We start from the raw sequence: 55,244 nt of genomic DNA on the forward strand, positions 1-55,244 counted from the left end.
TCAAGGACCGCATGGGCGAGACCCTGCGGGTGATGCAGATGTTTGACGACTGGTATGTCGATTTTGCCCGCCTGCCCCGATCCGTGCATCTGGCAGTGCTGAAGCTGGGCGCCAAGCTGGTGCGCTTCCTGCCTGGTGGCAAACCCAAGGACTAAACCCTTTTACAGCAACACACACCTAACATCAGGAAAAAACTTACACAGGGATTTCTCAAATGACAGAAATGAATGTAATCCCAAGCCTGCCCTTTTGGAAGGCCATCTCAACACGGCATCTGGTTGATCCGACAGCATTTGCCCTTGCCATGGCTGGCGGCCCAATTCTTGTTGGCGTTCTCGGCGCGCCGCTGCTGCTTGTCCCGTCTTTTGCCGTAGTGTTTGGTGGCCCGCTCTATCTGGCCCTGGGTATCCCGGTGATGCTGTTTTACATGTCTCGGAACACGGTGACGCCAGCAGCCTGGGCCGGGCTGGCCTTTGTGGCCAATTTGGTCCTATTTCTGCCGATCGTTATGGTCGCTGTTTTGACTGGCGGCAGCCACGATGGCCCCAGTCTGTTTCTCTTTTTTGGCAGTATCTTTGCGCCCCTTTGGGGCCTGGCCAGTGGCTTTATATATGGCCACTTCGAACGCGATTTTTACAAACAAACCATCTGAATTTGGAAGGATCACATCATGCTTTTTCACATCAGCCTTTATATCGGCCTCAGCCTGCTCATGGTCACCGCCATGGTGCTCATGATCCTGAAGATTGGCAAACTGCTGGGGGATTGCCCCGCCTCCGGTCGCGCCGCCAGGGCTGCGTCGGTCACGATTGCCACCGGCTATGGGATGATCGGACTTGGCGGCGTCGCTCTGATTGGCGCGGCAAGCGCCCTACTGGACATGGGGGCCATCGGCCTGCTGCCCAGCCTGGGGCTGGCGGCGCTCTGCCTGGGGCTGGGCTTTGGCCATGCCATCGCCACCCTGCGGGCCGTTATTCGTGACAGCCTGTCGCCGCACCGCCCACCCAACGTGCCCACAGGCGATGCGGTTTCCGGCGCCGCATGAACACCACGGGCAAGAAAAAGGGGCGTCTCAGCGGCGCCCCCTTTTTATCTCTTTGCCTTTAGTAGCTGTAGTCGGCGTAGATCCGGGTCAGATCGCCGCCCCAGTCACCGTGATAGCGCTCCAGCAACTCATCCGCCGGCACTTTGCCACTGTCCAGGCTGTCTTTCAGCGCGTTGAGGAAATGGGTCTCATCGGGCACCAAGCCACCAGCCCCCGGACGGGCGCGGTTTTTCAGGCCAGAATCGGAAATCTCTACCACTTCGCGGGCCAGGTCATGCATCTTGATGCCGTTCACCTCGGCTTGCAGTGCATCGCGAGAAGCCGCAACCCGCAGCCCTTCGCGGGTCTCGGCGTCCCAGTCCTTGACCAGATCCCAGGCCGCATCCAGCGCGTTCTGGTCATAGGTCAAGCCCACCCAGAAGGCCGGCAGCGCACAAAGACGCCGCCAGGGGCCGCCGTCGGCGCCGCGCATTTCCATGTATTTCTTGATCCGCGCCTCGGGAAAGGCGGTGGTCAAATGATCCGCCCAATCCGACAGGGTGGGGATTTCACCAGGCAGGGCAGGCAGTTTCCCCTGCAGGAAATCGCGGAAAGACATGCCAAGCGCATTGATGTATTCGCCGTCGCGGTAGACAAAATACATCGGCACATCCAGCGCATATTGCACATAGGATTCAAAGCCAAAACCTTCGTCAAAGACAAAGGGCAACATGCCGGTGCGGCTGTCGTCCAGATGCCGCCAGATCTTGCTGCGCCAGGATTTGTGGCCATTGGGCTTACCCTCAAAGAAGGGCGAATTGGCAAACAGTGCGGTGGCCACCGGCTGCAGCGCCAGGGCAACGCGCAGTTTCTGCACCATGTCTGCCTCGGAGCCAAAGTCGATATTGACCTGCACCGTGGTGGTACGGCGCATCATGTCGCGCCCCATGGTGCCGACCTTGGCCATGTAATCATTCATCAGCCGATAGCGCCCCTTGGGCATCAGCGGCATTTCATCGTGGGTCCAGATCGGGGCGGCACCCAGACCGATAAAGCCAACGCCGATCTTGTCGGAAATGTCTTTGACCTCGCGCAGGTGGGTGTTCACCTCGTCGCAGGTCTCGTGGATGGTTTCCAGTGGGGCACCAGACAGTTCCAGCGCGCCGCCGGGTTCCAGGCTGACATTGGCCCCGTCTTTTTCCAACCCGATCAGATTGCCGCCTTCGGTGACCTCGGACCAGCCATAGCTGTCGCGCAGCCCCTGCAGCACCGCCACGATAGAGCGCTCGCCCTCAAAGGGCAGCGGTTTGAGCGTATCCTTGCAATAGCCGAACTTTTCATGCTCGGTCCCGATGCGCCAGGCATCGCGGGGTTTGCAGCCGCTGGCCAGGTATTCGGCCAATTGTTCGTGGCGCTCGATGGGTCCGCCGCCGGACTGGGGAATGGACATGCCGGGCACTCCGTCCTGTAGGGTTATCTTGGGAAATCAGTGGTGAGCGGAATCAATGCCGGTGTCAATGCAGCCTTTGGTGCGCAGGACGCGATGGGCTGCGCTCCCAGATCACGACCTGGTGAGAACCGCTGCGGCGCAGCTCGCTGAGCATCCGTTCGGTGCGCAGGCCCGGAAGCGCGGCAAAAACGTCAAACAGGGCCTCGTTTCCTTCGGCATTGACCGGAATTTCCAAAGGCCCCTGCCCGTCTTGTTCCAGCACCCAATGCGGCGGTTTGGCCGTATGATCCAGCCGCAACCGCTGCAGTTCAGAGGTGGCAACAGCGCCCCCGGTGAGCGGGCCAAAATAGGCGATCTGACCCTCGTCCACCCGCACCACACCGGGGCCACCAGCCCCAAGACGAAAGCGCAGCCGCTGCGCGCCAATCACGGCAATCACCAGGCCCACCGTCACCAAGGCCCAGCCCGTGGCCGCCGTCACCCCATAGGAGGTAAAGGCCCATTTCAGCCCCACCAGCAGCATCAGCGCCGCCACGATCAATTCACGCCAGCGCCACAACGCTTCGCGGGCCTCGGGCCGAATGAAACTCATCTGCTTTCTCCCATCAGGGGCATCTTTTGCAAGCTCATGTTGGTACGGCGCTGATCTGGCGAAGCGCCAGGCCGCCTGTCTTCAGTTCATCGCCAATCTCCAAGCGTTTGCTGCCACAGGGTCATGGCCGCCACGGCGGCGGTATCCGCACGCAGGATGCGCGGGCCCAGGCTGACAACATGCGCCTGTTCCATCGCGTGCAGGCGGCTGCGTTCCTTGTCAGAAAATCCGCCCTCGGGGCCAATCACAATCGCCCAGGGCGCGTCTTTGTGATCCTGCGCGGCCAGCTGCAGCGCATTGCCCACCTCGGCTTCGTCGCAGAACATCAGCTGGCGATCAGCGGGCCAGTCATCCAACAGGCGCGACAGTTTCTGCAACTCGCCGACCTCTGGCACATAGGTGCCGCCGCATTGCTCGGCAGCCTCAACCGCGTGGGCCTGTAGCCGGTCCTGACGGATCCGTTCCGAATTGGTGAAATCAGTTCCCACCGGCAGGATGCGCGCGGCCCCCATCTCGGCAGCCTTTTCCACGATGAAATCGGTGCGTGCCTTTTTGATCGGGGCAAAGATCAGCCACAGATCCGGCGGCATCTGCAATGGTTTGCTTTGTTCAAGACAGATCAGCACGCCGGTACGTTTCCCCGCCTCTGCCACCTCGGCCTGCCATTCGCCATCACGGCCGTTGAACAGCGCCACAGCCCCGCCCGGACGCAGGCGCATCACCCCAAAGAGGTAATGCGCCTGTTCCTTCTCCAGAGGAATGGATTGCCCTGCCCCCAAGGGGTGCTCTACATACAGTCTGATTTTTGCACTCATGAGGCCTACATATGCAAGGTGACGCGCCAAAACCAGATGGGCAGGTCGCAGATGCGGTCAAAGACAACTGGGTTGATCAATTTGCACCAACCTGGAGCCGCCCCTACCTGCGGCTAAGCCGGGCGGACAGACCCATTGGTACCTGGCTTCTGCTGATCCCCTGCTGGTGGGGGCTGACGCTGGCGATCCTCTGGGATGGCGCGCCGCGCTGGGAAGACGCCTGGATCGCCCTGGCCTGCGCCCTTGGGGCCTGGCTGATGCGCGGCGCGGGCTGCACCTGGAATGACATCACTGATCGCAATATCGACGGCGCGGTAGAACGCACCCGCTCACGCCCGATCCCATCGGGGCAGGTGACGGTGCGCGGCGCGGTCTTCTGGATGGTGACGCAGGCGTTGCTGTCCTTTTGCATTTTGCTGACCTTCAATCAGATGGCGATCTCGATGGGGATTCTGGCACTGCTGCCGGTGGCGATCTATCCCTTTGCCAAACGCTTTACCTGGTGGCCGCAGGTATTCCTGGGGCTGGCCTTCAACTGGGGCGCGCTTTTGGCCTGGACGGCCCATACCGGCGCGCTGCACTGGCCTGCGGTGTTTCTGTATCTCGCCGGGATCAGCTGGACCCTGTTTTACGACACGATCTATGCCCATCAGGACACCGAGGATGACGCGCTGATCGGGGTGAAATCCACCGCCCGGCTGTTTGGCGACGACACCCCAGCCTGGCTGCGCCGCTTTATTGTCGGCACCGTCAGCCTGATGGCGCTGGCGATCATTCTTGCCCTCGATCTGGAGCAGCACTACTGGACCCTGGGGTTGGCCCTGGTTGGGCCATGGGCCATGGGCTGGCATATGACCTGGCAATTACGGGTTTTTGACGCCTCGAACAACCAGCGCCTGTTGCAGATGTTTCGGCTCAACCGCGATACCGGCTTGATTCCGCTTATATTCTTTATCCTTGCCATGTTCACCTGATTGAACCGCCGGGCTTGGGGATATAAACAAGGAGCAGTTTTTCCGGGGAATAGCCAATTTATGCGCCTGTCATCGCTTTTGATCCCGACCCTGACCTTTGCCGCAGCAGCTGGTATCAGCCTTGTTGCCGCCAGTTTTGCCGTAACTGCGGTAGAACAAAACAGCGAAACCAGCCTGCGCCGCGCCCTGGATGACGGTGATATGGGCTGGGCCGAGGTCACCTCTGACGGCTTGCGGGTTCTCCTGCAGGGCACCGCCCCGGACGAGGCCACACGCTTTGCGGCGCTGTCGCTGGCGGGGGGCATTGTCGATGCCTCACGGGTGATCGACGAGATGTCCGTCACCCCCTCAAAGGGGATCGCGCCACCACGCTTTTCAGCGGAAATTCTGCGCAATCACAGTGGCATATCCATAATCGGCCTGATCCCGACCTCTTCCTCTCGCACCGATCTGGTGAAACAGCTGGACGGGCTGAGCGAAGCAGGCCAGGTTGCCGATCTGCTGGAAACCGCCGAATACCCGGTCCCCAAGGGCTGGGAGGCTGCGCTGCGCTATGCCATCGCCGCGCTGGAGATGCTACCGCGGGCAAAGATTTCGGTTGATGCCGAACGCATCAAGATCACCACCATGGCGGAATCTGCCGCCGCCAAAGGCATGCTGCAGGACCAGTTGACCCGGCTGGCCCCACCAGAGCTGCATCTGGTACTGGACATCACCGCCGCCCGGCCGGTCATCACGCCCTTTACCCTGCGCTTCTTGATCGACGAGGGCGGCGCCCACTTTGACGCCTGCTCTGCCGAAAGCGCCGAGAGCCGCGCCTATATCCTGAGTGCGGCCCGCGCCGCCGGGTTAGAGGGGCGGGCGGACTGTGTCATCGGCATGGGGGTGCCCTCACCCAACTGGTCGCGCGCCAGCGCGCTTAGTATCGCCAGCCTGGCGGCCCTGGGCCAGGGCACCGTCACAATCGCCAATGCCGATATTACCCTGGTCGCCGCCGAAGCCACCCCACCTGCCCTGTTCGACAAAGTGGTCGGAGAGCTGGAAAACGCCCTTCCCGAAGTCTTTGCCCTACACGCGGTGCTGCCAACGCCCAGCAGCGATGCCAGCGCCGGACCGCCCGAATTCACCGCCACCCTCAGCCCCGAGGGGCAGGTGCAGCTGCGCGGGCGTATCAATGATGAGATGTCGCGCGACATCGCCAGCAGCTATGCGCAGGCGCGCTTTGGCTCTGATGCGGTACATACCGCCACCCGCGTGGTCGCGGATCTGCCCAGCGACTGGCCAGTGCGGGTTCTCGCCGGGCTAGAGGCCCTGTCACATCTGGAGCGCGGCGCGGTCACTGTCACCCCTGACAACCTGCAACTGCGCGGTATGAGCCACCAGGAAGATACCCTTGCCGTGGTCTCGGGGTTTCTAGCGGAAAAGCTGGGAGAGGCCGAAAGCTACGAGCTGGCCCTCACCTATGAAGAGCCACCAATCCCCGAGGACCAGCCGCTGCCAGCCGAACTCTGCGCCGCACAGTTGGCGGGGGCGCAGGCCAGTTCTGGCAAGATCGGCTTTGAACCCGGCTCTGCCACCGTGGCGGCCGGCAGCAGCCTCGTGCTGGATCATATCTCTACCATTCTGGAACGCTGCGGTCCGGTACGGCTGGAAATTCAAGGCCATACTGACAGTCAGGGCCGTGAGGAGATGAACCAGACGCTAAGCCAGGCGCGGGCGCAGTCAATCCTCAACGAATTGCGTGCCCGGCGCATTCGCACCTCTGCCTTTGTTGCCAGCGGCTATGGCGAAAGCCAGCCCATTGCCACGAACGACACCGAAGAGGGCCGCGAGGCCAACCGCCGCATCGAATTCCGCCTGATCCTGCCGGAAACCAACGCCGAGGGGGAAACCACCCTCGAAGGGGCCGCTACCACAGCCGCCACAGATGACCAGGCGGACACCGGCGACACCCAAGACACCGCCGCCGATCAGGATAGCAGCCCCCCCAGCAACACCGAACAGGAGACCTCAGGACAATGAACAGAGCAGAGTTCATCCTCACCACCGCAATCATCCTGTTTGCCGCCTTTGCCCTGGGCTGGTTTGCAAACTGGCTGGTCCACCGCTTTACCCGCGTGCGTCAAAGCGACGTCGCCGATCTGGACCGGATGAGCCAAGAGCTGCACGAGGCCGAGGAAACCCGCGATCAGGCGATCACCTATCTGCAACAGCGCGAGGCAGAGCTGACCAACCAGCTAACCCAAACCGAAGCGGAACTGCGCGCTGCCATGGACGGTCTGCGCGATGCCCGCCGTGAGGCCGAGGAAATGCGCGGCCAGTTGCACCGGGATTGACCTGGGCAGCGGGCAGCGCCAAACCGCCAGCCCCTTTTCTGGCCAACCGGATACACAGCCCCGCAAACAGGCAGACACCAGCTGCCACCCTACGCGACTGCTCTGCGCCCCGCGCAGAGCCGGGCCCAACTGAGCAGCCATATTCTATGAATATGGCGCAACAGGCGGGAGCCCCCGCTGCCTTGGCTGCTCCGCGTATGGCATGCCATGCGCGGCACAACATATACCGTCTTGAAAGCCTTTCGGCACCGCACCCCCGGTGGTTTACCAGTATGACCGGCCAATATGACCGACCAGCCTGCGTGACCGACCAGCGTGACCCGTTCGCCGCCGCCGGTGGACAGGCCACCAGAAGATGTCACACCAATCCGAGCAGCGGTTTTGCGCATCTCAAATATGCAAAATCAAATGGGCAGAGCCAGCCTTGGGGCTGCAAATGAACGCGTCACGCTCCAGGCGTCTGGTTTGTCGGTCGCCTGATCCCCGCCCGCGGCTTACCAGCGCGTCAGGGCATCTTCATCATCAGCCTTGGCCGCGACCCATTCAGATGCCCCATCCAGCAGGATTTCCTTCTTCCAGAACGGCGCACGCGATTTCAGGTAGTCCATCATATATTCCGCCGCCTCGAAGGCATCCCTACGGTGACGGGCTGCGGTGGCCACCATCATGATCTGCGCGCCAGGCTTCAGGCGTCCATAGCGGTGGATGACCAGCACATCTGCCAGGGACCAGCGGGCCTCGGCCTCGGCAGCGATCTTTTCCAATGCCGTTTGCGTCATCCCCGGATAGTGCTCGATCTCCATCGCGACCAGACCTCCACCCTCGATATCGCGGACCACCCCGGTAAAGGTCACAATGGCCCCGGCACCAGAACAGCCTGCGGCAAAGTCATTGCTCTGCGCGCCCGGATCAAACCCGGCCTCCTGCACCCGCACCTGCATCCGATCAGCCCCCCGTCATCGGCGGAAAGAAGGCCACTTCGCGCACGCCGACAAGCGGCGCGTCAAAATCGGACAGCTCTTGATCCAGCGCCACCCGCAGCGCCGACAGATCGGCAAAGGCAGCGGCGTAGCGCTCTTCGCGCCCGCTCAGCTCTGTCACCAGATCGGCAACTGTTGCGGCGCTGGTTTCTACCTCTTCACGAGCCAGGCCGATGCGCTCGCGCACCCAGGCAAAATAAACGATATCCATCAGCGGCTCTCCTTCAGATGTGGCAGCGCCTTGCGCATGTAATCCGCACCGGTGATCAGGGTCAAAGCCGCCGCAATCCACAAGAGCCACAGCCCGATCCGCCCGGTCCAGAACATGCCTTCCAGCTTCCAGCGCAACCCGTGCACATCCTCGACCTGACCATTCAGGATCTGTTCGATCAAGGCCTGATCCATCCCAAGGGAGGACATCGCCAGATAATGTTCAAAAACCCCCTGCGAAAACAGCGTGGCAATCGCCACCATCTGCGCCGTTGTTTTCCACTTGGCCAGCTGGGTGACCTTCAGCGTCCCCGCCGTATCGCCCAGGAATTCACGCAGGCCGGACACAAAGACCTCGCGGAACAGAATCACGGTCGTCGGCAGCACCAGCCAGGGGGTCCAGTGTTCGTCAGCATAGCCCACCAGGATCATCAATGCGATCACCACCATGGCCTTGTCGGCGATGGGGTCCAGCATTGCCCCCATCTTGGTTTCCTGTTTCCAGGCACGGGCCAGGTAGCCATCAAACCAATCGGTGACGGCCGCCCCCACAAACAGGATCAGGGCAAACCAATCCGCCAGCGGACGGGAAAAGTAGAGAAACATAACGGCGAGACCAGGAGCCGCCAGCAGGCGCACCAGGGTCAGGATATTGGGCAGGGTCCATTTCATGCGGCGGACCCTACAATGCGCCCTGCAAACATAAAAGACGCATAAGACACTTTCGGTTTCAGAATGCTGTGACTCCCGCGCACATGTGCAACGCATCGGGGCCGACCAGGGGGGCCACCCATTCCTGGCTTGGGGCGCGCTTGCTATTTTCCACTGTGGAAATGATCATAGATCCGCTCTGCCAGGGCGAGGGAAATACCATCGACCGCTTTCAGGTCCGGTAAATCGGCACGGCTGACAGCCTTGGCACTGCCAAAATGCGCCAGCAGGGCGCGCTTGCGGCTAGCGCCAACGCCGGGGACTTCATCCAGGGGCGTGGCACCGACGGCCTTGGCGCGTTTGGCCCGATGGGTGCCGATGGCAAAGCGGTGCGCCTCATCGCGCATCCGCTGGACAAAATACAGAACCGGGTCATTGCGCTGCAGCGCAAAGGCGGCCTCGCCCAGGCGGTGGAATTCCTCTTTGCCGTGATCGCGATCAACCCCCTTGGCGACCCCCACCATGGGAATATCCTGCACCCCGTGTTCGGCCATGATCTCTGCCACCGCAGAAACCTGCCCGGCGCCGCCATCGATCAGCAATAGATCCGGCCACATGCCCTTTTCACGATCGGGATCTTCCTTCTTCAGGCGCGAAAACCGTCGGTTCAGCACCTCTTTCATCATGCCAAAGTCATCCCCCGGCACCAGATCGTCACCGCGAATGTTGAATTTGCGATAGGCGTTTTTCATAAAGCCCTCGGGCCCGGCAACAATCATGCCGCCCACCGCATTGGTGCCCTGAATATGCGAGTTGTCGTAGACCTCGATCCGCTGCGGCGGCGCCTTCAGGCCAAAGGCATCGGCCAGCCCTTTCAGCAGCCGGGTCTGCGTCGCGCTTTCGGCCATGCGCCGGGCCAGGCTTTCGCGGGCATTACGCACGGCCCCGGCGACCAGCTCGGTCTTTTCACCGCGCAGTGGCACCAACAGTTCAACCCGGCGTCCGGCCTTGCCGCTCAGCGCTTCCTCCATCAGATCGGTATTTTCGATGGCATCCGACAGGATCAGCTGCCGGGGCGGTTCCTTGTTGTCATAGAACTGGCCAAGAAAGGCCTCCATGACCTCGGCCGCCGACATGTCGGCCTCAACGCGGGGATAGAAATCCTGATTGCCCCAGTTCTGATTGGCGCGAATGAAGAACACCTGCACACAGGCCTGGCCGCCTTCCATATGCAGGCCGATGATATCGGCCTCGGCAACGCCGCGCGGGTTGATGCCCTGCACCGATTGCACCTGGGTCAGCGCCTTGATGCGATCGCGCAGCGCGGCCGCACGTTCAAACTCCATCGCCTCAGAGGCCTTCATCATCTCTTCGCCCAGCTCTTCCTGGATCTTGGTCGATCGCCCCGCGAGAAAGCGTTCGGCATCGCGCACCGCCAGGGCATAGTCTTCCTGCGAGATCTCGCCGGTGCAGGGGGCTGAACAGCGTTTGATCTGATATTGCAGGCAGGGGCGGGTGCGGCTTTCAAACATCGCATTGGAACAATCGCGCAGCAAAAACGCCTTTTGCAGCTGGTTGAGCGTCCGGTTCACCGCGCCAGCACTGGCAAAGGGGCCAAAATAACTGCCCTTCTGTTTGCGCGCGCCGCGATGCTTCTTGAGCTGGGCAAAGGCGTGATCCTTGGCCACCAGAATATTGGGGAAGCTTTTGTCGTCGCGCAGCAGCACGTTGTATTTGGGCTTCAGCTGCTTGATCAGGTTCTGCTCCAGCAGCAGCGCCTCGGTTTCTGTCCGGGTGGTAAGAAACATCATGGTCGCGGTCAGCGCGATCATCCGTTCAATCCGCGGCGAATTCCCCGGTCGGGTATAATTCGATACCCGCGCCCTGAGATTGCGCGCCTTGCCGACATAGAGCACCCGGCTTTCGCTATCCAGCATGCGATAAACCCCCGGAGAGGCATCCAGCATTTTGACATAGTCCTGGATGACGCCGTAGCCGGTTCTGGGCTGTTCTACAGTGGGCTCTGATCTGTCGTCTGTCATGCTGTTAGTCATATGATTCCCGGCGCCGCGCTGCAATGACTGCCAGACAATTTCAAGAGTTGAACAAATCCACGACACCTGTGGATAAGGCTGAAGATATCTTTGGGCTATCCGCGCTTTTCCCTTATTTCAGGCCAGGTTTTGACGGATGCTTAATTATTGGGCAAATGTATAAGGCGCTGTAATATAACGATATATTTTATAAGCTCTTTCAAGTTTTTGAATTCAAAGACTCTTTTGTAACGAATCTGTGACTGCCATGACCTAGGTGCACAACTTTTCTGGGGTCAATCCAAATAACAGCTAAATCGGGCAAGGCATTATCCAAGCACCATTACGAGGCGATCAACCCAGATGTTCACCGCCATCAACGCAGATCAACTGTCCCGTCACTGCAGGCGCGGCGAGCAAATAGCCAAGCGCAGCGGTGATATCCTCGGGGTGTACCCCCCGTTGCAGCGGGGTGGCAGCCCGCTCCCGGGCAAATTCCGCAGGGCTTTGGTGGATATTGGCAAGGGTTGGTCCCGGCCCGATCGCATTGACACGGATCCCCGGTGCCAGCGCCTGTGACGCGGTTTGCGTCAGCGTCCAGAGCGCCGATTTCGCCAGGGTGTAGCTCATGTAATCCGGGGCCAGATTGCGGACCCGCTGATCGACCATATTGACCACAAGCCCCCAAGCCAGGGTTTCGCCCTGGCTGTCATATCGCGGCGCAACACCTTGCCGCGCCATCGCCTGGATCAGCACAAAGGGCGCGCGCAGATTGCTATCAAAATGCCTGTTCCAGCTGCTGGTAGTGGCGGTTTCCAGCAGATCCGGTTCAAAGATGGAAGCATTGTTCACAAGGCAGGTCACTGCCCCGCCAAGCGCAGATGCGGCACGGGGCAGCAGATCAGCGCTGGCCGCCTGCGACAACAGATCGGCCTCTAGGGTCACCGCCTGACGCCCCATGGCGCGGATCTGCCCGGCCACCTCCTCAGCTTCAGCGGCAGAGCGGTTGTAATGCACCGCCACGTCATAGCCCTCGGTGGCCAGCTTGAGCGCCATGGCGCGACCAAGCCGCTTGCCCGCGCCGGTTACCAATGCGCGCATATCATGCCCTCCCTCAGGGTTTGGCTGGCCCCAGCTGCGATCTGTCCGGCTTGATCGCTGGGGGGCATCTCAAAGCAGGATCAGAACAGCACCACCAGATAGGTGATGTAAAGCCCGGACAGACCAATCCCCCAGGCCCGCGTGATATCCTTTTTCAGGAAGACAAACGGAACGATCAGGAGCGAAGCTGCCAGCATAACCCAAAGGTCAAAACGCAGGAATTCAGGATCAACCGAGATCGGCCCAACCAAGGTGGCGAGACCGATAATGGCCAGCAGGTTGAACATGTTAGAGCCGATGACATTCCCCAGCGCGACATCTGCCTGCCGCCGCAGGGTTGCCATCACCGTGGTCGATAGCTCTGGCAACGAGGTGCCAATCGCCACCAGTGTGAGGCCAATGACCGTTTCACTGATGTGATACATCCGGGCAATGATCGTGGCGTTATCCACCAACAGATCCGCCCCCAGGGGCAAACCAATCAGCCCAAGGACAAGATAGATGCCAATGCGCCAATAGGGCATATCGGGATCCGCTTCTTCCAGGCCCTCCAGCCCTTCCAGCAGGTCTTCGTCGGCCTCACCACAACAGGTCTTGCGATGGGCGCGGGCCTCGCGGAAGGCATCCGCAAGAAAGAAGGTTAGCGCCGCAAGCAGGATCAGCCCGGACCAGATGGTCAGGGTGCCGCACATGGCCAAGCCAATAAACAGCAGTGACGCCACCAGCATAAAGACATAGCTTTTGCGGCTGTCACATTGGCTGGTGTGCAGGGTGGCAATCAGCGCAGGGATACCCAGAACCATCAAGATATTGGCAGTGTTGGACCCCACCACATTGCCCAGGGCAATCCCGTCGGCATCAACCGCCACAGCATTGATCGCGATCAGCAGCTCTGGCGCAGAGGTGCCAAAGGCAACAATGGTCAGGCTGACGATCAGTGCAGGCACGCCCAGACGAAGCGACAGGTTCACCGCTCCGCGCACCAAGGCATCCCCAGCCAAAAGCAGGATCACAAGACCCAAACCACACAGCAGCCACGGAATCATTTACGCGGTCCTTTTAGTTTGCACCCACAGGGGCTTTTTCCAATTTTGAACCGCCCACAAGACGGACAGCGCGCGGATTGCAGGCGTTTTTGTCCAGGAAGGGTGAATTTCCCGAACATCGCCAGCACCGCTATGACCACCAGAAACAGGGTAACGATTTTAAAAATCACGTCAGAGCCCAAAGCGGGCAAACTCTGCCCGCTCCTCTATCCCGGCCAAGGCATCCTGCGCCAGTTGCAGGCCAAACCGGCTGAGGAAAGGTTTTTTGACCCCATACCGCCGCAGCTTTACCTTATCGCCGAACCGCGCCACCAGCTGCGGCTTGAGATGGCCAAGACCATCAATCAGGCCTAACTCGCTGGCGCGTTTGGCCAGCCAGATTTCGCCAGTGAACAGATCCTGACTGCTGTCCAGCTTAGTGCCGCGCCGTTGGGTGACATAGTCAATGAAATTGGTATGGATATCGCCCAGCAAAGTTTTCAGTCGGGCCACATCTTCAGGATTTTCTGCCTGAAACGGATCCAGCATGGATTTGCTTTTGCCAGCCGTATAGACGCGGCGTTCGACCCCGTGCCGGATCAACAGCTCTTGGGCACCAAAGCCGGCCGAAATCACCCCGATAGAGCCCAGAATAGAGCTGGCGTCGGCCCAGATTTCATCCGCCGAGGCCGCCAGCCAATAGCCACCCGAGGCAGCAACATCTTCGACAAAGGCCAGCACAGGAATGTTCTTTTCCTCGGCCAGACGCCGGATGCGCGCGCCAATCAGGGCGCTTTGCACTGGCGATCCCCCAGGGGAATTTATTTCAAGCGCAACGGCGACAGGCTTGCCCTTGGTAAAGGCAGCCTCCAGCACTGGGGCAAGAGAAACATCGTTTAAGGCGCCACGGCCTGACATGCCAATGGCACCGGAGAGACGCACAACGGAAACGAGGGGCGGTTTTTTCACAAAGGGTATGCGCAGCATCATGGCGCCGATGTAGATGCGCACCGGAGCTGAAACAAGGGAACCACCCTCACAAAACCCGTTCCGGCCAAAACTGAGGGGGGGCCTGTGTATATTTGCAACGCTCCACGACAGGGCGCGCGCTATCTGCACAGCCCCCCGCCCGCAGCGCCCGCAGGCAGCGCCGGATCAGGACCGGATGCGCCAACCGGTCTTGAAAATCCACCAGATCACCGCAAGGCACAGCGCCGTAAAGCCGCCAATGGCCAGCAAGCTTACCCCTACCGGCACATCCGAGGTGCCAAAGAAGGACCAGCGAAAGCCCGAAATCAGATAGACTACCGGATTGAACAGGGTGATCTTCTGCCAGATCGGCGGCAGCATTGATATTGAATAGAAAGAGCCGCCCAGAAACACCAATGGCGTCACCACCAGCAGCGGCACCAGTTGCAGCTGTTCAAAGTTCTTTGCCCAGATCCCGATGATAAAGCCCATCAGCGCAAAACTGAGACAGGTCAGCAGCAAGAACAACACCATGGCCAGCGGGTGGGCGATGGTCAGATCAACAAACAGCGTTGCTGTGGCCAGGATGACAAAGCCGATGAACAGCGCCTTGGTGGCCGCCGCGCCGACATAACCTAGCACGATCTCCAGAAAATTCACCGGAGCCGACAGCAGTTCATAAATGGTGCCGATGAATTTGGGGAAATAGATGCCAAAGGACGCGTTTGAAATGCTCTGTGTCATCACGCTGAGCATGATCAGCCCAGGCACGATAAAGGCACCGTAATCAATGCCATCCACCTGGTCGATACGGCTGCCAATGGCGGCACCAAAGACCACAAAATACAGCGAGGTTGACAGGACAGGCGAGAGGAAGCTTTGGAATAGTGTTCGAAAGAACCGTGTCATTTCAAAACGGTAGATAGACCAGATTGCGATCCAGTTCATGATTTATCTCCTGACACGAGACCAACAAAAATATCTTCCAGACTGGATTGCCGGGTCGAGACATCCGACAAGACCAGCCCCGCCGCCGCGACATCGTTCAACAGGGCGGTGATGCCAGTGCGCTCTGCCTTGGTGTCATAGGTGTAGATCAGGGCATCGCCTGCCCCATTCAGCGCCAGCGCATGCGGTGCCAGCGTCTCTGGCACGGCGTCGATAGCAGTGCTGAGATGCACGCAGAGTTGTTTTTGCCCCAGCTGCGCCATCAGGTCATCCTTATCCTTGACCAGCAGGATCTGACCATCGGCGATCACCCCGACGCGGTCGGCGATGGCCTCGGCTTCTTCAATGTAGTGGGTGGTCAGGATGATGGTAACGCCATTCGCTTTCAGCTCTCGGACCACATCCCACATGTCTTTACGCAGCTCAACATCCACGCCCGCAGTGGGTTCGTCCAGAAACAGCACGCGCGGTTCATGGGCCAGGGCCTTGGCGATCAGCACACGGCGCTTCATGCCGCCGGACAATTCCTTGACCTGACTGTTGCGTTTGTCCCAAAGCGACAGTTTCTTCAGGATTTCTTCGATCAGCGCATCGTTTTTTGGCTTGCCAAAAAGCCCGCGCGAGAACCGGACCGAGTTGATGACCTTTTCGAAAGGTTCCAGGTTAATTTCCTGCGGCACCAAGCCGATCAGCGAGCGCGCGGCGCGAAAATCCTCCAAGATGCAATTGCCGCCCACCAGCACCTTGCCAGAGCTGGGAGTGGTAATACCGCAAACGGTTGAAATCAGCGTGGTCTTTCCGGCACCATTGGGGCCAAGAAGGGCCAGGATTTCCCCCTCTTCGATCTCGAGAGAGACCCCTTTCAGCGCCTCAAAGCCACCTTCATAGGATTTGCGCAGATCGGAAATGGACAGGATCGCCGCCATGGAGCCTCCACTAGACTGAGAGTTCATTTCGCACAACCTACCGGGGCAGCAGACCAGCCACCAGAGACAGGATGCGCAGGGACCTGTGCGCCTGCGCAGGGATCCAGTGTCGGGGGGGCTGCGCGGCCTGACCCAACGGCTGGACCCAGACGGATCGGGTGCCGGTTAGTTGCCAGTGATCTTTTTGAACCAGCCCTTCTTGTCTGGCTGTGGCGCATCTTCGCCCGCCACATCGTCACTGGCGGCAGGATCGGTGGCAGCTTCGGGGGGATCCGCAGGGGCCAGATGGGTCTGCAGATTGACAAAGAACTGATCAGCCATCTTTTTGGCAAAGCCGTCGATAATGCGGCTGCCCAGCTGCGCCAGCTTGCCGCCGACCTTGGCCTCAACCTCATAGGACAGCAGCGTTCCGGTCTCGCTGGGGGTCAGGCTGACCACCGCGCCGCCCTTGGCAAAGCCCGCCGCGCCGCCCTTGCCTTCTCCGGTGATGGTCAGCTTTTCATTCTCGATCAGATCCGACAGGGTGACCTGGCCTTTGAACGTCGCCTTCACCGGGCCAACCTTCTGCGTAACCGAGGCCTCAAAGCCGTCCTCTACGCTACCGCTGACCTCTTGGGCGCCGGGCACGCAGGCCTTCAGCACCTCTGGATTCAACAAGGCGGCATAGACCTCTGCCGGGGGGGCGGCGATTTCTTTGCTATCGCTCATCTGCATGGTGGCTCTCCTGTCGGGGGGCGGCGCAACGCGCGACCTCTGGGCCCCTGTTGTAAATCTGTTGGCTCTCACATCTCTAGACCTAACCGACAGGCACCGGCTCTGCCAAGGCGTAAGGGGCAAACCCGATCAGCACCAGCTGCTCTCCCTAGGGCTGTTGCGGCGCGCCCAGGTAGGAAACCACACCGGCAATGCTGGCGGCATCGCGCAGAAGGCGGTTGTGCCCCAGACCCCTTGTCACTTGCAACCTGGCACCGGGCCAGTGCTGCGCAAGGTCTTCAATCTCTGCCAGGGGGACAATCGGGTCGTCGTGGTCCTGCAGGATCAGCGCGGTCTGGGAAAGCTGCGGCAGCAAGTTCACCGCCTTCAACGCTGAAAAGGGCAGGCCATAGCGGGCCTCAATCCGCTGTTGCGTTGCCTTGGCCACCCGCTGCGAAAACCCCAGCTGCGCGGCCAGCCGCTGCAAGAAGCCTTCGACATCGGGCATTGGTGCAAGGAACGCCAGACGCTGCGCCTGCATGCCACGGCTGAGCGCGACAAGCACTGCCGCCGCGCCATTGGAATGGGCCACAACCCCGGCCAGCGGCCCCAGCTGGGCCGCGACCTCTTGCACCGTCAGGCGCATTTCGGGCAGTGAACTGCGGCGCCCCGCCGCCGCACCATGCGCTGGCGCATCAAAGGCCACCACCCGGTAGCCCGCTGCCACCAGTGGCGCGGCAAAGCCCGCCATCTGTCCGGCGCGCCCGCCAAAGCCATGCACCAATAGCACTGTCGGCAGCGGGGCGTCATCCAGAACGCCCTGCCCCGGTGCCTGATCGCGCCACTCATACAGGGGCACCAGCTCGCCGGTGCTCAGCCGTATCGGCCGCGCCCGCGCCGCCAGCAGCCAGTCACGTTCGTGCCGCGGTAGTTTCTGGCGTCTTGGCCGGGTGAACAGATATGCCAAGAGCCGGGTCGCGACAGACGGCGCGCAGAAGCTGAGCGTCCCGGTGATACGCTGCATCCATTTGGGCGCTTGCCGACGGGGCGCAGCGACAGATCGACGGACGACAGTAGGGCGGGCAGACACGGCAGTAACCATGGGGCACTCCTTCAGGAACAAGTCGGTTCTATTTTAGAACTTATTATCAGTTCCATTTGAGAACTCTGTCAACCCATGATAAGACTCCGCCTATGAAATGGCATGATCTCAACGAGGACGCCTGCCCCCTGGCCCGCGCCATGGGCGTGGTTGGCGACCGCTGGACCCTTCTTATCCTACGGGAATGTTTCCTTGGGGTGCGCCGGTTTGACGGGTTTCAAAAACGCCTTGGCGTCACCCGCCACCTGCTGGCAGAGCGCCTAAAACGTTTGGAAACAATGGGGGTACTTGAACGCCGCCCCTATCAGCAGCGACCGCTGCGGCATGAATACCGGCTAACCCCCAGCGGCAAGAGCTTTGCACCGGTGTTGCTGGCGATGCAGGGCTGGGCCGAACACAACCTGCCCAGCCCCACGCCAACGCCCTTTACCTTTGTCACCCGCGATAGCGGCGCAGAGGTCGACCCGGTCGTGATCGACCGCAAGAGCGGGCAAGAACTGACCCATCGCACAGTTTTGATGGTGCCCAAACCCGCCAGCGACCAAAGCGCAGCAGACCTGCCCAGAACAGATCAGGCTGAGGGTGCAGCTGTTGCCGGGCCAAAGGCAAAGTAGGGTCAAAGATCAGACCCCAGCCACCCGGCAAACCGCCCCTGCTAGTAGGGCAGGCCGACATAGTTTTCCGCCATAGAGGCCTGCGCCGCCTTGGAGGAAAACAAATAGTCGAGATCGGCGCATTGCAGCCGCAGATCCACCTCATCCATATCTGGAAAGCGATGCAGCAGGTTGGTCATCCACCAGCTAAAGCGTTCTGCTTTCCAGACCCGCGCCAGGGCTTTTTCGGAATACTGATCCAACCCGGCACTGTCGCCGCGCTGATAGTGATCCTTGAAGCCATGATAGAGATAGTAGATATCGGACGCCGCCGAATTCAGCCCCTTAGCCCCGGTAGGTGGTACGATATGCGCCGCATCCCCGGCCAGAAACAGCTGACCATATCGCATCGGTTCTGCCACAAAACTGCGCAGCGGCGCGATGGATTTCTCGATCGAGGCTCCGGTTTGCAGCCCCTCGGCCACCTCCTGCGGCAGGCGCGCCTTCAGCTCTGTCCAGAAGGCCTCATCCGACCAGTCTTCGGCCTTGTCGGTCAGCGGCACCTGGATGTAATAGCGGCTCAGCACCTGGCTGCGCATCGAACACAGGGCAAAGCCACGTTCATGACGGGCATAGACCAGCTCGGGCGAAGCGGGTTTGGTTTCTGACAGAACCCCCAGCCAGCCAAAGGGATAGACCTTTTCATATTCGCGTAGCACATCCGCCGGGATGGACTTGCGGCTGACCCCGTGAAAGCCATCGGCACCGACGATGAAATCACAATCCACACGATGTTCTGCGCCGTCGAGCTCATAGGTTACATGGGGTTTTTCTGATTTTAAATCATGCGGTTGAACATTCTGCACCTGATGGATGACAGTTCCACCCATGGCATCACGGGCCTCGTACAGATCGCGGGTCACCTCAGTCTGGCCATAGACCATGACGGTTGCCCCATCGGCCGAAGCAGCCAGATCAATCCGGTCCATCCGCCCCTGATGTGCCAGATAGACGCCGTGGTGCTCTTCGCCCTCGACCTCCATCCGCGCTGCACAGCCGGCCTCGCGCATCAGCTCGACAAAGCCGCGCTCCAACACTCCGGCGCGAATGCGCCCCAGCACATAGGCGCGGGTCTGACGCTCCAGCACCACGGTCTCGATGCCCTGCCGATGCAGCAGCTGCGACAGCAAAAGACCGGACGGGCCGCCACCAATGATGGCAACTTGGGTGGTAATATGCGACATGTTCGCGTCTCCCTGCACTTTGGCCCGATTGGCCCCTTCACAAACGCGCGACGACCCGGCGTGGCCGCATGAGCGTTCCTTAACGTGCAGCAAAAAAACCACTTTGCGAATGGACTGAGCGCGCAGCCTCTTGTACATTTCGCACATGTCCAGCGCCTCTCATATCCGCAGCTACAATCTATTTGGCGAAACGGCCGAACTTGCCGATGTTTTGCATGTCGAAACCATTCGCTCGCGCTCGGCGCTGCATGACTGGCAGCTGAAGGCGCATCGCCATACGCGGCTGCATCAGCTGTTGTTCCTGACCAGTGGCAGCGGCAAAGCAGAAATAGACGGGCGGGCCGAACCGATCCCGCAGGGCAGTTTTGTCAATATTCCGCGCGGCGTGGTGCATGGCTATGACTTTGCGCCACAGACACGGGGCTGGGTGGTGACGCTGACCTCGGATCTGCTGGACCATTGCATCCATCCCGGCGAGGGGCTGCGCGCGCCGCTGGAACAGGCTGCCGTACTGCCCCTGCCCAAGGCCCTGCGGGATCTGGCAGAGCATCTGTTTGACGAATATCACCGCCAGGATTTTGCCCGCGCCCAGGTGCTGCGGTCGCTGGCCGGAGCCCTGATCGCCCTGGCGGCACGGGCCATATTTGAGGCGGACAGCGCCAATCAACCGCTGACCGGCAGCCCGTTGTTCAACCGATTCGAGGCGATGATCGAACGTGATTTCCGCAACCGCCGCCCGCTGGCCGACTATGCCCGCGAGCTGGCGATCTCACCCACCCACCTGAACCGCATCACCCACCGCTCTGCCGGGCAATCAGCCTCGCGGTTGATCAACGAGCGCATGCTGCGCGAGGCGCGGCGGATGCTGATCTACACCAACCTGACAGCGGCTGAGATCGCCTATGATCTGGGGTTTTCCGATCCGGCGCATTTCAGCCGGGTGTTTGCCAAGGGCACGGGCCTGCCGCCCAAAGTGTTTCGCCAGAAAGTCAGCGAGTCCCGATAGCCACCGCAGAGCGCACGGCCCGACCCTAGGAAACTGGCACCGCCATCCCATTGAAGATCAGCTGCAGATACTGCGCCGCGATGGCTTCGGGCGGCACCGGGTCTGCAACCCGATTCCAATGGGGGATCCAGTTCAGCGCGCCAAAGACCGCCGCCGCCACCAGCCGGGGGTCGCAGGGCCGCAGACTGCCCTCGGCAACACCTTGGCTGATCAGATCCCGCAGTAGAAAATCAACCTCGGCCTTGCTGGCCCGCAGCGCCGCGCGACGCGCTGGCGACAGGCTTTGCTCGCGCACCATGGCAATCGTGGCGCCAAGATCGGTGGACACCCAGGAACAATAGCCCCGGATCAGTAATGCAATGCGATCCACCACCGGCAGGCTCTCATCCTGGCTCTGCCGCATGGTCTGCCCCAGAAACTCCAACCCCAGCAGGTGGCAGCCAAACAGGATATCTTCCTTACTTTCAACGTAGTAATAGATTGTTCGCTTGGTGATTTTCAGGGCCGCTGCGATGTCTTCAAGCGATGTCTGCTCATACCCGTGATCATTGAACAACCGCGCCCCCGCCTGCAAGACCGCGCGCCGCTTGGCCTCTCGCTTGGCGTCGCGGCTGGCACCCGGGTCAGGTGCCGCGCTGGCATCGGGGGAGGTCCAGCAGGATTGCTCTGCCTTCTTTTTACTGTCGCGCACACCTGCCTCCCTTTGCCCCTGGTGTTTGGCCCGCCGTGTTTATGACGCGCGGTAATTACACCTGCCAGTTACATCAAGATTGACCTTTTTGCCAGCCGATACAATAGTAACCCGCAAGTGTAATTTTATCCCGACGCAGAGCTGCACCAAGGAGAACACCAATGACATCAGATGTACTGGTTGCCGGAGTGGGCATGACCAATTTTGCCAAGCCCGGTCAAAACGCCCCCTATACCGAAATGGGAGCCGCCGCGCTGCGCGATGCTCTGGCGGATGCGGGCCTGCCCTATGACGCGGTGCAGCAGGCCTATGCGGGCTATGTCTATGGCGACAGCACCTGCGGTCAGGCAGTGCTCTATAAGGTGGGCATGACCGGCATTCCGGTGATGAATGTGAACAACAACTGCTCCACCGGATCGACCGCCCTGTTCATGGCGCGCCAGGCGGTGCAGTCCGGCGCGGTGGATGTGGCGCTGGCACTGGGGTTTGAACATATGCAACCCGGCGCGCTGACCTCGCATTGGGACGACCGCCCCAGCCCCTTTGATGCCTTTGACGCCGAGACCGACGATCTGGTCGGCCACCCAGAGATTCCGCTGGCGCTGCGCTATTTTGGCGGCGCCGGTAAATCCCACATGGAGAAACACGGCTCCTCCCTCACCGATCTGGCCCGCATCCGCGCCAAGGCCAGCCGCCATGCGGTGAACAACCCGCTGGCCCTGTTCCGGCAGGAATTGTCGCCTCAGGACGTGCTGGACAGCCCGATGATCTGGGAAGGCGTGATGACCCGGCTGATGGCCTGCCCCCCCACCTGTGGCGCCGCCGCCGCTATCGTGGTCAGCGAAGATTACGCCAGGAAACACGGGCTAAATCAGGCGGTGCGCATCAAAGGTCAGGCGATGACCACCGACTATGCCTCGACCTTTGAGGCCCACGACATGATGCAGCTGGTCGGCTATGACATGACCGCAGCCGCCGCCAAACAGGTGCAGGAACAGACCGGCATCGGTATCGAAGACGTGGATGTGGTCGAGCTGCACGACTGTTTCGCCCATAACGAAATGATCACCTACGAGGGCCTGGGTCTTTGCCCCGAAGGCGGCGCCAGCAAGTTCATCGCGGATGGCGACAACACCTATGGCGGCAAATATGTCACCAACCCATCAGGCGGGCTGTTGTCCAAGGGGCATCCGCTGGGCGCCACCGGCCTGGCGCAATGCTACGAGCTGACGCGGCAATTGCGCGGCACCGCCGGGCCAACGCAGGTCGCGGGCGCGCGCACCGCACTGCAGCATAACCTTGGTCTGGGCGGCGCCTGTGTCATCACCCTGTACCAGGCAGCCTGAGGAGCGCCACATGATTGACCGATCTTTCATTGGCCGCAGTTTTCCGCCGCTGCATGTAGATGTAGAGGCAGGCCAGCTGCGCGCCTTTGCCCGCGCCACCGGCCAGCGTGACCCGATCTACTGGGACGAGGAGGCCGCCAAAGCCGCAGGCTATCGCGCCCTGCCCGCACCGCTGACCTTTCTGTTCACGCTGGATCAGGAGCGCGAGGACCGGTTCTATTTCATCAACGCCATGGGCATTGAACTGGGCCATGTGCTGCATGGCGAACAGGCCTTTACCTATGGTGCGCCGATCTGCGCCGGGGACCGCGTGACCCTCACCTGCACCTGCATGGACATCTACGACAAAAAGGGCGGCGCCATGGAGTTTGTCATCCTGAAAACCCAAGCCACAAATCAGCTGGGCGAAGATCTGGGCGGCATGACCGGCACCATCGTCGTGAGGGATCCAAAATGAGCATCTTTGCACATGACGTGACCTTTGCCGGGGTGGACGTGGGCGACAGCCTGCCCGCCGTGACCTCAAAACCCATCAGCCGTACCACGCTGGCGCTGTTTGCCGGCGCCTCTGGCGATCACAATCCGATCCATATCGACATTGATTTTGCCAAGGCCGCCGGCATGCCGGATGTCTTTGCCCATGGCATGCTGGGCATGGCCTATCTGGGCCACCTGCTGACGGCCTGGGTACCACAGCGCGCGGTACGGGAATTCTCTACCAGGTTTGTCGCCATCACCCAGGTGCATGCGGTGGTGACCTGCACCGGCCGCGTGGTGGAGAAACGCGAGGGCAATCTGGTGGCGCTGGAGATTGAGGCCGCAGATCAGAATGGTGACGTAAAACTGGCAGGCCAGGCACTGGTGGAACTGCCCTAGCGATAACAGCAGCCCGCCCATGGGGGCGGACGGGCGCGACCCGGCCAAAGGCCGGGTGGGCCTTCAACTGAGAATGAAACGGAACTTGAACCATGACAAAACTTGCAGGCAAAACCGCCTATGTCACCGGCGCCGGTCGCGGCATTGGCCGCTCAATTGCGCTGAAACTGGCCGGGGATGGCGCCAATGTGGTGCTGAACGATCTGGACGCGGACCCCGCGCAGCAGGTGGTGGCAGAGATCGAAGCCATGGGCGGCAAGGCCCTGGCCGTTGCCGGATCAGTCACCGCCCCCGGCTTTGCCAATGACTTCATCCAGGCGGGCAGCGACAGGTTTGGTGGCCTCGACATTATCGTCAACAATGCCGGCTACACCTGGGATGGCTTCATCGGCAAGATGAGCGACGAACAGTTTGACGCCATGATCGACGTGCACCTGAAAGCGCCGTTTCAGATCATGCGTGCTGCCGCGCCCTTTATCGCCGAACAGGTGGCCATCGAGACCGCCGAAGGGCGCGAGGTGTTTCGCAAGGTGGTGAATATCTCCTCTATCTCGGGCACCGGCGGCAATGCAGGCCAGGCCAACTACTCTGCCGCCAAATCCGGCGTCATTGGATTGACCAAGACCATGGCGAAAGAATGGGGGCGCTTTAAGGTCAACGTCAACGCGGTGGCCTTTGGCATGATCTCCACCCGGCTGACCGAAGCGACGGATGAAAAGAAATCCATCGAGGTGGAAGGCAACAAGGTCGCGATTGGCATCCCCAAGAAACTGGTGCAGGGCATGGAAATGATGATCCCGCTGGGCCGTGCAGGCACTGCCGAAGAAGCCGCCGGTGGCGTCTATCTCTTCTGCATTCCCGAAAGCAACTATGTCTCGGGGCAGACGCTGATCGTCGGCGGTGGTTTCGGCGGCTCCTGAGGCAACAGGGGCGGGGCCGACCGCGCCCCACCCCACGAGACGTGCACAACAGGGAGGGCAGGATGCTCCAAGGGATACGCATTATCGAAGTGGAAGGCCTCGGCCCCGGCCCCTTTGCCGCCATGTGGCTGGCCGATATGGGCGCCGATGTGATCTGCGTCCATCGCAAGGGCGGTGGCGTCACCCCCGGAATGCCGGAACGCTCAGTGCTGGATCGCGGCAAACGCTCGATCGAGTTGGATCTGAAAGACCCCAATGACATCAAAACCTTTCTGGCGCTGGTCGCCACGGCGGATGGGCTGATCGAAGGCTTTCGCCCCGGCGTGATGGAACGGCTTGGTATTGGCCCAAAGGCCTGCCAGGCGGTAAACCCGGGCCTGGTCTTTGGCCGGATGACCGGCTGGGGTCAGGACAGTGCGCTGGCGCAGACTGCCGGCCATGATCTGAATTATATCTCGCTCTCCGGCGCGCTTTGGTATGCGTCCAATCCGGGCGATGCGCCGCTGACGCCCGCCACGCTGGTTGGTGATATCGGCGGCGGTGCGATGTATCTGGTGGCCGGTATGCTGGCCGGGCTGCTGCGGGCAAAAACCAGCGGTGTCGGCACTGTGGTCGATGCGGCAATTTATGATGGCTCTGCCCATATGATGAACCTGCTGATGAGCATCCGCCAGGCCGGGGGCTTTGGCGAGACACGCGGGCAGAACCTGCTGGATGGCCCACATTGGAGCCGCTCTTACGCCTGTGCCGATGGCGGCTACATGACGGTGCAATGCCTGGAACCCAAATTCTACGCGCAGTTTCTGTCGCTGATGGGGCTGGCAGAGGATGCGGAGTTCAAACATCAGTTCGACACCAGCACTTGGCCCGTGCTGACCGCGCGGCTGGCCGGGATCTTTGCCGCCCAGCCCCGCGCCCATTGGGCGGCGCTGTTTGACGGCACCGATGCCTGCGTTGCCCCGGTACTCAGCCCCGATGAGGCCCTGCAACATCCGATGAATGCCCGTGGCACCTGGGTTGAACAGGACGGCGTGTTGCAGGCCGCCCCCGCCCCGCGTTTTGATCACAGCCCGGCGTGGCAGCCCACTGCCCCCCCCGAGCGCGGCCAAGACAGCACCAACATCCTGGCCGAACTCGGCCTTATCAAGGAAGACCCACGATGACCTCTCATATTTCTCCCTGGATGGATGACGAACTGACCATGCTGCAGGAGTCCTTGCGCGATTTTTATGCCAAGGAAATGGTCCCGCATGAAAAACGCTGGCAGGAACAGGGCCATATCGACCGCGACTTCTGGTACAAGGCGGGCGAATTTGGCATTCTCTGCGCGTCGGTGCCAGTAGAATATGGCGGCATGGGCGGCGATTTTCGCCACGAGGCGGTGATTACCACCGAACAATTCCGCGCCGCCGGCTTTTCCGGTTTTGGCAATTCGGTCCATAGCCAGATCTGTGCGGGCTATATCCTCGATTATGGCTCTGAGGCGCAGAAAAAGCGCTGGCTGCCCAAGATGGCCAGCGGCGAGATGGTCTGCGCCATCGCCATGACAGAGCCCGGCACCGGATCCGATCTGCAGAACATCAAGACCACCGCCAAGCTGGACGGCAATGAATATGTCCTCAATGGTTCGAAGACCTTTATCACCAATGGCCAGCAGGCCGATCTGATCATTGTGGTCGCCAAGACAGACCCGACACTGGGCGCCAAAGGTATTTCACTGATTGTGGTGGAGACCGCCGAGGCTCCCGGTTTTGCCCGCGGGCGCAATCTGGAAAAGCTTGGCCTCAAGAGCCAGGACACATCCGAGCTGTTCTTTGACACTGTGCGAGTGCCTCCGGAAAACCTGCTGGGCGGCCGCGAGGGCCAGGGATTTTATCAGCTTATGAAATCGCTGCCACAGGAGCGCCTGGTGGTGGCCCTGGGCGGCGCTGCCGCGATGGAAAAGGCGCTGGAGGAAACCGTCGCCTACACGGCTGAACGCCGCGCCTTTGGCAAGCCGCTGCTGGAGATGCAGAACACCCGCTTCAAACTGGCCGAGGTCAAGACCGTGGCCCATATTGCGCGGGTCTTTCTGGATGACTGTATCGCCAAACATCTGCGCGGTGAACTGGATGCCACCACGGCATCCATGGCAAAATGGTGGGTGACCCAGATGCAATGCGACACCATGGATGAATGCCTGCAGCTCTTTGGCGGCTATGGCTATATGTCGGACTATCCGATTTCGACCATGTATGCCGACGCGCGGGTGCAAAAAATCTATGGTGGCGCAAATGAGATCATGAAAGAGCTGATCGCCCGCAGCCTGACCGACTGACCCGCCGCGCAGCCCCCGGCCTGCGCCGGGGTCTGCCATGTAGCAGGCGCACCCACCCGCCCCTGCACAAAGAGCATATTGCGCAAAGTGGGGACCGGTAACGCGCGACATGAAAAATCAATAGGGAGAGCCAGTCGCGTGAATGCAGATGAACACGACAAGCTTCAGGATTTTTTCGTTTTTTCCGCCGCAGCCTTCATCCGTTCCAACAGGGCGGATTTATCATCGCGCTTGTCATAGGGGTTTTTCTGGCTGCCTTTGGCATTGTGCTCGGCGTGCCGGGGTTTGTTGCTGCCCATACGCGGGCCGCCTTTTTTGCTGTAATCCATGTCGATGGCCTTTGGTTAGGGACTGCAAGGGTGATGATATAGTTTGCCCCTTTCAGCAAGGGGTGTCGCTTTGGATGCAACAAGAGAGGGGCGCTGCCCCTCTTGGCCCAAAGGCCAATTCACCCCGCGGTATTTCAAGTAAGATGAAGGGGAAGGGCAATGACGGTGGTTAAACCGGCGCGGGGCAATAGGTCAGCAATGTGTTGGGGTAGCTCTCGGTGCCGAGGCAAAAAGAGGTTTCGCCGGTGATGGCAAAGCCCATGCGCTGATAAAACCCTATGGCCTTGGTGTTTTGCGCATTTGTGGCCAGCCACGGCCTTGGCGCGTCAAGATCCTGCCCGCGCTGCACTGCGGCCTGCAACAATGCCTGGCCAATGCCACGCCCCTGGTGACGGGGCTGCACGTAGAGCGTGGCAATTTCAAGCGCCGAGCCAGGGCCTGTCGGTGGCTCGCCCCCCCGTGACAGGCGCAGGAAGCCATCGATGCCCTCTTGGTTCTGCGACAGGATGAATATCTCGCTTGAGGTTTGCAGGTGCTGTGTAAACCGGTCTGGCGTCAGCGTTTCAAAGACATAGTCGGCAAAGCGCTTGCTGATGCCATGGTGCAGATAGGTGCCCAGCCAGACCTCGATCGAGAGGGCGGCCAGGCTGGCGGCATCGCTCTGGCAGGCGGGCCGCAGCGAGATCTTTGCTGCCGCGCTGTCAGCCACCACGCAGGGTGTCGATCATTAACTGCACATTATCCGGATCCGCATCCGGGGTGATCCCATGGCCGAGGTTGAAGATATGCGGGCCATTTTTGAAGGCCTTGACGATAGCGCGGGTTTCGTCGACCAGATCCTGTCCGCCGGTGACCATGTGACGCGAGGCGAGATTGCCCTGCACGCAGCCATCGACCTGCAGATGCTGCGCAGCCCAGACCGGATCAACTGAATTGTCCAGCGCCAGGCAATCAATGCCCGTCTCCTTGGCAAAGCCGAGGTAGTTTTCGCCCGCCTCACGGGGGAAGCCGATGACGGGAATGCCTGGATGGCGTTCTTTCAAGGCAGCGGTGATCTGCAGGCAGGGCTGCAACGCGTATTTGCGGAAATCATCGCCCTTCAGCGAGCCGGCCCAGCTGTCGAAGATCTTGACCACCTCGGCACCGGCCTCGATCTGTTTGGAGAGGTAATCGATTGTTGCCTCGGTGATGCGCGCCAGCAGCGCCTCGAACAGAGGTGTGTTTTCCTGCCGCAGCGCATGGGCCGGAGCTTGGTCCGAGGTGCCGCGCCCGGCAATCATGTAGGTTGCCACGGTCCATGGCGCCCCGGCAAAGCCAATCAGTGTCGTTTCTTTTGGCAGCGCACCCGCCAGGATTTTCACCGTCTCGTAGATCGGGTTCAGCGTCTCGTGGATGTCTGATACCGGGCCGAGTTTGGCAAAATCCGCCTCTGTGGTGATGGTCGACAGGCGCGGGCCTTCGCCGGTAACAAACCACAGATCCGCGCCCAGCGCCTGGGGGATCAGCAGGATATCGGCAAACAGGATGGCCGCGTCAAATCCGTAACGCCGGATCGGTTGCAGGGTGACTTCGGCGGCCAGTTCCGGATTGTAACACAGTGACAGAAAATCCCCGGCCTGGGCCCGTGTCGCGCGGTATTCTGGCAGGTAACGACCAGCCTGACGCATCATCCAGATCGGCGGTACATCCTGTGTTTCGCCTGCCAATGCGCGCAGCAGTTTCTTCTGTTCGGCCATATCACCCTCAAGCTTGTCTTGCGTTTTTCTTGCCCCATCAGGTCGACCCAAAGCAGCGAATTGTCAAGGGCAGCCGCGCCACAGCTGCAACGGCAAATCGCCGCTGGCCTGGTAAATTGAGCCGTATCTGGCGCAAAACCGCTTTCCACTTATGCGGAAAATGCACTAGTGGTTTGTGCATGACACAGAACCTGCCCTCCCCCGCTTCTCCGCTGAAAATCGGCACCCGTGGATCACCGCTGGCGCTGGCCCAGGCCCATGAGACGCGCCGCCGTCTGGCGGCCGCCTTTGATCTGCCGTCAGAGGCCTTCGAAATTGTGGTGATCAAGACCACCGGTGACAATCAGGCGCTGATCGCAGCGGATAAGCCCCTGAAAGAGCTGGGGGGCAAGGGGTTGTTCACCAAGGAGATCGAAGAGGGTCTTTTGTCAGGGGGCATCGACATTGCGGTGCATTCGATGAAGGACATGCCAGTGGCCCAGCCTGCGGGATTGGTGCTGGATTGCTACTTGCCGCGCGAAGACGTGCGGGATGCCTTTGTCTCGCCGCGGGTGTCGCGCCTGCAGGATCTGGCGGCGGGGGCCGTGGTTGGCACCTCTTCGCTGCGCCGCCGCGCCCAGTTGATGAACCGTCGCCCCGATCTGCAAGTGGTGGAGTTTCGCGGCAATGTGCAGACCCGGCTGAAAAAGCTGCACGCTGGCGTTGCAGACTGCACCTTCCTGGCGATGGCGGGACTGAATCGGCTGGCCATGACCGAGGTACCGGCCAGCGCAATCGAGACCACGGATATGCTGCCTGCGATTGCGCAGGGGGCGATTGGCATTGAACGCCGCGGCGATGACACCCGCGTGGCAATGATGCTGGAAGCGATCCATGACAAGACCACCGGCCAGCGGCTGGCGGCAGAGCGGGCCTTTCTGGCGGCGCTGGATGGATCCTGCGAAACCCCCATTGCGGGGCTGGCAGAACTGGATGGCACAACCCTGCGGCTGCGCGGCGAAGTGCTGCGCCCGGATGGATCCGAATCCATTTCTGACGATCAGACCTGCACCATTGCAGATGGCCCCGATCTGGGACGCGAGATGGCGGAAAAATTGCTGGCCTCTGCCGGAGCGGGCTTTTTTGACTGGCGCCAATAGCCCCATCAGCAAATGGCCCGGCCCGGATCGCACGACATACCCAAGGGTATGACGCCACGCCCTGTTTGACCGCCGCGCCAATGCAGGCGACCCTCTGTCACAGGAGGAGCGCAAAATGACACCCGGAAAATCCTATCTCAGTACGGAAGAAATCCGCCCCCTGGCGGCAAGGTCGAATGCCATGGGGGCCTGGCTGGTGCTGCACTGCTGGGGGACAATTGCCTGCGCATTGACCCTGTTTGCGCTCTGGCCCAATCCGCTGACCTTTGTGCTGGCAATCATGATTATCGGCTCACGCCAGTTGGGCCTGGCGATCCTGATGCATGAGGCAGCCCATAACGCGCTTTTCAAAAACCGCAAATGGAATGATCGCATCGGCGAATGGCTCTGTGGGCGGCCCATTCTGGCCGAGCTGGCCGCCTATCGCCACTATCACCTGACGCATCATCGTTTTACCCAGTCCGAAAAAGACCCCGATCTGGTGCTCAGCTCCAAATTCCCCACCACAAAGGCATCGTTGCAGCGAAAATTCACCCGTGATCTGACCGGGCAGACCGGAACCAAGCAGCTGATCGGCCAGATCCTCATGAGTTTTCGCCTGGCCGGGGATGACGACGCAATGGAGGCTGCGGCCTCTGATTTTGCCCAGAGCTTCAAGGCATCACATCTGTGGCACGCCCTGCCAGTGTTTATCGGCGTCGCACTGGGCATGAGCCTGGTTGGCGACTGGTGGTGGGGGCTGGCCTTTTGGGTGCTGCCCTATCTGACCTGGTTTCAGTTTGTGCTGCGGGTGCGCAATATTGCGGAACACGGCGCCACCGAGCAATCCGACAATCCGCTGCAGAATGTGCGCACCACCAAGGCCGGCCCGATCGCGCGGCTATTTGTGGCGCCCTATTGGGTCAACTACCATCTAGAGCACCACATGGTCATGCATGTGCCTTGCTGGCAGTTGAAAAACATGCACAAGGCCCTGCTGAACAAGGGAATAGGCCCGGATATGCGGATTGCGTCCGGCTATGGACAGGCCTTGGCCGAGGCAGGTTGGAAACGCGGCTGAAACCCGCGCCCCGCTGCGCACCATGCCCACCGCCCCGCCTAAAGCTGCCCGGACCAGCGCAGCCAGGTTTCGGGGCTGTCGTGAAACACATTCAGATCCACATTTCCCTTGATCCCCGGCACCACCCCGGTGCCGGTATATTGCCAGAATCGCCAATGGGCACCGGGATAGATCTGACGCGGATGGCCTGCGACAGAACGCAGCCAGAACTCGGTATCGCGGAGGCGGCCAATACCGGTCTCAGCAAAGAAATCCACCGTGGTGTAGACCACCGGACGTTGGCCGTAATGCGCCTCTAGCAGGGCGAGAAATTTGCGCGCCTCGGCCCGCACCAGTTGGCCATCGGGGCGTTTTGTGCAGGTACGCGAACGCGGGTTCCATTCCATATCCAGCACCGGCGGCAGCGCATTGGCATCGCGCGGCACATGTTTGATGAACCAGCGGGCCTGCTCTGCTGCGCTGCGGCAGAAATAGTAATAATGATAGGCCCCGCGCGGCACCCCGGCGCGCGCTGCGCCACGCCAGTTCCCGGCAAAGGCAGGGTCAGCCACATCGCCGCCTTCGGTCGCCTTGACATAGGCAAAGGACACGCCAGAGCCGCGGACCTGCCCCCAGTCGATATCCCCCTGATAGCGCGAGACATCAATACCGTGGATCGGATAGCTGCGCGGCCCCCGCCCCTGCCATTCATGCGGGTCGGTATCGTCAAAACGCGGATAGCGGATCAGCTGCGACAGCTGCGCCTGGGTCGGGCGCTGCGAGGGCGCGGACTGGGCTGTTGCACTGTCAGGCGGCGGCGGTGCCTTTTGACCGCAACTGGCCAGTGCCACCATCAACAGAATGCTCAATACCTTGTTATGCATGCAAAAACCCAATGACTAAAATCAAAAGAACCAGCGCAGGTGGCACTGGTTCTGTTAATCTCTATCGAAGACACTGCCTTGCATAGGGCGAAACCGTCAGCAAAGGCTTTTGGGCGCTTTCCCGCAGGATCCGTGCCCAGGTCAGACCCATTTTGCCATTGGCGGCAGGCTCATCAGGACCGCATTGGCATCATGGCCAGTTTCGAGACCAAATTTGGTGCCGCGGTCATAGACGAGGTTGTATTCGGCATAAAGCCCGCGATGCACCAGCTGCGTGTCCTTGTCGGTCGCTTCAAATGGCTGGCTGCGGCGTTTTTCCACCAGCGGCAGATAGGCCGGTAGAAAGGCGCGACCAATGTCCTGGGTCAGGGCAAAATCCGCCGCCCAATCGCCAGTATTGTGGTCATCCATGAAAATACCGCCAACGCCCCGCGCCCGGTTGCGATGCGGGATGTAGAAATATTCATCCGCCCATTCCTTTAGACGCGGGTAGATATCCGTCCCATGCGGATCGAGGTATTTCTGCTGGGTGGCATGAAAATGCGCCGTATCCTCGGCGTATTCCAGGCATGGATTCAGGTCAGAGCCACCGCCAAACCACCAGGCGTGCGGCGTCCAGAACATCCGAGTGTTCATATGAACCGCAGGCGCATGGGGGTTGCGCATATGCGCCACCAGGGAAATTCCCGAGGCCCAGAAACGCGGATCCTCTTTCATTCCCGGCAGCCCCTTGCGCGCGGCCATGGCGTTTTGCGCCTTCTCGCCCAGGGTGCCATAAACTTCGGAAATATTGACGCCGACCTTTTCAAACACCCGGCCACCGCGCATCACGCTCATCAAACCGCCGCCCGCATCGGAGCCATCGGCGGCGGCGCGGCGTGTTTCGCTAACCTCGAAGCGGCCCGGCTCCAGTTCGGCAAAGGGCCCCTGGGTATGGCTGTCTTCCAGCCCTTCAAAGGCTGCGGTGATCTCGTCACGCAACTGTCGGAACCAGGCGGCGGCCTGGGCCTTTTCCTGGGTCATCTCGGCGTGGGTCAGAGTTTCGGCGGGCATCATGGGATCTTTCTGCGATACGGACAACTGGGCAAGTCTAAGCCCAGATCAGGAATGTGACGTCGTCTGGCAAATTAATGAACTGGTGCTGCGACCGGGTCCAGCAGGGTGCGACCGCCATCCAGCGTCATGATCTGTCCGGTCATAAAGCCCGAAGCCTCTGAGGCGAGAAACTGCGCCGCTTCGGTCAATTCGGTCGGAGAGGCAATGCGACAGAGCGGCGTGTGCTCTTCGATATCTGCCCGATAATCGCGGTTGTCCTTCAGCGTCGACTGCATAGAGGCGCTCATGACTGAGCCAAAGGCGATGGAATTCACCCGGATCCGGTGCGGTGCCAAAGACACCGAGAGCGAGCGGGTCAGTTGATCCAGCGCCGCCGAGGCCACAGAATAGGCCAGCAGTTCGGGGTGGGTACGCCGGGCCGCAATGGACGACAGGTTGATGATCGCGCCCAGGGGACCAAGATCATCCCGCTCTTCGCCCTGTTTGATCATCCGCCGCGCCACCTGCTGCGACAGGCGCAGGGTCGGCAACAGGTTCTCTGTAAGCAAGAGCTCCAGCGAGTCATCCTCGGGGTCCAGCGGATCACTTTGCACCACCTGGCGGGCACCATTGACCAGGATATCGACGTCATCAAAGGCATCGATAGTGGCCGAAAGCAGGTTGGCAATGGTCAGCCGTTCACGCAAATCCCCCGCGAAATAGCGGATATTGCTATCCTCAACCTTGGCGCCGAGTTCGCTCACCAGTGCGGCCTCGTTGGTGTCGGCGAACATCACATTGGCGCCGGCTGCAACAAACTGGCGGCCAATGGCCAGGCCAATACCGGTCGAGGCCCCCGTAACGATGGCTGTCTTGCCGGAAATGGAAAAGGACATGCGCGGCATACTCCCTGGGTTTGATTTTGGTTGCGAGCCTAGCCCCCGATGCCCGGTTTGGAAACGGAGAAGTGTTGGCCGCAACGTGGATCTATCTGAAACTGGCCGCGCGGGCAAAACCGCGCGCGGCGGCGCGGCCTAGGCCTTGATCCGGCGCGGGCGCTGCGCGTGCAGCACCTTGAACCGGGTATTGCCAGCCACTTCGCTGACCGCTGCGAACCGGGCCTCAAGAACGGTTTCATAGGGCAGGTGCCGGTTCGCCACCATCCACAGATGCCCCGAAGCCACCAGCATATCCGCCGCCGCCGCAATAAAGGCCTGACCCAATTCTGGCTCGGCGCTGCGTCCGCTATGGAACGGAGGGTTCATCACCACGGTGTTCACCGCTTCTGCCGCTTTCCACTTGCGGGCATCCGCCCAGTGGAACTGGGCGCGGCTATCGCTGATATTCTGCCGGGCACAGCCCAGGGCCGTATAATCGGCCTCGACAAGTTGCAGCTGCTCGACCCCGGTGCGGGCCAGAATTTGCGCTGACAGATAGCCCCAGCCAGCCCCAAGATCGACAACTGAGCGCCCCAGCTTTTGCGGCAGGCACTCTGCCAGCAGCGCCGAAGCCGGATCAATGCCATCGGCAGAAAATACCCCCGGCGCAGTGGTGAAACCTGCGACCTCTGCCACAGCTTCACAGCTCCAGTCTGCCAAGGCGTTGTTGCCGCCCTGGAACCAGAAGATTTTGCCATGCGCCTTTGATATCGGCGCCGAGGTCTCGGTGAGTTTACGCAGGTTTTTCAGAATCGAATCGATACCATCCGTCTTGGCTCCATCCACCAGAACCGGGCCTGTGGTCACAGCCGCGGCCTGGGCCACCAGAAGACGGGCCTCGGCCTTGGCACGGGGCAGAAAAACCACCGCAGCGGCAAAGCGCTCGGCCTCTGGCAGATCGGCCAGTCCAGGCAGGCAGGTAAAACCGGCGGCCTCATGGCTTTCATATTCAGGGCGTCTTGGATGCAGGATCAGCACCCGCTCCTTTGGCAGGGCTGACAGATCCAGATCAGCATGCGGAGAAAAGACGGCGATGCGGCCCTCATCGGGCACGGCGCAGCCACCCGTCTCAAGGGCAAGGGACAGGCGCAGGGACATAACAGGTGCCTCTTTCAGTTTGATTTTATTCTTCTTTTTCCATCGTGCATTGCAGCGGATGCTGATGACGGCTGGCAAAATCCATCACCTGACCAACCTTGGTCTCGGCGATTTCATGGGTAAAGACCCCCACCACTGCAAGCCCCTTTTTATGCACGGTCAGCATGATCTCGAAGGATTGCGCGTGTGTCATGCCAAAAAACCGTTCGAGCACCAGCACAACAAATTCCATCGGCGTGTAATCGTCATTCAGCAACAGCACCTTATAGCGCGGCGGGCGCTGGGTCTTGGGACGCGTCTTGGTCAGCAGGCCAAGATCGGTCTCATCGTCATCCGAAAATTTGGACATCCTAACAGGCAGCAACGGCATCGGCTTTTGGTTCCAGTCATGAGTGGAATTCTATTCCCTGCTTATATAGCGTAAAGACAGCCTAGGAAAAGGGATTGACGCAGCACTGTGACATGCAATTTGACAACCATTGGTTTTGATGCCGACGATACCCTTTGGCACAACGAGCGGTTTTTCCGCGTCACCCAGGACCGCTTTGCCGCGCTTTTGCTTGATCACACCCCGGCGTCGCTGGATCGCACCGGGCTGGAACGCCGCCTGCTTGCCGCAGAAAAGCGCAACCTCGGGCGCTATGGCTACGGCGTCAAAGGCTTCACCCTGTCGATGATCGAAACCGCCATCGAGGTGACCAACCAGAGGGTTCCTGCTGCGGTGATCCAGGAGCTGATCTTGGCGGGGCAGATGATGCTGACTTATCCGATCGAGCTGCTGCCCCATGCCCGCGCCGCTGTCGAACAGCTGGCCGATCACCACCGGTTGATCCTGATCACCAAGGGCGATCTGCTGGATCAAGAGCGCAAGCTGGCCCAGTCTGGCCTGGGCGATCTGTTTGACGCGGTCGAAATTGTCTCTGAGAAAACGCCGCAAATCTACCATGAGATCTTTACCCGCCACGCCGAGGGGCCAGAGCGCGCCATGATGGTGGGCAATTCTATGCGCTCGGATGTGGTCCCGCCGATCACGGCGGGCGGCTGGGGCATCTATGTCCCGCATGGCCAGATCTGGGAGGTGGAGCACGCCGAGCCCCCCAGCGAAAGCCCCCGCTACCATACGATAGAACACCTGGGCCAGCTGCCAGACCTGGTTGCCAGGATCAATGCCATCTGAGCGCGACACCCGATGCGCTGGCGGGGCACACCCAATTGCACCGCCCCATCATCCGACACAAAACCCCATCAGACAGGACAGGCCCAATGCCCCATGCCGAGCTCAAATATTCTGACGATTTGAAGATCGACAGCGCCGCCATTCTGGCCCGGATCGAGACGATCATCCAGAACCATGATGCCGGTGCCGGGCTATGCAAGGGCCGCGCCTATCCCATCGCGCAATACCATCATAGCCATGTCACCATCAGCGTGACCCTGCTGGTCAAAGCGCACCGCGACACCGACTTTTCAAACGCACTGCTAAGCCAGCTGAACCAGGAAATCGGCGCAATGCTGCCACGGCCTTGCGAATTTTCGCTCGGGCTACAGTATTCCACCCCGTTTTACGTGACCCGCCGCTTGACGGCATAACCCCGCCCCATCCGCACTGCATGCGCTGTGGCTGGAACAGCCTGCTATACATGACCGATACCGCCGCAGCTTGGGCGAATCGATACCGGAGAGGGGCAAAATGCGTGGCCAATCGGCACCAGCTTGTTAAAAATTGCCCCTGCGTCCGCCAATAAACCACCTCAGATAGCCGGAATTTTATTCACACTTTATTAAGACAACGCCGATCTAGAAGCGCCACCTCCCGGCCTTACTACATGTAGCGAAACCGGGCGCTGCCTGGCTGATCACTACGGTTTATTTCAACCGCACAATATGCTAGCGTTTATGGATAGCAGGCAAAATCGTCAGCCGGAAAACCGGCGGCATAGAGGCAAAAAAATGGCAGTTTTTGAGCAGATCAGGTGTGCTCACCTGATTCGCGGACAGCGGGTACACGCCCGGTTTGTGCTGTGGATCGTGAGTGTTTTTCTCACATTTGGGGTGGTTCTGCTGCCCCCGACCCCGACACAGGCAGCACCCTACGCCGCCATGGTTGTGGATGCCCGGACCGGCGAGGTCTTGCATTCGCGCAACGCCGACACCCGCCTGCACCCCGCCTCCCTGACCAAGATGATGACGCTGTACATTGCCTTTGAAGCCGTGCGGAATGGTGAAATCTCTCTGGATCAAAAAGTCCTCATCAGCCGCAATGCCGCCGCTGAACCCCCCTCCAAGCTGGGGCTGAAATCCGGCCAGCGCATCGCCTTTCGGTATCTGATCCGTGCGGCTGCCGTGAAATCCGCCAATGACGCCGCCACCGCAATCGGCGAGGCAATTTCTGGCTCGGAGGCGGCGTTTGCCCGGCGCATGACCCGCACCGCCAAGGCGCTAGGCATGTCGCGCACCACCTTCAAAAACGCCCATGGGCTGACTGAATCTGGCCATATGTCCACCGCCCGCGACATGACCACCATGGGCCGCCACATTCTGTACGACTATCCCGAATATTATAACCTGTTCTCGCGCAAGACAGCGGATGCCGGGGTGCGGACCGTGCCCAATACCAACCGCCGCCTGCTCGCCTCTTACCGGGGGGCGGATGGGATCAAGACCGGCTATACCCGCGCGGCCGGCTCCAACCTTGTGGCTTCGGCCAAACGGGGCAATGAACGCGTCATTGCGACCGTCTTTGGTGGCAAATCCTCTACCTCGCGCAATGCCAAGATCGCCGAACTGCTGGACCTGGGCTTTCGCCGTGCCCCATCGCGGGCCCGTGTACGCGCCCCTGCCCTGCCGGCCTATGTGGGCAATAGGGGCCTGGATGTCTCTACCCAGGTGGCCAGCAATGGCACGGCAGGCAAAACCGTGCGCGTCAATGGCCTGGTTTCCACTAGCCTGCGTCCCCAGGGCCGCCCCGCAAGTGTCGTAGAAGACGAAGCACCAGTCTTGGTCGCCAGTGCGGAAACCGCAAACGAGGTGGAAACCGCAGCAGAGGACACAATCGCGCTGGACCCCGCAGTGCTGCAGGCCAGCATCTCGGCCGCGATGGCCGAAGCCGAGGTTCTGCCCGCCGCAACAGGATCGGCCCCCTCCGCCGATGGCGAAGCGACCACAACACTGGCCATCGCGCAGGTCGGGGAACAGGCTGAGACACCGGCTGCGGCACCCGCCGTGCAGGTGCGCCCCTATACCGGGTTGCGGCCAATGGCCCGCCCAACCCAGCTGGCCCGCGCAGAATCTGCCAGTGCGGCGGCGGCTGAACCCATCGTGATTACCCGCCTGTCCACCTCTGGCGGACGCTATTGGGGGATCAATGTCGGGCGCTACACCAGCCGCTATCAGGCGGAAAAAGTGCTGCTGCGCACCGCCCTGTCGGAAATGGAGACCCTCGATGGTACCCTGCGCAAGGTGGCCCAGTCGCGCCTTGGCTTTGACGCCAATTTCCTGGGGATGAGCAAAGAAGGCGCCGAACTGGCCTGCCGCCGCCTACGCGCCCGCAACATCAGCTGCGACACCCTAGGCCCATCGTCCTAGCCGCCCGGCGCATGGAAATACCACCGCCGCCGGGGCTTTGCCCGTGACGCACAAGAACAAAGGCTCCTTTTCAACAAAGGAGCCTTTTGTGTTTCCTGGCCCAGGCCAGTTCCATTCCGGTTGGTCGTCATCAGGGCTTGGGGTGATCATCCCATTCTTCACTTAGGATGCGGCGTGAATCGCCTTCCGGATCATCATACTGATTGGATCGCACCGTATAGATAAAGGCCACCAAAGCGCCGCCACCCAGCAGCAGGGATATGGGGATAAGATAGGCAAGAACGCTCATGGTCTGGTCCTGTCGGTCAGGCCCTGCCGCCCTATTTCAGGCGCAGGGCATTCAAGGATACGGTAATGGAAGAGGTAGACATCGCCAGCGCCGCGATCAAGGGCGTTGCAAAACCGGCGATGGCAAGCGGCACCGCCACCACGTTGTAAAGGGTTGCAATGCGAAAGTTTTCGCGGATGCGTCTTGTTGCCTTACGGGCCAGAACGCAGGCCTCGGCAATGGGTTCAAGATCTTGCCCCAGCAACACGATATCCGATGCCACCCGCGCCGCATCCAGCGCAGAGGCCGGCGAGATCGACACATGTGCCGCCGTCAGCGCCGCCGTGTCATTCAGCCCATCCCCTACCATCAAAACCCGATGCCCTTGATCAGACAGCGCCTGGATTCGCGTTGCCTTATCCTTGGGCAGAGCCTCTCCCTGCCAGGTCTTGATCCCAAGACGGGTGGCCAGATCCGCCACTGCGGCGTTGGTATCGCCAGACATCAGCAGCACCTCTTTGCCTGCCGCCTGCAACTGTGCCACCGCCTGCGCAGCGCCGGGGCGCAGCGCATCGTGAAACAGAAAAGCACGCGGAGCCGTGCCATCCCCCCTGTCCAGCCAAGCCGCCGTCTGCCCGCCCTGCTCTGCTCCGAGCCAGCCGGCACGGCCAAGGCGTACCTGGCGCCCCTGAAACAGGCCTTCGGTACCATAGCCGGGATGCTCTTGCAGGGCACTGATCGCGGCCGGATCGACGCCGACTGCCTGTGCCGCCCCGGTAAGGGCCTGCGACAGGGGATGGGCCGACCCCTGCGCCAGGGCCAGCGCCAAGGCCAGATCGGCATGCGAAAAATCATCCAGGTTTTCCAACTGCGGTGTGCCTGCTGTCAGGGTGCCCGTCTTGTCAAAAACAACGGTATCGACCTCGGCCAGCCGTTCCAGCGCGGTGGAATCCTTGATCAACATGCCGCGTTTGAACAGCCGTCCCGAGGCAGCCGTGGTCACCGCCGGCACCGCCAGCCCCAGCGCACAGGGACAGGTGATAATCAAGACGGCGGCGGCAATATTCAGCGCCATGCGCAGATCGAATGTGTACAGATACCAACCTACAAAGGCCAAGGCTGACAGAATATGCACCCCCGGCGCATAAAGTTTTGCCGCCCGATCCGCCAAGGATGTATAGCGCGAGCGCCCAGATTCAGCGATGGCGACAAGATCCGCCATCCGGTGCAGCGAGGTGTCCTCGCCCACCGCTTCGGCCCGAACCACCAGCGGCCCGGTCAGATTTACCTCACCGGCAGAAACCTGCGCCCCCGGTTCAACAAAGACCGGCAGCGTCTCGCCCGTCAGCAAAGAGCGGTCCAGCTCGGACTGGCCCTCGGTGATGCAGCCATCCACCGGCATCCGCCCACCAGGGCGCACCAGAATCAGATCATTCAGGGCCAGATCCGCCACTGGCACTTCGACCGGCACACCATCCTGCATACGCAGGGCGCGCGGCACCTCTAACGCCGCCAGTTCCTCTGCTGCGGATCGCGCCACCGCGCGGGTGCGATAGTCGAGATAGCGCCCCGCCAGCAAAAAGAAGGTTAGCGTCAGAGCCGCATCAAAATAGGCATGCTCGCCCGACAGGCTGGTCTCCCACAGCGAGGTGATCAGCGCCAGCGCCAGCGCCAGAACAATCGGCACATCCATATTGAGCCGCCCCACCCGCAGGGCGCTCCAGGCATTGGTAAAGAAGGGTTTGCCAGCAAATATCACCGCCGGAAAGGCAATCGCCGCCGAGATCCAGTGGAACATATCGCGGGTTGCATCCGATGCCCCGGACCAGACCGAGATCGACAGGAGCATCACATTCATCGAGGCAAAGCCGGCAACCGCCAGCCGCATCAAGAGATCCCGCCCGGCCCGGTCGCTTTGGGTGGCGGCAAGGCTGGCCAGATCCAGCTCATGCGCTTCAAATCCCAGGCCTTCCAGCACCGGGATCAGATCGGCAGCGCGCAGATCTGGATCTGCCTCGATCAGGGCACGCTTTAGCGTCAGGTTGACCCGCGCGGAATGAATGCCCGGATGGGCATTCAGCCCCCGTTCCACCGTCGAGATACAGGCCTGACAATGGATTGTCGGCAGCGATAGCGCCAGGCGCGCCTCGCTTGGGGCCTGTTCCGGCACCTCTGACGGGGCTGCGACGCAGCCGGGGCATACGGCCATCGCGGGGCGCATCTGAGCTGTCATATCAAGCCTATCCCTTTACATGCAGGATCACCCGCTGGGTGAATTCGACACCATTCTTGGCCCGTGCCACCATGCGAATGTTCCAGTTGCCCGGCCCCAGATCCGCCGGGGCGACATAGGCGGTGCCGTTGAACTGAAAATCGGGTTTCTGGTCGTCCTTGACATGGGTGGCCCGCCCCAGCGTCGCGCTAAGCTTTGCCACCTCAACCGGCTGCCCTTCGGCATCGGTGATTTCCAGCATGACCTGATCCTCTTGTGCCGAGGCATAGACCGACCAGCCCAGGGATTGCTGCGCCGAGCGCCGCACGTCAAATTCCTGACTGGCGACATAGGAGTTTTTCACCTCCAGCCCCGGAAAGGTATTGATCGCATTATAGGCCAGCGCCAGATTGACACCAATGATGACCGTAAAGGCACCGCAAAAGACCATCAACGCATGTCGACCAGTAAATTCTCGTGTCGTTTTTGCCATCTGGTCAGTTTCCTTTGCCATTGAAGGTGGTGTCCTTATAGGCCCGATCCCCGGTGATCAGATCTTCGACCCAGATCCGCACCGGCGTCGCCTGCGCGCTGGTGGGCGCTGCGCCTTTGGGCGTCACGATATAGACCCGTTGAAGGTAGGCGGTATCCGCCGGAACCTCAACCGAAGCATAGGGCGTGCCTTCCAGCTGGATCCGCATGCTTGGATCCCCTTTCAGCGACAATTCAAAGGGCCGTGGTTCGCCATGTTTGTTGCGCAGGCGCACATCGTAGGTATTGCGCACCGAGCCATCCGAGAGGGTGACAAAGGTGGGGTTACGCACCGGCGCCACGGTCAGGTCGATATCGGAGCGGATGAACAGGGCAAAAACCAGCGCCAGCCCCACAAAACCCCACATAGCGGTATACATGATGGTACGCGGGCGCAGGATATGTTTCCAGATGTTCTTGGGTGGCTGGCCTGCGCGTTCATGCGCCTCATCCGAGAGCGCCATATAGTCGATCAACCCGCGTGGCTTGCCAATCTTTTCCATCACATCATCGCAGGCATCAATACAGAGCGCACAGGTGATACATTCCAGCTGCTGGCCATCGCGGATATCAATCCCCACCGGGCAGACGTTGACGCAGGCCATGCAGTCGATGCAATCGCCCTGGGGCGGCTCTGCGATTTCGGCCTTGCCCTTGTTCTTGTTCAGCTTGCCACGTGGTTCGCCACGCCAGTCACGGTAGCCTACAACCAGGGTGTCTTCGTCCATCATCGCGGCCTGAATACGCGGCCAGGGGCAGGCATAGATGCAGATCTGTTCGCGAGCGATGCCCCCGAAGAAGAAGGTCGTCGCGGTCAGAACCAGCATGGTGGTATAGGCAATGGGATGCGCCTGACCGGTCACCAGATCAACAAACAGCGTGGGCGCATCGGCAAAATAGAACACCCAGGCACCGCCCGTTGCCAGACCAATCAGCAGCCAGGACAGCCATTTGGTCAACCGCAGACGCGCCTTGCGCAGATCCATCTTTTTCTGCCGGTGCAGCCGCAGGCGGGCGTTGCGATCGCCTTCGATCCAACGTTCAACCAGAATAAAAAGGTCGGTCCAGACGGTCTGCGGGCAGGCATAGCCGCACCAGACCCGCCCCAGCGCCGAGGTGAACAGGAACAGCCCCAGCCCCGCCATGATCAGCAGCCCGGCGACAAAGTAGAATTCATGCGGCCAGATTTCGATCCAGAAGAAGTAAAAGCGGCGGTTGGCCAGATCCAGCAGCACCGCCTGATCCGGCAAAGACGTGCCTCGATCCCAGCGTATCCAAGGAGTTATGTAATAAATCCCCAGGGTAATCACCAAGATATACCACTTCAGATTGCGAAAAGCCCCAGAGACGCGCCGTGGAAAAATAGGTTCTCTGGCGGCATAGAGGCTGGGGGCGGGATCGGAATCACTCACGGACTCACTCCACTGAATTTGTGTCTTGTGTTGCGGTTCTTTCAAATCTTGCGAGGCTGCTCTTTGACGTGGATCAAAAAAGCACATCAGACAGGCATCTTTATAGCCAGCCCGTGTTTGCCCTAGGTGATTGTGCCTGAATTTTTATGCCGCCGCAGCCAGGAAATGAACAGGCGCAGCTGGCGCCGCTGCACCCCGGGGCGGGTTACTATATGGTAGCCCCGATCCTGATGTTCAGTGAACAATTCCACCAGCCGCCCCGCCTGCAAATCCTCTGCGACAAAGGCTTTTACCCCCACCGCGACGCCCTGGCCGTCGCGAACGGCCTGCATCAACAGATTGCCCGGCAATTTGATGCTGGCCCCCCGAACCGCCTTTGCCACCCCGCGCGAACGCAGCCAGAGATCCGACTCGGTGGTGCCCAGTTCTTCCAGCCAGGGATAATCAAGCAGATCCTCGGGGCAGTGCACCTGCCGCCCCTGCAACAGGCTGGGATTGGCCACCACCACCATGGGCGTCGGCAGCAGCGGTTCACATTCCAGGCCTGGCCAGTGGCCAGCGCCATAGCGCAGGGCAATATCAATGCCACCAGGCTGCAATTCGACCAGTTCACCACGCGGGTCGAGAACCAGGTCGATTTCGGGGTGTTTCAGGCGAAATTCGGCAAGGCGCGGCATCAGCCAATTGGCGGCAAACATCGGGGTGCAGCTGATATGCAAAGGGCGGGCGGCCCCCTGGGCGCTAATATCCTGCACCGCCGATTGAACCGCACCAAAACCCAGCAACAATGCCTGTGCCAGATGCGCGCCCTCTTGTGTCAGTTCCAGGCTGCGATGGCTGCGATCCAACAGCGGCGCGCCCAGGTGATCCTCCAGGCTGCGCAGCTGTTGGCTGATGGCAGCATGGCTGACATTCAGGGCCATGCCGGCCTTTGCGATATTTCCATGCTCTGCATAGGCGCAAAAGGCCCGAAGGGCCGCGAGTGGCGGTAGCGACAGCCAGTCCATATGTAACCTCAACTTACATAACTACATTCTTCCTGAGTCGCATGCCACGCGCCGTTTGACCAGAGTGAAGACACAGAACACCAGCATAGGAGGTTTCAAGATGCTGACTGATATCTACGCCCGCTCCTTGTTGACTGCGACCCGGCACAGCCAGGTGCCCCTGAGGGATCTTCCCAAGGCCAGCCCGCCCCGGCGCAGAATCGTCCCACTGCTACGTGCCCTCAGGCTCTGGGGGACAGCCCGCATTCCGGCGCAACCGGTCTGCCAGCCTGCCTGCTGCGGTGAGGTCAAAAGCCTATGACCCCTATGGCAAAAGCCTTGGCCATTCGGTTAGCAGCCTCGGGCTAGGGGTCGGTGTTGGGTGGATCCGGTGAGAGCAGGAAAAGGCGTCGGCTTTTCAGGAAACGCGCGAACAGATCGAAAAGCCGACGCCGACGCCCAAGAATCCTACAGGGAATCCTTGGGATCTCCGGCTGATCAGCCCGCCATTCCCCCAGCGCGCTGTCTCAGCCTGCGTCCTCCTGCCTTTCAATAAAGCCGGTTTTGGCGCCTGGCGAATTGACCTCTGTCAAATGGGGCCAGAAATATTACCGCTCCGCCGGATCATTCACACAAAAAGGACCGCCCCAGGGGGCGGCCCAAACTGTCATCAGCGTATCCCTGCCAGGCTGCGATTATTCGCCACCACCCAGCTGGTGCACATAGGCCGAAACCGCGCGAATCTCTGCCTCGGTCAGGCGGGTGTTCCAAGGTGGCATCACCCCATAGCGGGAATTTGTCACCGTCTCGGTCAGGGTGGCGTAATCGCCGCCATAGAGCCAGATCGCATCCGCAAGATTAGGCGCGCCCTGGCTGCGATCACCGCTACCGTCTTCCATGTGGCAGGAAGAACAGTTGTCTTCAAAGACAACGGCCCCGGCGGCGACCGCCGATGCGTCCTGTGGTTCACCCGAAAGCGACATGACAAAGTTCACCACCTGGTCGATTTCGTCTTTCTCCAGCAGTTCATCACGGCCAAAGGCGGGCATTTCGGAATAGCGCGCATCGTCGCTCTCCTCATTCCGGATCCCGTGTGAAACGGTTGTGTGGATCTCCTCAATAGAGCCCCCCCACAGCCAATCATCGTCCAACAGGTTGGGATAGCCCTTGGCACCAGCCGCACCAGATCCATGGCACTGGGCGCACCAGGTCTTGAACACTGCAGACCCCGCCGAGACCGCATAGGGCCCCATATCGGCATCCCCGGAAATGGCAGTCAGATCGGCCGCTTCCAGTTTGGCGTTCATCGGCGCGTTGGCCTCTTCGACCGCCGCGATTTCAGCGGCAACATCCGCGCGTGTCGACCAGCCCAACAACCCAGAGGTGGCCGAGTTCACCATTGGCCAGGCCGGGTACAGAATGGTGTAGCCAATCGCCCAGACAATGGTTGCATAGAGGGTCCAAAGCCACCAGCGCGGCATTGGATTGTCGAATTCTTCAATCCCGTCCCAGCTATGGCCAGTGGTGTTGGGATCGTCATCGTATTTCTTGACGGGTTTGCTCATGTCCGCGCCTCCTTATGTGCGGCGGGTGTCGCCTCGGCCTCGTCGGGGGCCGGAGCGTCTACGTGGCGAAAGGGAATGCTGGCTGTGTCCTCATAAACCGCTGTGCTGCCTGGGCGGAACGCCCAGATCACAACCAAGGTGAAAAACGAGAACAGAAACAAGAGCATCCAGCTATCTGCGAATTCCCGCAGGAGGGTGTAGATTTCCATCTGTATGTCTCCTTAGCGGCTTGCGTCGGGGGTGAAGGTCGAGAAATCAACCAAAGTCCCCAGCATTTGCAGATAGGCGATCAGGGCATCAGCTTCTGATACACCTGGTTGGCCATCAAAGTTGCGCACGCTGACCTTGTCGCCATAGCGTTCAAGCAGGCCATCGTAATCGGAATCCGGATCGGCCTGGGCCTTAAAGTCGGCCTGGGCACTGGCGATCATGTCATCGCTATAGGGCGTGCCGACCATGGCATTGGCCGCCATAAGATCCCCGATGTATTTGCCATCGACGTGGGCACGTTCCAGAAAGCCATATTTAGGCATGACTGATTCCGGCACCACAGCCTGCGGGTTGCGCAGGTGGTCCACGTGCCATTCATCCGAATAGCGACCACCCACACGGGCCAGATCCGGCCCGGTCCGTTTTGACCCCCACTGGAAGGGGTGGTCATACATCGACTCTGCCGCCAGCGAGTAATGGCCGTAGCGTTCGACCTCATCCCGCATCGGGCGGATCATCTGGCTGTGGCAGGTGTAACAGCCTTCGCGGATATAGATGTCACGCCCTGCCAATTCGAGAGGCGTGTAAGGGCGCATGCCCTCGACCTCTTCGATGGTGTTTTCCAGCCAGAACAAGGGTGCGATCTGCACCAGCCCGCCAATGGTCACAACCAGAAAGCTGCAAACCAGCAGAAGCGTCGCGTTGGTCTCGAGGATTTTGTGTTTGTCGAGAATGGACATTTGCTATCCCTCCTTATTCTGCCGGAACCGAGACCGTAAGGCTCGCTTCTTTGGCGGGGGCACGACGGACTGTCATCCACAGGTTGTAGCACATGATGAGCGCACCAGAGAGGAACATCACCCCACCAAGACCACGCACGATATTCATCGGTTTCTTCGCAGCAACCGTGTCAGCGAAAGAGTTCACCAGGAAGCCATTGGCATCAACTTCGCGCCACATCAGGCCTTCCATGATCCCGGTCACCCACATCGAGGCGGCGTAGAGAATGATGCCGATTGTGGCGAGCCAGAAGTGCCAGGAAACCAGGCTCAGGCTATAGAGACGCTCACGCTTCCACAGAACCGGAACCAGGAAGTACAGAGCACCAAAGGTGATCATGCCGTTCCAACCCAGCGCACCGGAGTGCACGTGACCAATGGTCCAGTCAGTGTAGTGCGACAGCGAATTCACGGCGCGGATCGACATCATCGGGCCTTCAAAGGTCGACATGCCGTAAAAGCCGATCGAGATCACCATCATGCGGATAACAGGATCGGTGCGCAGCTTGTCCCAGGCGCCAGACAGCGTCATCAGACCGTTGATCATGCCACCCCAGGAGGGCATCCACAGCACGATCGAGAACACCATGCCAAGGGTCGAAGCCCAGTCAGGCAGCGCGGTGTAATGCAGATGGTGCGGACCGGCCCAGATATACAGGAAGATCAGCGCCCAAAAGTGGATGATCGACAGTTTGTAGCTGAACACCGGACGTTCGGCCTGCTTTGGCACAAAGTAGTACATCATGCCAAGGAAGCCCGCAGTCAGGAAGAAGCCCACGGCGTTGTGGCCATACCACCACTGCACCATGGCATCCTGCACGCCAGACCAGACGATGACCGATTTGGACCCCCAGATCGACACCGGAATGGTCATGTTGTTGACCAGGTGCAGCATCGCGACGGTGACGATAAAGGCCAGGTAGAACCAGTTGGCCACATAGATATGCGGTTCTTTGCGTTTGATCACGGTGCCAAGGAAAACCGCCAGATAGGCAACCCAGACAATGGTCAACCACAGGTCAACATGCCATTCGGGCTCGGCGTATTCTTTCGACTGGGTGCCGCCAAACAGGTATCCGGTTGCCGCCAGCACGATGAACAGCTGATAGCCCCAGAACACGAACCAGGCCAGATTGCCCCCCCAGAGGCGCGCGGCGCTGGTGCGCTGCACGACGTAGAAAGATGTCGCAATCAGCGCGTTGCCACCAAAGGCGAAAATCACCGCCGAGGTATGCAGAGGACGCAGCCGACCAAAGTTGGCAAAGCCCTGCGCCCATTCAAAGTTCAAGCCCGGAAAGGCCAGCTGAAAGGCGATAAAGGTACCGGCCAAAAAGCCCACGACCCCCCAGAAGGCGGTGGCGATCACGCCAGCCCGGACGACACTGTCAAAATATTCGTTTTGCGGGCTTCCCCCGGCTGGTTTGGCTTCGCCCGTATGGCGCAGCGTGTACAAAAACAGACCACCCGCCACGAGCATGACGATAATCGCATGCACCTGATAGGCTAAATCCCGCGCATAATTGGTCCCGATCATCGCAAAAAGCGTGACCAAGCCAAGCGCTATCAGCTTGATATAATTAGACATATTACGTCCCTTCACCATGTCTCCGCGATTCTTGCAGTCGCGTGAAACCCATCTATTCGATACTCTAAATGCAAAACATATGCCGCGAATACATTGATCTGCATCAAGACAATCCCATTTCAATTGTGACACATCAGAAAGCGATCAACCACTGCAACCCTAACCTTTGCGGGGTGAAATCCATAGCCAGATGAGGGGAAACATGACCTATAAAACCATTCTCACGGTTCTGACATCGCAGGACACCGCAGCGACGCCTCTGGCACAGGCGGCGGAACTGGCCGCAATCTTTGACGGCCATGTGGAAGCGCTCTGTCTGGGGGTCGACCACACCCAGACCGGTTATTACTACGCCGGAACCAATGCGATGATCCTGCAAGAAACCATGACCCGCGCAAAAACAGATGCCGCTGACTTGCAGGCCTATGCCGACGCAGAACTGCAAAAGGCCGGTATTCCGTTTTCCAGCGATGCCGGCATCGCCCAGATTGCCGATATGGGCCGCCATGTTGCACAGCAGGCGCGGTTCTCGGATCTGGTGGTTCTGGGGCAGCCCTACGGCAAGAACAAGGGCGTAGAGGCCGAGCCAGTGGTCGAATCTGCACTGTTTGAAGGGCGCGCGCCAGTGCTCGTCGTGCCGGATGATGCGCCGCTGATTGGCCAGCCCAAAACCGTGCTGGTCGCCTGGAATGAAAGCACCGAGGCCATGGCCGCCATTCGCAAATCTCTGCCGTTCTTGACCGGCGCGGATTTGGTGCGCATCGTGGTGATCGACCCGCCGCAACACGGGCCTGACCGCTCTGACCCTGGCGGCTTGCTGGCACAGATGCTGGCGCGCCACGGGGTGGCCTGTGAAATTGACGTGCTTAGCAAAACCCTGCCGCGGGTCTCGGATGTGCTGATCCGGCACGCGACCGACACCCAGGCCGATTTGATCGTGATGGGGGCCTATGGCCATTCGCGCTTTCGCGAGGCAATCCTGGGCGGTGCCACCCGCAACATGCTGGAAAAGGCGACCGTTCCGGTGCTCATGGCGCACTAGGCGTTTCTCATCCGCGACACCAAAGGCCTGCCAAATCTGGCAGGCCTTTTACGTTGCAGATCGCGGCAGGCGCCATGGTGGCTGCTCAGCAACGCATAAAGTGCAGACCTTGGAATTGCGCCCGCATCTGCTGCACGGATTGCGCAACCGCAGCCGGATCATTTCCAGCCAGCCCCGCTGCAATCAGACGGGCCAAGGCCGGGGCATCCTGCGGGGTGACGCCACGGCGCACCAATTCCGGGGTACCAATGCGCAGCCCGTTCATATCACCCGCCACCGGATCAATCGGCAGACCAATCCCGCAGGCCAGGAAACCGGCCTGGCGCAGCCGTTTTGACGCCGCCTGCCCGCCGCCAAATCGCGCAGCCTCCAGCGCAAACTGATGCGAGCTGGTAGCCTGCGCATCCCTGCCGCCGCCCGGCTTGTAGACCGGCATCCCCAGCGCTTCCAGCTCTGTCGCCAGGGCCTGGGCCAAAGCGACCATCGCATCAGCATAATCCGCGCCGTGATCAACCCAGTCCAGCAGGCTCAACGCTAGAGAGGCGGATTTTGCCGCATCAAAATTTGCCGTCATGCCTGGAAAGGCGATAGCATCCAGCCGCTCGGCAATCGCGCTGTCATTGGTGACAATCAGCCCGCCAGCCGGACCACCGAGGCTTTTGTAGGTGCTCATGGTCATCAGATGCGCGCCCTGTTCCAGAGGGTTGGCCCAAACGCCCCCCGCAATCATGCCGCATTGATGCGCCGCATCAAACAGCACCTTGGCACCGACCTCATCGGCAATGGCACGAATTTCGGCCACCGGATGCGCAAAAAGGTTGAGACTGCCGCCGATGGTGATCAGCCGGGGCCGCAACTGCTGCACCTGGTCATGCAGCGCCGCCAGATCCACCGTGTAGCCATCGGCATTGACCGGCGCGGAATGTGGCACCAGCCCATAAAGACCGGCGCAGCCATCGCTGTGGTGGGTCACATGGCCACCCACCGTCGCAGGCGGCGCGATGATGATATCGCCGGGGCTGGTGAGCGCCATAAAACCATAGAGATTGGCCAGCGCCCCGGAACCCACCCGGATTTCAGCGTATTTCGCCCCAAAGACCTGCGCGGCCAGAGCCGCCGCCATGACCTCTATCTCTTCGATCGCCTCCAGCCCCATTTCGTATTTGTCACCCGGATAGCCCAGAGACGGACGGCTGCCCAAGCCCCGCGCCAGAACGGCCTCGGCGGCGGGGTTCATCACATTGGTCGCTGGGTTCAGATTGAAACAGTCATGATCGTGGATCTGACTGTTGCGCTGGATCAGGGCCTCTATGCGCGCGGCGACGGCGCTGCTGGGCAGGCCATCCGTAGCGGCGTCAATCTCCTGAACGCGGGCCTCACAGTGGGCGGGCACCCAGGCGCGGTTGCCTAATCTTGTCATTTCACGGTCTCCAATAGGGCAGCGTCCGCTGCAGGGGGGCTTTGCATCAGTTGCGCCCTGGGCGGGCTTGTGCGCAAATCAGTTTTCTGAAAATCTAGGGTCAGAAAAATTAAGGCTAATTCATGCCCGTTTCCCCTCCCCGGCCCAAATCCTTTGCCATGACCTCTCTGCGGGCCTTTGAAGCTGCCGCGCGGCTGGGCGGGTTTGCCGCTGCGGCGGATGAGCTGGGCGTTACCCCCGGCGCAATTTCAGCCCAGATCAAGACATTGGAAAGCGCCCTGGGGGCGCCGCTGTTTCAACGCAGCGCCAAGGGGGTGGCGCTTACCCCGCTGGGGGCGCAGGCGCTGCCAGAGTTCAGCCAGGCGTTTGACCAACTGGGACGGGCGGTGCAAATGATGCGCGACAAGGCCGCACCGCGGGTGGTGCATATCGCCACCCTGCCCGCGATTGCGCAATTCTGGCTTTCGCCACGTCTGCCGCAGCTGCGCACCGCCCTCCCCAATACCGAAATCTCAATCACCGCGCTGGAGCAGCCGCCGAATCTCAAGCGCACACCCTATGATCTGTGCCTGTTCTTTGATGCGGATCGCGGGGATGTACTGGCCGAGGATGTGATCTTTCCGGTCTGTACGCCGCAGCTTGCAGCCCGACTGCGCAGCCCCCAGGCTCTAACAGATCACCCCTGCCTGTTCGACACCACCTGGGAGGGCGACTGGCACCACTGGCTTGAGAGTGCCGCTCCGCAGCACCAAATCACGCCGCGTGGGCCGCTCTATTCGCTCTATGCGCTGGCGGTGGAAGAGGCACTGAACGGAGCCGGGATCCTGATCGGGCACCAGGCCCTGTTGGCGCCGCATCTGGCCAGCGGCCGCCTCGTCGCGCCCTTTGCCCATCGCGCACAGCTGCCACACGCCCTGCGCCTGTGGCACATGTCCGGGCGCAGCGCCGATTCTGCCAGTCGCCAGGTTGCCGCTTGGCTACGCGAAAACCCTGGCTAGACCATCATCTGGCGACCTGCCCGGCGCAGTCTCTACCAAGCCGGGAAAAGCCAAACCAAAGACGATCAGCTAAGGAAACCACCATCGCTGTCATCGCCGGCTTCTTCAAACAGGCGGGCCATATTCGGCACATGAATACGGCGCTTGCCTTCCAGGGTAATTACCCCGTCTTTTTTCAACGCAGACATCTGACGGCTGACCGTTTCCAGCGTGAGCCCTAGATAATCTGCCATGGCCTCACGGGTGAGCGGCAGATCAAAGGTAAGCGTATTGACCACCCCCTGTGGCGTCAGAGAGGCATCTCGGCGGGCAATGATCGTCAGCAGGCTGGCGATTTTTTCCCGCGCGGTTTTCCGGCCCAGCACCAGCATCCATTCTCGCGCAGCGTCCAGCTCATCCAGGGTCATTTCAAGCAAGCGTTGCGCAATATGCGGCGTCCGCGCCATCAGGTCTTCAAAGGGTTTCTTGCGGAAACAGCACATCACCAGATCGGTGGTGGCCACCACATTATAGGCGGCACCACTGCGCCCCGGACGGCCGACAAAGTCGCTTGGCAACAACAGCCCCACCATCTGGGTGCGGCCATCCTCCATTGTCTGGGTCAACGTCGCGATGCCAGAGACCACAGAACCAACAAAGTTCATCACGTCCCCAGACCAGATGATCGATTGCCCCGCCTCATAGCTACGGTAGTATTTGATACCATCCAGCGCCGCCAGTTCATCTTCTTCGCAGCGGGCGCAAACGGCGCGGTGGCGAATCGGGCAATCAGCGCAGCTGACATGGGCGAGGGTATCGACGGTCATAAGTAATCCCATTTGATCCAGGTCAATTTCAGTCGTGCCATCGCCCCCTAGAATAGGGATATGTCTCAGGAATCACAATTGGCCAAGCTCGGATTGTTTCGCGCCAAAGTGCCGCGATACACCAGTTATCCAATACCAGAGAATTTCAGCCTCAGCCTTGGCCCCGAACACTTTGCATCCTGGCTGGAGCAAATTCCTGAGGGCAGTCAGATCGGGCTGTATCTCCATATACCCTACTGCCAGAATCTCTGTTGGTTTTGCATGTGCCGCACCCAAGGGGCGCGCTCTATTGCGCAGGTCGAAGCCTATGTCACAGCATTGCAGCAGGAAATCGCCCTGCTGAAACCGCATCTGCCAAACAGGGTTCAACTGGCCCGGCTCCACTGGGGCGGCGGCACACCGACCATCTTGCCACCTGAACTAATAGCGACACTGTCAACCGCGCTTGCCGGGCTTGCTCCGCTGGCACCAAAGGCCGAGTTTTCTGTTGAAATAGACCCGAATGATTTTGACCAGCCCCGCTGCGATGCCCTGATGAAGGCCGGGATGACGCGGGCCTCGATTGGGGTTCAGGGCTTTGGCGCAGAGACCCAGCAGGCAATTGGGCGATCTCTGCCGTTTGAAACGCTGCAAAACTGCGTCGAAATGCTGCGGCGTGGTGGGATTCGTGCGCTCAGCACCGATCTTCTATTTGGCCTGCCCCATCAAAGCCAGGCGCAGATCACCCAAGACATCACAGACCTGCTGTCGCTCTCGCCAGACCGCGTGGCTCTATATGGGTACAAGCACCTCCCGGCTCAGATCCGTCGCCAGGCGATGATTCCTTCGGAAACCCTGCCCACACCAGAGGCGCGGCTGGCCCTGTTTGAGAGTGCAAGACACTGCTGTCTGCAGGCAGGCTATCAACAAATCGGGCTAGAGAGTTTCGTGCGTCCCGGTGATAGCCTGATCCGCGCCCGCGACAGTCGGAATCTGCGGCGGGAGTTTCAAGATTATAGCGATGCGCCGACGGATATCTTGATTGGGCTTGGTGCCTCGGCCATATCGCGGCTGCCGCAGGGCTATGTGCAGAACGCACCCGGCACCGCGCACTATATGGACGTGATCGATCGCGGCACCTTCGCCTCGGCGCGGGGGCATGCCTTTCAGGGCGATGATCGCCTGCGGGGGCGCATGATAGAGGCACTGTTGTGTCATTTCACAATCCGCAGTGCCGATCTCGTGGCCGAATTCCCAGAGGCGGCGCCACAGGTCAATGCCCTGCTCGACAAGGCGTGCGCAGCCTTTCCCGGTGTATTGATCCGCACCGCCGAAGGCGTTGATCTGCCGCCTGACGCGCGCCCTCTGGCACGGGTGGTCGCGCAGGCCTTTGACGCCTACGCCGACACCCCACCCCAGCGCATACCTGCAGCCTAGAGCCTGTCGCGGGATTCGCATGCAGGCGACCACACTCTGGCTGATTGATTTTGCATGCTTCAGATGCGCGAAACCGGCACCCACTTTTGCGCAACAGGCTCTAGCGGGTCGCGGCCAGCAACTGTCGGGTGTAGTCCTGCTGTGGGTTTTCAAACAGCGCGTCGGCGGTCCCCGCTTCGACGATATCGCCCTGTTTCATCACCACCACCTGATGCGACATGGCGCGCACCACGTTCAGATCGTGACTGATGAAAAGATAGGCCAGACCATACCGCGCTTGCAGATCGCGCAGCAGCTCGACGATCTGCACCTGCACGGTCATATCCAGCGCCGAGGTAGGTTCATCCAGCACCACCAGTTTTGGACGCAGCACCATGGCGCGGGCGATGGCAATGCGCTGGCGCTGGCCGCCGGAAAATTCATGCGGATAGCGGTCCATGCTGGCAGGATCCAACCCGACCTCTGCCATTACCTCGGCCACCAGATCACGCGGGGCGCGGTGTTGATCGACCTTATGAATGGCCAACCCTTCGGCAATGATCTGGGCGCAGGTCATGCGCGGGCTGAGCGAGCCAAAGGGATCTTGAAACACGATCTGCATATCCTTGCGCAGGCTTCGCAGATCGCGCGTTGACCATTGGCGCAGGTCATCACCACAAAACTGCACGGCGCCTTCGGATGCGATCAGCCGCATGATCGCCAGCGCCATGGTGGTCTTGCCCGACCCAGATTCGCCAACGATGCCAAGGGTTTCGCCAGCCCGTACCGAAATGGAACATGGATTCACCGCCTTCACATGGCCAACGGTGCGCTTCAGCAGCCCCTTTTTGATCGGAAACCAGACCTTCAGATCGCGGGTCTCAATCAGCTTGGCCGCATCCGATGAAACAGGCGCCGGCTGGCCCGACGGCTCTGCCGCCAAGAGTTTCCGGGTATAGGCATGTTGCGGGTTGTCAAAGACCTCAACCGCCGGGCCTTCCTCGACGATTTCGCCGCCCTTCATCACGCAGACCCGATCGGCAATGCGGCGCACCACATTCAGATCATGGGTAATGAACAGCAGGCCCATGCCTTCGCTTTTCTTCAGCTCGGCCAACAGTTCCAGGATCTGCGCCTGAATGGTCACATCCAGCGCCGTTGTGGGTTCATCCGCGATCAGCACCTCAGGCTTATTGGCCAGGGCCATGGCGATCATCACCCGCTGACGCTGACCACCGGACAGTTCGTGCGGATAGGCCCCAAGGCGGCTTTCAGCGTCGCGGATACCCACCTTTTGCATCAATTCCAGAATGCGTGCCCGCGCGGGGGCACCCTGTAGCCCCTGATGCAGCGCCAGCGATTCCTCCAATTGTTTTTCAATGGTGTGCAGCGGGTTGAGCGATGTCATCGGCTCTTGGAAGATAAAGCTG

General features: G+C 60.4%; 58 protein-coding genes (2 of these 58 running past the window's edge). 22 read left to right on the forward strand and 36 right to left on the reverse strand.

Features of this window, described 5'->3' with window-relative positions; all coding sequences use genetic code 11:
* The 3 genes in view from P2081_RS12950 to P2081_RS12960 are tightly spaced (at most 59 nt apart) and all read left to right on the forward strand, a layout consistent with a single transcriptional unit that may run on beyond the window.
* Positions 1-155 carry the final stretch of a GbsR/MarR family transcriptional regulator gene (locus P2081_RS12950; RefSeq protein ID WP_278923290.1) on the forward strand. The gene continues 382 nt to the left of window position 1, outside the view, so the window shows 155 of its 537 coding nt (coding positions 383-537); its start codon lies off the left edge, out of view; it ends in the stop codon at positions 153-155.
* 59 nt (positions 156-214) lie between these two features.
* Positions 215-652, forward strand: a complete 438-nt coding sequence (locus P2081_RS12955; protein ID WP_278923291.1) for a hypothetical protein — start codon at positions 215-217, stop codon at positions 650-652.
* 18 nt (positions 653-670) lie between these two features.
* The gene (locus P2081_RS12960) at positions 671-1,045 is read left to right on the forward strand and encodes a hypothetical protein (RefSeq protein WP_278923292.1); all 375 of its coding nucleotides are present in this window, start codon (positions 671-673) and stop codon (positions 1,043-1,045) included.
* Positions 1,046-1,103: 58 nt separating this feature from the next.
* Here the strand turns inward: P2081_RS12960 and P2081_RS12965 are convergent, their stop codons facing one another.
* From P2081_RS12965 to P2081_RS12975, 3 genes are all read right to left on the reverse strand, one after another.
* Complete coding sequence (locus P2081_RS12965; RefSeq protein WP_278923293.1) at positions 1,104-2,474, reverse strand: glutamate--cysteine ligase; 1,371 nt, start codon at positions 2,472-2,474, stop codon at positions 1,104-1,106.
* A gap of 64 nt (positions 2,475-2,538) precedes the next feature.
* Positions 2,539-3,066 (reverse strand): hypothetical protein, encoded by a 528-nt coding sequence (locus P2081_RS12970; RefSeq protein WP_278923294.1) that lies wholly within the window; start codon positions 3,064-3,066, stop codon positions 2,539-2,541.
* A gap of 86 nt (positions 3,067-3,152) precedes the next feature.
* On the reverse strand, positions 3,153-3,881 hold the full coding sequence (locus P2081_RS12975) for a 16S rRNA (uracil(1498)-N(3))-methyltransferase (RefSeq protein ID WP_278923295.1): 729 nt from the start codon (positions 3,879-3,881) through the stop codon (positions 3,153-3,155).
* Between the two features lie 11 nt (positions 3,882-3,892).
* Here P2081_RS12975 and ubiA point away from each other — a divergent pair, with 11 nt between their 5' ends.
* From ubiA to P2081_RS12990, 3 genes are read left to right on the forward strand one after another with little or no spacing between them, the layout of a single operon-like run.
* A complete protein-coding gene (ubiA, locus tag P2081_RS12980) occupies positions 3,893-4,855 on the forward strand; it encodes a 4-hydroxybenzoate octaprenyltransferase (protein ID WP_278923296.1) in 963 nt (320 codons plus the stop codon).
* 60 nt (positions 4,856-4,915) lie between these two features.
* Positions 4,916-6,877, forward strand: coding sequence for an OmpA family protein (locus tag P2081_RS12985; protein WP_278923297.1), 1,962 nt, complete (start codon positions 4,916-4,918; stop codon positions 6,875-6,877).
* Positions 6,874-7,191, forward strand: a complete 318-nt coding sequence (locus P2081_RS12990) for a hypothetical protein (protein ID WP_278923298.1) — start codon at positions 6,874-6,876, stop codon at positions 7,189-7,191. The genes P2081_RS12985 and P2081_RS12990 overlap by 4 nt, the downstream gene beginning before the upstream one ends.
* A 494-nt stretch (positions 7,192-7,685) precedes the next feature.
* Here P2081_RS12990 and P2081_RS12995 read toward each other — a convergent pair whose 3' ends face one another.
* From P2081_RS12995 to P2081_RS13045, 11 genes are all read right to left on the reverse strand, one after another.
* Positions 7,686-8,132: a molybdenum cofactor biosynthesis protein MoaE gene (locus P2081_RS12995; protein ID WP_278923299.1), complete on the reverse strand. Its 447-nt coding sequence runs from the start codon at positions 8,130-8,132 to the stop codon at positions 7,686-7,688.
* Positions 8,133-8,136: 4 nt separating this feature from the next.
* Complete coding sequence (gene moaD / locus P2081_RS13000; RefSeq protein WP_278923300.1) at positions 8,137-8,382, reverse strand: molybdopterin converting factor subunit 1; 246 nt, start codon at positions 8,380-8,382, stop codon at positions 8,137-8,139.
* The gene (gene pgsA / locus P2081_RS13005) at positions 8,382-9,053 is read right to left on the reverse strand and encodes a CDP-diacylglycerol--glycerol-3-phosphate 3-phosphatidyltransferase (protein ID WP_278923301.1); all 672 of its coding nucleotides are present in this window, start codon (positions 9,051-9,053) and stop codon (positions 8,382-8,384) included. The genes moaD and pgsA overlap by 1 nt, the downstream gene beginning before the upstream one ends.
* A 143-nt stretch (positions 9,054-9,196) precedes the next feature.
* Positions 9,197-11,074, reverse strand: a complete 1,878-nt coding sequence (gene uvrC, locus P2081_RS13010) for an excinuclease ABC subunit UvrC (protein ID WP_278923302.1) — start codon at positions 11,072-11,074, stop codon at positions 9,197-9,199.
* A 345-nt stretch (positions 11,075-11,419) separates the two neighbouring features.
* On the reverse strand, positions 11,420-12,166 hold the full coding sequence (locus P2081_RS13015) for an SDR family oxidoreductase (protein ID WP_278923303.1): 747 nt from the start codon (positions 12,164-12,166) through the stop codon (positions 11,420-11,422).
* Positions 12,167-12,246: 80 nt separating this feature from the next.
* Positions 12,247-13,212 carry a calcium/sodium antiporter gene (locus P2081_RS13020; RefSeq protein WP_278923304.1) on the reverse strand — a complete coding sequence of 322 codons (966 nt, stop codon included), beginning with the start codon at positions 13,210-13,212 and terminating at the stop codon, positions 12,247-12,249.
* A 171-nt stretch (positions 13,213-13,383) separates the two neighbouring features.
* Positions 13,384-14,181 (reverse strand): S49 family peptidase, encoded by a 798-nt coding sequence (locus P2081_RS13025; protein ID WP_278923305.1) that lies wholly within the window; start codon positions 14,179-14,181, stop codon positions 13,384-13,386.
* A gap of 165 nt (positions 14,182-14,346) precedes the next feature.
* Positions 14,347-15,108, reverse strand: a complete 762-nt coding sequence (locus P2081_RS13030) for an ABC transporter permease (RefSeq protein WP_278923306.1) — start codon at positions 15,106-15,108, stop codon at positions 14,347-14,349.
* On the reverse strand, positions 15,105-16,034 hold the full coding sequence (locus P2081_RS13035) for an ABC transporter ATP-binding protein (protein ID WP_278923359.1): 930 nt from the start codon (positions 16,032-16,034) through the stop codon (positions 15,105-15,107). The genes P2081_RS13030 and P2081_RS13035 overlap by 4 nt, the downstream gene beginning before the upstream one ends.
* Positions 16,035-16,199: 165 nt before the next feature.
* Positions 16,200-16,748 carry an SRPBCC family protein gene (locus P2081_RS13040; protein ID WP_278923307.1) on the reverse strand — a complete coding sequence of 183 codons (549 nt, stop codon included), beginning with the start codon at positions 16,746-16,748 and terminating at the stop codon, positions 16,200-16,202.
* Between the two features lie 148 nt (positions 16,749-16,896).
* Positions 16,897-17,829, reverse strand: a complete 933-nt coding sequence (locus tag P2081_RS13045) for an alpha/beta hydrolase (RefSeq protein WP_278923308.1) — start codon at positions 17,827-17,829, stop codon at positions 16,897-16,899.
* 92 nt (positions 17,830-17,921) lie between these two features.
* Between P2081_RS13045 and P2081_RS13050 the strand changes: the two genes are divergently transcribed.
* Positions 17,922-18,443, forward strand: coding sequence for a winged helix-turn-helix transcriptional regulator (locus P2081_RS13050; RefSeq protein ID WP_278923309.1), 522 nt, complete (start codon positions 17,922-17,924; stop codon positions 18,441-18,443).
* Positions 18,444-18,484: 41 nt separating this feature from the next.
* Here the strand turns inward: P2081_RS13050 and pobA are convergent, their stop codons facing one another.
* A complete protein-coding gene (gene pobA / locus P2081_RS13055; RefSeq protein WP_278923310.1) occupies positions 18,485-19,666 on the reverse strand; it encodes a 4-hydroxybenzoate 3-monooxygenase in 1,182 nt (393 codons plus the stop codon).
* Positions 19,667-19,811: 145 nt separating this feature from the next.
* On the opposite strand from pobA, the gene P2081_RS13060 reads away from it, so the two are divergent.
* Positions 19,812-20,672, forward strand: a complete 861-nt coding sequence (locus P2081_RS13060) for a helix-turn-helix domain-containing protein (RefSeq protein WP_278923311.1) — start codon at positions 19,812-19,814, stop codon at positions 20,670-20,672.
* 25 nt (positions 20,673-20,697) lie between these two features.
* Here the strand turns inward: P2081_RS13060 and P2081_RS13065 are convergent, their stop codons facing one another.
* A complete protein-coding gene (locus P2081_RS13065) occupies positions 20,698-21,363 on the reverse strand; it encodes a TetR/AcrR family transcriptional regulator (RefSeq protein WP_278923312.1) in 666 nt (221 codons plus the stop codon).
* A gap of 161 nt (positions 21,364-21,524) precedes the next feature.
* Between P2081_RS13065 and P2081_RS13070 the strand changes: the two genes are divergently transcribed.
* The 6 genes from P2081_RS13070 (at position 21,525) to P2081_RS13095 (ending at position 26,822) form a co-directional block, all read left to right on the forward strand.
* Positions 21,525-22,709: a lipid-transfer protein gene (locus P2081_RS13070; protein WP_278923313.1), complete on the forward strand. Its 1,185-nt coding sequence runs from the start codon at positions 21,525-21,527 to the stop codon at positions 22,707-22,709.
* 10 nt (positions 22,710-22,719) lie between these two features.
* Positions 22,720-23,166, forward strand: a complete 447-nt coding sequence (locus P2081_RS13075; RefSeq protein WP_278923314.1) for a MaoC family dehydratase N-terminal domain-containing protein — start codon at positions 22,720-22,722, stop codon at positions 23,164-23,166.
* On the forward strand, positions 23,163-23,585 hold the full coding sequence (locus tag P2081_RS13080) for a MaoC family dehydratase (protein WP_278923315.1): 423 nt from the start codon (positions 23,163-23,165) through the stop codon (positions 23,583-23,585). The genes P2081_RS13075 and P2081_RS13080 overlap by 4 nt, the downstream gene beginning before the upstream one ends.
* Positions 23,586-23,677: 92 nt before the next feature.
* Positions 23,678-24,505 carry an SDR family NAD(P)-dependent oxidoreductase gene (locus P2081_RS13085; RefSeq protein WP_278923316.1) on the forward strand — a complete coding sequence of 276 codons (828 nt, stop codon included), beginning with the start codon at positions 23,678-23,680 and terminating at the stop codon, positions 24,503-24,505.
* A gap of 62 nt (positions 24,506-24,567) precedes the next feature.
* On the forward strand, positions 24,568-25,668 hold the full coding sequence (locus P2081_RS13090) for a CaiB/BaiF CoA transferase family protein (protein WP_278923317.1): 1,101 nt from the start codon (positions 24,568-24,570) through the stop codon (positions 25,666-25,668).
* Entirely contained in the window at positions 25,665-26,822 is a 1,158-nt protein-coding gene (locus P2081_RS13095; RefSeq protein WP_278923318.1) for an acyl-CoA dehydrogenase family protein, read from the forward strand. The genes P2081_RS13090 and P2081_RS13095 overlap by 4 nt, the downstream gene beginning before the upstream one ends.
* Before the next feature lie 164 nt (positions 26,823-26,986).
* Here the strand turns inward: P2081_RS13095 and P2081_RS13100 are convergent, their stop codons facing one another.
* From P2081_RS13100 to hemE, 3 genes are all read right to left on the reverse strand, one after another.
* Positions 26,987-27,151 carry a hypothetical protein gene (locus tag P2081_RS13100; protein ID WP_278923319.1) on the reverse strand — a complete coding sequence of 55 codons (165 nt, stop codon included), beginning with the start codon at positions 27,149-27,151 and terminating at the stop codon, positions 26,987-26,989.
* A gap of 169 nt (positions 27,152-27,320) precedes the next feature.
* Positions 27,321-27,863: a GNAT family N-acetyltransferase gene (locus tag P2081_RS13105; protein ID WP_278923320.1), complete on the reverse strand. Its 543-nt coding sequence runs from the start codon at positions 27,861-27,863 to the stop codon at positions 27,321-27,323.
* Complete coding sequence (gene hemE / locus P2081_RS13110; RefSeq protein ID WP_278923321.1) at positions 27,853-28,887, reverse strand: uroporphyrinogen decarboxylase; 1,035 nt, start codon at positions 28,885-28,887, stop codon at positions 27,853-27,855. The genes P2081_RS13105 and hemE overlap by 11 nt, the downstream gene beginning before the upstream one ends.
* A gap of 179 nt (positions 28,888-29,066) precedes the next feature.
* Here hemE and hemC point away from each other — a divergent pair, with 179 nt between their 5' ends.
* Both hemC and P2081_RS13120 read left to right on the forward strand, forming a co-directional pair.
* Entirely contained in the window at positions 29,067-30,026 is a 960-nt protein-coding gene (gene hemC / locus P2081_RS13115; RefSeq protein WP_278923322.1) for a hydroxymethylbilane synthase, read from the forward strand.
* A 115-nt stretch (positions 30,027-30,141) separates the two neighbouring features.
* Entirely contained in the window at positions 30,142-31,086 is a 945-nt protein-coding gene (locus P2081_RS13120) for a fatty acid desaturase family protein (protein WP_278923323.1), read from the forward strand.
* A 38-nt stretch (positions 31,087-31,124) separates the two neighbouring features.
* Here P2081_RS13120 and P2081_RS13125 read toward each other — a convergent pair whose 3' ends face one another.
* From P2081_RS13125 to clpS, 5 genes are all read right to left on the reverse strand, one after another.
* A complete protein-coding gene (locus tag P2081_RS13125; RefSeq protein ID WP_278923324.1) occupies positions 31,125-31,949 on the reverse strand; it encodes a glycoside hydrolase family 25 protein in 825 nt (274 codons plus the stop codon).
* A 141-nt stretch (positions 31,950-32,090) separates the two neighbouring features.
* Entirely contained in the window at positions 32,091-33,005 is a 915-nt protein-coding gene (gene hemF, locus P2081_RS13130) for an oxygen-dependent coproporphyrinogen oxidase (RefSeq protein WP_278923325.1), read from the reverse strand.
* Positions 33,006-33,076: 71 nt separating this feature from the next.
* A complete protein-coding gene (locus P2081_RS13135) occupies positions 33,077-33,880 on the reverse strand; it encodes an SDR family NAD(P)-dependent oxidoreductase (RefSeq protein WP_278923326.1) in 804 nt (267 codons plus the stop codon).
* A gap of 138 nt (positions 33,881-34,018) precedes the next feature.
* Positions 34,019-35,020, reverse strand: a complete 1,002-nt coding sequence (locus P2081_RS13140; RefSeq protein ID WP_278923327.1) for a class I SAM-dependent methyltransferase — start codon at positions 35,018-35,020, stop codon at positions 34,019-34,021.
* Positions 35,021-35,045: 25 nt separating this feature from the next.
* Positions 35,046-35,369 (reverse strand): ATP-dependent Clp protease adapter ClpS, encoded by a 324-nt coding sequence (gene clpS, locus P2081_RS13145; protein ID WP_408635993.1) that lies wholly within the window; start codon positions 35,367-35,369, stop codon positions 35,046-35,048.
* A 108-nt stretch (positions 35,370-35,477) separates the two neighbouring features.
* Between clpS and P2081_RS13150 the strand changes: the two genes are divergently transcribed.
* The 3 genes from P2081_RS13150 (at position 35,478) to P2081_RS13160 (ending at position 38,605) form a co-directional block, all read left to right on the forward strand.
* Entirely contained in the window at positions 35,478-36,197 is a 720-nt protein-coding gene (locus P2081_RS13150; RefSeq protein WP_278923328.1) for an HAD family hydrolase, read from the forward strand.
* 86 nt (positions 36,198-36,283) lie between these two features.
* On the forward strand, positions 36,284-36,610 hold the full coding sequence (locus tag P2081_RS13155; protein ID WP_278923329.1) for a hypothetical protein: 327 nt from the start codon (positions 36,284-36,286) through the stop codon (positions 36,608-36,610).
* Positions 36,611-36,970: 360 nt separating this feature from the next.
* A complete protein-coding gene (locus P2081_RS13160) occupies positions 36,971-38,605 on the forward strand; it encodes a D-alanyl-D-alanine carboxypeptidase family protein (RefSeq protein ID WP_278923330.1) in 1,635 nt (544 codons plus the stop codon).
* Between the two features lie 130 nt (positions 38,606-38,735).
* Here the strand turns inward: P2081_RS13160 and ccoS are convergent, their stop codons facing one another.
* The 9 genes from ccoS to ccoN form a co-directional block, all read right to left on the reverse strand.
* Complete coding sequence (gene ccoS / locus P2081_RS13165; protein WP_232403010.1) at positions 38,736-38,894, reverse strand: cbb3-type cytochrome oxidase assembly protein CcoS; 159 nt, start codon at positions 38,892-38,894, stop codon at positions 38,736-38,738.
* Positions 38,895-38,925: 31 nt separating this feature from the next.
* Positions 38,926-41,106 carry a heavy metal translocating P-type ATPase gene (locus P2081_RS13170; RefSeq protein ID WP_278923331.1) on the reverse strand — a complete coding sequence of 727 codons (2,181 nt, stop codon included), beginning with the start codon at positions 41,104-41,106 and terminating at the stop codon, positions 38,926-38,928.
* 7 nt (positions 41,107-41,113) lie between these two features.
* On the reverse strand, positions 41,114-41,578 hold the full coding sequence (locus P2081_RS13175) for a FixH family protein (protein WP_278923360.1): 465 nt from the start codon (positions 41,576-41,578) through the stop codon (positions 41,114-41,116).
* Between the two features lie 4 nt (positions 41,579-41,582).
* The gene (gene ccoG, locus P2081_RS13180; RefSeq protein WP_278923332.1) at positions 41,583-43,028 is read right to left on the reverse strand and encodes a cytochrome c oxidase accessory protein CcoG; all 1,446 of its coding nucleotides are present in this window, start codon (positions 43,026-43,028) and stop codon (positions 41,583-41,585) included.
* A gap of 122 nt (positions 43,029-43,150) precedes the next feature.
* Complete coding sequence (locus P2081_RS13185) at positions 43,151-44,035, reverse strand: LysR family transcriptional regulator (RefSeq protein ID WP_278923333.1); 885 nt, start codon at positions 44,033-44,035, stop codon at positions 43,151-43,153.
* Between the two features lie 674 nt (positions 44,036-44,709).
* Positions 44,710-45,579 (reverse strand): cytochrome-c oxidase, cbb3-type subunit III, encoded by an 870-nt coding sequence (gene ccoP, locus P2081_RS13190; RefSeq protein WP_278923334.1) that lies wholly within the window; start codon positions 45,577-45,579, stop codon positions 44,710-44,712.
* Entirely contained in the window at positions 45,576-45,788 is a 213-nt protein-coding gene (locus tag P2081_RS13195) for a cbb3-type cytochrome c oxidase subunit 3 (RefSeq protein WP_278923335.1), read from the reverse strand. The genes ccoP and P2081_RS13195 overlap by 4 nt, the downstream gene beginning before the upstream one ends.
* Before the next feature lie 12 nt (positions 45,789-45,800).
* The gene (gene ccoO / locus P2081_RS13200) at positions 45,801-46,529 is read right to left on the reverse strand and encodes a cytochrome-c oxidase, cbb3-type subunit II (RefSeq protein ID WP_278923336.1); all 729 of its coding nucleotides are present in this window, start codon (positions 46,527-46,529) and stop codon (positions 45,801-45,803) included.
* Positions 46,530-46,542: 13 nt separating this feature from the next.
* The gene (gene ccoN, locus P2081_RS13205; protein WP_278923337.1) at positions 46,543-48,153 is read right to left on the reverse strand and encodes a cytochrome-c oxidase, cbb3-type subunit I; all 1,611 of its coding nucleotides are present in this window, start codon (positions 48,151-48,153) and stop codon (positions 46,543-46,545) included.
* Positions 48,154-48,355: 202 nt separating this feature from the next.
* On the opposite strand from ccoN, the gene P2081_RS13210 reads away from it, so the two are divergent.
* Complete coding sequence (locus tag P2081_RS13210) at positions 48,356-49,195, forward strand: universal stress protein (RefSeq protein ID WP_278923338.1); 840 nt, start codon at positions 48,356-48,358, stop codon at positions 49,193-49,195.
* A gap of 85 nt (positions 49,196-49,280) precedes the next feature.
* Here the strand turns inward: P2081_RS13210 and glyA are convergent, their stop codons facing one another.
* Positions 49,281-50,615 (reverse strand): serine hydroxymethyltransferase, encoded by a 1,335-nt coding sequence (glyA, locus tag P2081_RS13215; RefSeq protein ID WP_278923339.1) that lies wholly within the window; start codon positions 50,613-50,615, stop codon positions 49,281-49,283.
* A 122-nt stretch (positions 50,616-50,737) separates the two neighbouring features.
* Between glyA and P2081_RS13220 the strand changes: the two genes are divergently transcribed.
* Positions 50,738-51,613 (forward strand): LysR family transcriptional regulator, encoded by an 876-nt coding sequence (locus P2081_RS13220; protein ID WP_278923340.1) that lies wholly within the window; start codon positions 50,738-50,740, stop codon positions 51,611-51,613.
* Positions 51,614-51,678: 65 nt separating this feature from the next.
* Here P2081_RS13220 and fnrL read toward each other — a convergent pair whose 3' ends face one another.
* Positions 51,679-52,419 carry a transcriptional regulator FnrL gene (gene fnrL, locus P2081_RS13225; protein WP_278923341.1) on the reverse strand — a complete coding sequence of 247 codons (741 nt, stop codon included), beginning with the start codon at positions 52,417-52,419 and terminating at the stop codon, positions 51,679-51,681.
* 60 nt (positions 52,420-52,479) lie between these two features.
* Here fnrL and P2081_RS13230 point away from each other — a divergent pair, with 60 nt between their 5' ends.
* A complete protein-coding gene (locus P2081_RS13230) occupies positions 52,480-53,835 on the forward strand; it encodes a radical SAM protein (RefSeq protein ID WP_278923342.1) in 1,356 nt (451 codons plus the stop codon).
* Between the two features lie 100 nt (positions 53,836-53,935).
* Here the strand turns inward: P2081_RS13230 and P2081_RS13235 are convergent, their stop codons facing one another.
* Positions 53,936-55,244, reverse strand: partial view of an ABC transporter ATP-binding protein gene (locus P2081_RS13235; protein WP_278923343.1) — the 3' portion only. The gene runs 272 nt beyond the window's last position; 1,309 of the gene's 1,581 nt are visible here — the last part of the coding sequence; its start codon lies beyond the right edge, outside the window; it ends in the stop codon at positions 53,936-53,938.

The sequence above is a fragment of the Pseudophaeobacter profundi genome, from assembly GCF_029697505.1.
Taxonomy (GTDB): Bacteria; Pseudomonadota; Alphaproteobacteria; order Rhodobacterales; family Rhodobacteraceae; genus Pseudophaeobacter; species Pseudophaeobacter profundi.

What these genes read in the sequence shown, in the direction of transcription:
- P2081_RS12955 (WP_278923291.1), top strand. Translation starts at nt 215, where the DNA reads ATGACAGAAATGAATGTAATCCCAAGCCTGCCCTTTTGGAAGGCCATC.
- P2081_RS12960 (WP_278923292.1), top strand. Translation starts at nt 671, where the DNA reads ATGCTTTTTCACATCAGCCTTTATATCGGCCTCAGCCTGCTCATGGTC.
- P2081_RS12965 (WP_278923293.1), bottom strand. Translation starts at nt 2,474, where the DNA reads ATGTCCATTCCCCAGTCCGGCGGCGGACCCATCGAGCGCCACGAACAA.
- P2081_RS12970 (WP_278923294.1), bottom strand. Translation starts at nt 3,066, where the DNA reads ATGAGTTTCATTCGGCCCGAGGCCCGCGAAGCGTTGTGGCGCTGGCGT.
- P2081_RS12975 (WP_278923295.1), bottom strand. Translation starts at nt 3,881, where the DNA reads ATGAGTGCAAAAATCAGACTGTATGTAGAGCACCCCTTGGGGGCAGGG.
- ubiA (WP_278923296.1), top strand. Translation starts at nt 3,893, where the DNA reads ATGCAAGGTGACGCGCCAAAACCAGATGGGCAGGTCGCAGATGCGGTC.
- P2081_RS12985 (WP_278923297.1), top strand. Translation starts at nt 4,916, where the DNA reads ATGCGCCTGTCATCGCTTTTGATCCCGACCCTGACCTTTGCCGCAGCA.
- P2081_RS12990 (WP_278923298.1), top strand. Translation starts at nt 6,874, where the DNA reads ATGAACAGAGCAGAGTTCATCCTCACCACCGCAATCATCCTGTTTGCC.
- P2081_RS12995 (WP_278923299.1), bottom strand. Translation starts at nt 8,132, where the DNA reads ATGCAGGTGCGGGTGCAGGAGGCCGGGTTTGATCCGGGCGCGCAGAGC.
- moaD (WP_278923300.1), bottom strand. Translation starts at nt 8,382, where the DNA reads ATGGATATCGTTTATTTTGCCTGGGTGCGCGAGCGCATCGGCCTGGCT.
- pgsA (WP_278923301.1), bottom strand. Translation starts at nt 9,053, where the DNA reads ATGAAATGGACCCTGCCCAATATCCTGACCCTGGTGCGCCTGCTGGCG.
- uvrC (WP_278923302.1), bottom strand. Translation starts at nt 11,074, where the DNA reads ATGACAGACGACAGATCAGAGCCCACTGTAGAACAGCCCAGAACCGGC.
- P2081_RS13015 (WP_278923303.1), bottom strand. Translation starts at nt 12,166, where the DNA reads ATGCGCGCATTGGTAACCGGCGCGGGCAAGCGGCTTGGTCGCGCCATG.
- P2081_RS13020 (WP_278923304.1), bottom strand. Translation starts at nt 13,212, where the DNA reads ATGATTCCGTGGCTGCTGTGTGGTTTGGGTCTTGTGATCCTGCTTTTG.
- P2081_RS13025 (WP_278923305.1), bottom strand. Translation starts at nt 14,181, where the DNA reads ATGATGCTGCGCATACCCTTTGTGAAAAAACCGCCCCTCGTTTCCGTT.
- P2081_RS13030 (WP_278923306.1), bottom strand. Translation starts at nt 15,108, where the DNA reads ATGAACTGGATCGCAATCTGGTCTATCTACCGTTTTGAAATGACACGG.
- P2081_RS13035 (WP_278923359.1), bottom strand. Translation starts at nt 16,034, where the DNA reads ATGGCGGCGATCCTGTCCATTTCCGATCTGCGCAAATCCTATGAAGGT.
- P2081_RS13040 (WP_278923307.1), bottom strand. Translation starts at nt 16,748, where the DNA reads ATGCAGATGAGCGATAGCAAAGAAATCGCCGCCCCCCCGGCAGAGGTC.
- P2081_RS13045 (WP_278923308.1), bottom strand. Translation starts at nt 17,829, where the DNA reads ATGGTTACTGCCGTGTCTGCCCGCCCTACTGTCGTCCGTCGATCTGTC.
- P2081_RS13050 (WP_278923309.1), top strand. Translation starts at nt 17,922, where the DNA reads ATGAAATGGCATGATCTCAACGAGGACGCCTGCCCCCTGGCCCGCGCC.
- pobA (WP_278923310.1), bottom strand. Translation starts at nt 19,666, where the DNA reads ATGTCGCATATTACCACCCAAGTTGCCATCATTGGTGGCGGCCCGTCC.
- P2081_RS13060 (WP_278923311.1), top strand. Translation starts at nt 19,812, where the DNA reads ATGTCCAGCGCCTCTCATATCCGCAGCTACAATCTATTTGGCGAAACG.
- P2081_RS13070 (WP_278923313.1), top strand. Translation starts at nt 21,525, where the DNA reads ATGACATCAGATGTACTGGTTGCCGGAGTGGGCATGACCAATTTTGCC.
- P2081_RS13075 (WP_278923314.1), top strand. Translation starts at nt 22,720, where the DNA reads ATGATTGACCGATCTTTCATTGGCCGCAGTTTTCCGCCGCTGCATGTA.
- P2081_RS13080 (WP_278923315.1), top strand. Translation starts at nt 23,163, where the DNA reads ATGAGCATCTTTGCACATGACGTGACCTTTGCCGGGGTGGACGTGGGC.
- P2081_RS13085 (WP_278923316.1), top strand. Translation starts at nt 23,678, where the DNA reads ATGACAAAACTTGCAGGCAAAACCGCCTATGTCACCGGCGCCGGTCGC.
- P2081_RS13090 (WP_278923317.1), top strand. Translation starts at nt 24,568, where the DNA reads ATGCTCCAAGGGATACGCATTATCGAAGTGGAAGGCCTCGGCCCCGGC.
- P2081_RS13095 (WP_278923318.1), top strand. Translation starts at nt 25,665, where the DNA reads ATGACCTCTCATATTTCTCCCTGGATGGATGACGAACTGACCATGCTG.
- P2081_RS13100 (WP_278923319.1), bottom strand. Translation starts at nt 27,151, where the DNA reads ATGGATTACAGCAAAAAAGGCGGCCCGCGTATGGGCAGCAACAAACCC.
- hemE (WP_278923321.1), bottom strand. Translation starts at nt 28,887, where the DNA reads ATGGCCGAACAGAAGAAACTGCTGCGCGCATTGGCAGGCGAAACACAG.
- hemC (WP_278923322.1), top strand. Translation starts at nt 29,067, where the DNA reads ATGACACAGAACCTGCCCTCCCCCGCTTCTCCGCTGAAAATCGGCACC.
- P2081_RS13120 (WP_278923323.1), top strand. Translation starts at nt 30,142, where the DNA reads ATGACACCCGGAAAATCCTATCTCAGTACGGAAGAAATCCGCCCCCTG.
- P2081_RS13125 (WP_278923324.1), bottom strand. Translation starts at nt 31,949, where the DNA reads ATGCATAACAAGGTATTGAGCATTCTGTTGATGGTGGCACTGGCCAGT.
- hemF (WP_278923325.1), bottom strand. Translation starts at nt 33,005, where the DNA reads ATGATGCCCGCCGAAACTCTGACCCACGCCGAGATGACCCAGGAAAAG.
- P2081_RS13135 (WP_278923326.1), bottom strand. Translation starts at nt 33,880, where the DNA reads ATGTCCTTTTCCATTTCCGGCAAGACAGCCATCGTTACGGGGGCCTCG.
- P2081_RS13140 (WP_278923327.1), bottom strand. Translation starts at nt 35,020, where the DNA reads ATGTCCCTGCGCCTGTCCCTTGCCCTTGAGACGGGTGGCTGCGCCGTG.
- clpS (WP_408635993.1), bottom strand. Translation starts at nt 35,369, where the DNA reads ATGTCCAAATTTTCGGATGACGATGAGACCGATCTTGGCCTGCTGACC.
- P2081_RS13155 (WP_278923329.1), top strand. Translation starts at nt 36,284, where the DNA reads ATGCCCCATGCCGAGCTCAAATATTCTGACGATTTGAAGATCGACAGC.
- P2081_RS13160 (WP_278923330.1), top strand. Translation starts at nt 36,971, where the DNA reads ATGGCAGTTTTTGAGCAGATCAGGTGTGCTCACCTGATTCGCGGACAG.
- ccoS (WP_232403010.1), bottom strand. Translation starts at nt 38,894, where the DNA reads ATGAGCGTTCTTGCCTATCTTATCCCCATATCCCTGCTGCTGGGTGGC.
- P2081_RS13170 (WP_278923331.1), bottom strand. Translation starts at nt 41,106, where the DNA reads ATGACAGCTCAGATGCGCCCCGCGATGGCCGTATGCCCCGGCTGCGTC.
- P2081_RS13175 (WP_278923360.1), bottom strand. Translation starts at nt 41,578, where the DNA reads ATGGCAAAAACGACACGAGAATTTACTGGTCGACATGCGTTGATGGTC.
- P2081_RS13185 (WP_278923333.1), bottom strand. Translation starts at nt 44,035, where the DNA reads ATGGACTGGCTGTCGCTACCGCCACTCGCGGCCCTTCGGGCCTTTTGC.
- ccoP (WP_278923334.1), bottom strand. Translation starts at nt 45,579, where the DNA reads ATGAGCAAACCCGTCAAGAAATACGATGACGATCCCAACACCACTGGC.
- P2081_RS13195 (WP_278923335.1), bottom strand. Translation starts at nt 45,788, where the DNA reads ATGGAAATCTACACCCTCCTGCGGGAATTCGCAGATAGCTGGATGCTC.
- ccoO (WP_278923336.1), bottom strand. Translation starts at nt 46,529, where the DNA reads ATGTCCATTCTCGACAAACACAAAATCCTCGAGACCAACGCGACGCTT.
- ccoN (WP_278923337.1), bottom strand. Translation starts at nt 48,153, where the DNA reads ATGTCTAATTATATCAAGCTGATAGCGCTTGGCTTGGTCACGCTTTTT.
- P2081_RS13210 (WP_278923338.1), top strand. Translation starts at nt 48,356, where the DNA reads ATGACCTATAAAACCATTCTCACGGTTCTGACATCGCAGGACACCGCA.
- glyA (WP_278923339.1), bottom strand. Translation starts at nt 50,615, where the DNA reads ATGACAAGATTAGGCAACCGCGCCTGGGTGCCCGCCCACTGTGAGGCC.
- P2081_RS13220 (WP_278923340.1), top strand. Translation starts at nt 50,738, where the DNA reads ATGCCCGTTTCCCCTCCCCGGCCCAAATCCTTTGCCATGACCTCTCTG.
- fnrL (WP_278923341.1), bottom strand. Translation starts at nt 52,419, where the DNA reads ATGACCGTCGATACCCTCGCCCATGTCAGCTGCGCTGATTGCCCGATT.
- P2081_RS13230 (WP_278923342.1), top strand. Translation starts at nt 52,480, where the DNA reads ATGTCTCAGGAATCACAATTGGCCAAGCTCGGATTGTTTCGCGCCAAA.